The sequence below is a fragment of the Actinomadura rubrobrunea NBRC 15275 genome, from assembly GCF_001552235.1.
In the GTDB taxonomy this organism is placed as follows: Bacteria; Actinomycetota; Actinomycetes; order Streptosporangiales; family Streptosporangiaceae; genus Spirillospora; species Spirillospora viridilutea.
Window position 1 is genome coordinate 1 of sequence record NZ_BCQU01000021.1, and the last position, 57,073, is coordinate 57,073.

General features: G+C 73.9%; 52 protein-coding genes (1 of these 52 cut by a window edge). 27 read left to right on the forward strand and 25 right to left on the reverse strand.

The window, feature by feature from the left end; all coding sequences use genetic code 11:
- The 3 genes from sucB to lipB all read left to right on the forward strand — a co-directional run.
- The coding region (gene sucB, locus AR3_RS08885) for a 2-oxoglutarate dehydrogenase, E2 component, dihydrolipoamide succinyltransferase (protein WP_067911359.1) at window positions 1-999 on the forward strand (999 nt) is incomplete at its 5' end.
- A 235-nt stretch (window positions 1,000-1,234) separates the two neighbouring features.
- On the forward strand, window positions 1,235-1,972 hold the full coding sequence (locus AR3_RS08890; RefSeq protein ID WP_067911362.1) for a Type 1 glutamine amidotransferase-like domain-containing protein: 738 nt from the start codon (window positions 1,235-1,237) through the stop codon (window positions 1,970-1,972).
- Window positions 1,973-2,063: 91 nt separating this feature from the next.
- Window positions 2,064-2,735, forward strand: coding sequence for a lipoyl(octanoyl) transferase LipB (lipB, locus tag AR3_RS08895; protein ID WP_083951166.1), 672 nt, complete (start codon window positions 2,064-2,066; stop codon window positions 2,733-2,735).
- A gap of 36 nt (window positions 2,736-2,771) precedes the next feature.
- Here lipB and AR3_RS08900 read toward each other — a convergent pair whose 3' ends face one another.
- On the reverse strand, window positions 2,772-3,275 hold the full coding sequence (locus AR3_RS08900) for a YfbM family protein (protein ID WP_067911365.1): 504 nt from the start codon (window positions 3,273-3,275) through the stop codon (window positions 2,772-2,774).
- 238 nt (window positions 3,276-3,513) lie between these two features.
- On the opposite strand from AR3_RS08900, the gene lipA reads away from it, so the two are divergent.
- Together lipA and AR3_RS08910 are read left to right on the forward strand one after the other, a co-directional pair.
- Complete coding sequence (lipA, locus tag AR3_RS08905) at window positions 3,514-4,443, forward strand: lipoyl synthase (protein ID WP_067911368.1); 930 nt, start codon at window positions 3,514-3,516, stop codon at window positions 4,441-4,443.
- Between the two features lie 113 nt (window positions 4,444-4,556).
- The gene (locus tag AR3_RS08910) at window positions 4,557-5,252 is read left to right on the forward strand and encodes a DUF4191 domain-containing protein (protein WP_067911371.1); all 696 of its coding nucleotides are present in this window, start codon (window positions 4,557-4,559) and stop codon (window positions 5,250-5,252) included.
- A gap of 94 nt (window positions 5,253-5,346) precedes the next feature.
- On the opposite strand, the gene AR3_RS08915 is transcribed toward AR3_RS08910, so the two are convergent.
- Complete coding sequence (locus AR3_RS08915; protein ID WP_067911373.1) at window positions 5,347-5,835, reverse strand: RDD family protein; 489 nt, start codon at window positions 5,833-5,835, stop codon at window positions 5,347-5,349.
- Between the two features lie 244 nt (window positions 5,836-6,079).
- On the opposite strand from AR3_RS08915, the gene glnA (AR3_RS08920) reads away from it, so the two are divergent.
- The 5 genes from glnA (AR3_RS08920) to AR3_RS08940 all read left to right on the forward strand — a co-directional run bounded on the left by glnA (AR3_RS08920) (window position 6,080) and on the right by AR3_RS08940 (window position 11,681).
- Window positions 6,080-7,504, forward strand: coding sequence for a type I glutamate--ammonia ligase (gene glnA / locus AR3_RS08920; RefSeq protein ID WP_067911376.1), 1,425 nt, complete (start codon window positions 6,080-6,082; stop codon window positions 7,502-7,504).
- Between the two features lie 497 nt (window positions 7,505-8,001).
- Window positions 8,002-9,195: a hypothetical protein gene (locus AR3_RS08925; protein WP_067911379.1), complete on the forward strand. Its 1,194-nt coding sequence runs from the start codon at window positions 8,002-8,004 to the stop codon at window positions 9,193-9,195.
- 91 nt (window positions 9,196-9,286) lie between these two features.
- Complete coding sequence (locus AR3_RS08930) at window positions 9,287-9,715, forward strand: OsmC family protein (RefSeq protein ID WP_067911525.1); 429 nt, start codon at window positions 9,287-9,289, stop codon at window positions 9,713-9,715.
- A gap of 288 nt (window positions 9,716-10,003) precedes the next feature.
- On the forward strand, window positions 10,004-10,858 hold the full coding sequence (locus tag AR3_RS08935; protein WP_227023021.1) for a phosphatase PAP2 family protein: 855 nt from the start codon (window positions 10,004-10,006) through the stop codon (window positions 10,856-10,858).
- Between the two features lie 25 nt (window positions 10,859-10,883).
- Window positions 10,884-11,681, forward strand: coding sequence for a phosphatase PAP2 family protein (locus tag AR3_RS08940; RefSeq protein WP_067911381.1), 798 nt, complete (start codon window positions 10,884-10,886; stop codon window positions 11,679-11,681).
- A gap of 49 nt (window positions 11,682-11,730) precedes the next feature.
- Here the strand turns inward: AR3_RS08940 and AR3_RS08945 are convergent, their stop codons facing one another.
- The 3 genes from AR3_RS08945 to AR3_RS08955 all read right to left on the reverse strand — a co-directional run bounded on the left by AR3_RS08945 (window position 11,731) and on the right by AR3_RS08955 (window position 17,428).
- The gene (locus AR3_RS08945) at window positions 11,731-14,838 is read right to left on the reverse strand and encodes a bifunctional [glutamine synthetase] adenylyltransferase/[glutamine synthetase]-adenylyl-L-tyrosine phosphorylase (protein WP_067911385.1); all 3,108 of its coding nucleotides are present in this window, start codon (window positions 14,836-14,838) and stop codon (window positions 11,731-11,733) included.
- Window positions 14,839-14,947: 109 nt separating this feature from the next.
- On the reverse strand, window positions 14,948-16,309 hold the full coding sequence (glnA, locus tag AR3_RS08950; RefSeq protein WP_067911388.1) for a gamma-glutamylpolyamine synthetase GlnA2: 1,362 nt from the start codon (window positions 16,307-16,309) through the stop codon (window positions 14,948-14,950).
- Window positions 16,310-16,576: 267 nt separating this feature from the next.
- Window positions 16,577-17,428: an ABC transporter substrate-binding protein gene (locus AR3_RS08955; RefSeq protein ID WP_067911391.1), complete on the reverse strand. Its 852-nt coding sequence runs from the start codon at window positions 17,426-17,428 to the stop codon at window positions 16,577-16,579.
- Window positions 17,429-17,643: 215 nt separating this feature from the next.
- On the opposite strand from AR3_RS08955, the gene AR3_RS08960 reads away from it, so the two are divergent.
- From AR3_RS08960 to AR3_RS08970, 3 genes are all read left to right on the forward strand, one after another.
- Complete coding sequence (locus tag AR3_RS08960; protein ID WP_067911394.1) at window positions 17,644-18,687, forward strand: terpene synthase family protein; 1,044 nt, start codon at window positions 17,644-17,646, stop codon at window positions 18,685-18,687.
- 93 nt (window positions 18,688-18,780) lie between these two features.
- Window positions 18,781-20,025 (forward strand): MDR family MFS transporter, encoded by a 1,245-nt coding sequence (locus AR3_RS08965; protein ID WP_217998500.1) that lies wholly within the window; start codon window positions 18,781-18,783, stop codon window positions 20,023-20,025.
- A 69-nt stretch (window positions 20,026-20,094) separates the two neighbouring features.
- Complete coding sequence (locus tag AR3_RS08970) at window positions 20,095-21,885, forward strand: NAD+ synthase (protein ID WP_067911531.1); 1,791 nt, start codon at window positions 20,095-20,097, stop codon at window positions 21,883-21,885.
- A 52-nt stretch (window positions 21,886-21,937) separates the two neighbouring features.
- On the opposite strand, the gene AR3_RS08975 is transcribed toward AR3_RS08970, so the two are convergent.
- From AR3_RS08975 to AR3_RS08985, 3 genes are all read right to left on the reverse strand, one after another.
- Complete coding sequence (locus AR3_RS08975; protein WP_227023022.1) at window positions 21,938-24,055, reverse strand: SpoIIE family protein phosphatase; 2,118 nt, start codon at window positions 24,053-24,055, stop codon at window positions 21,938-21,940.
- 148 nt (window positions 24,056-24,203) lie between these two features.
- A complete protein-coding gene (locus AR3_RS08980; protein ID WP_227023023.1) occupies window positions 24,204-24,905 on the reverse strand; it encodes a TetR/AcrR family transcriptional regulator in 702 nt (233 codons plus the stop codon).
- 82 nt (window positions 24,906-24,987) lie between these two features.
- Entirely contained in the window at window positions 24,988-26,556 is a 1,569-nt protein-coding gene (locus tag AR3_RS08985; RefSeq protein ID WP_067911400.1) for an MFS transporter, read from the reverse strand.
- Window positions 26,557-26,820: 264 nt separating this feature from the next.
- Here AR3_RS08985 and panB point away from each other — a divergent pair, with 264 nt between their 5' ends.
- Window positions 26,821-27,666: a 3-methyl-2-oxobutanoate hydroxymethyltransferase gene (panB, locus tag AR3_RS08990; protein ID WP_067911403.1), complete on the forward strand. Its 846-nt coding sequence runs from the start codon at window positions 26,821-26,823 to the stop codon at window positions 27,664-27,666.
- Between the two features lie 108 nt (window positions 27,667-27,774).
- On the opposite strand, the gene npdG is transcribed toward panB, so the two are convergent.
- Window positions 27,775-28,464 carry an NADPH-dependent F420 reductase gene (gene npdG, locus AR3_RS08995; protein WP_067911406.1) on the reverse strand — a complete coding sequence of 230 codons (690 nt, stop codon included), beginning with the start codon at window positions 28,462-28,464 and terminating at the stop codon, window positions 27,775-27,777.
- An 83-nt stretch (window positions 28,465-28,547) separates the two neighbouring features.
- On the opposite strand from npdG, the gene AR3_RS09000 reads away from it, so the two are divergent.
- Window positions 28,548-29,150, forward strand: coding sequence for a hypothetical protein (locus tag AR3_RS09000; RefSeq protein WP_067911409.1), 603 nt, complete (start codon window positions 28,548-28,550; stop codon window positions 29,148-29,150).
- Between the two features lie 21 nt (window positions 29,151-29,171).
- On the opposite strand, the gene AR3_RS09005 is transcribed toward AR3_RS09000, so the two are convergent.
- Window positions 29,172-29,354, reverse strand: coding sequence for a hypothetical protein (locus AR3_RS09005; RefSeq protein ID WP_067911413.1), 183 nt, complete (start codon window positions 29,352-29,354; stop codon window positions 29,172-29,174).
- 71 nt (window positions 29,355-29,425) lie between these two features.
- On the opposite strand from AR3_RS09005, the gene map reads away from it, so the two are divergent.
- From map to AR3_RS09025, 4 genes are all read left to right on the forward strand, one after another.
- Window positions 29,426-30,277, forward strand: coding sequence for a type I methionyl aminopeptidase (gene map, locus AR3_RS09010; RefSeq protein ID WP_067911416.1), 852 nt, complete (start codon window positions 29,426-29,428; stop codon window positions 30,275-30,277).
- 80 nt (window positions 30,278-30,357) lie between these two features.
- Window positions 30,358-31,050 carry a ComEA family DNA-binding protein gene (locus tag AR3_RS09015; protein WP_067911419.1) on the forward strand — a complete coding sequence of 231 codons (693 nt, stop codon included), beginning with the start codon at window positions 30,358-30,360 and terminating at the stop codon, window positions 31,048-31,050.
- Window positions 31,051-31,080: 30 nt separating this feature from the next.
- Window positions 31,081-32,109, forward strand: a complete 1,029-nt coding sequence (locus AR3_RS09020) for a DNA polymerase ligase N-terminal domain-containing protein (protein ID WP_067911422.1) — start codon at window positions 31,081-31,083, stop codon at window positions 32,107-32,109.
- 146 nt (window positions 32,110-32,255) lie between these two features.
- The gene (locus AR3_RS09025) at window positions 32,256-32,972 is read left to right on the forward strand and encodes a metal-dependent hydrolase (protein WP_174545438.1); all 717 of its coding nucleotides are present in this window, start codon (window positions 32,256-32,258) and stop codon (window positions 32,970-32,972) included.
- Window positions 32,973-33,153: 181 nt separating this feature from the next.
- Here AR3_RS09025 and AR3_RS09030 read toward each other — a convergent pair whose 3' ends face one another.
- On the reverse strand, window positions 33,154-34,251 hold the full coding sequence (locus AR3_RS09030) for a baeRF3 domain-containing protein (protein WP_067911425.1): 1,098 nt from the start codon (window positions 34,249-34,251) through the stop codon (window positions 33,154-33,156).
- Window positions 34,252-34,421: 170 nt separating this feature from the next.
- On the opposite strand from AR3_RS09030, the gene AR3_RS09035 reads away from it, so the two are divergent.
- Window positions 34,422-35,495 carry a S1C family serine protease gene (locus AR3_RS09035; protein WP_067911428.1) on the forward strand — a complete coding sequence of 358 codons (1,074 nt, stop codon included), beginning with the start codon at window positions 34,422-34,424 and terminating at the stop codon, window positions 35,493-35,495.
- An 83-nt stretch (window positions 35,496-35,578) separates the two neighbouring features.
- On the opposite strand, the gene AR3_RS09040 is transcribed toward AR3_RS09035, so the two are convergent.
- The 7 genes from AR3_RS09040 to AR3_RS09070 form a co-directional block, all read right to left on the reverse strand.
- Window positions 35,579-36,124 carry a retropepsin-like aspartic protease gene (locus AR3_RS09040; RefSeq protein ID WP_067911431.1) on the reverse strand — a complete coding sequence of 182 codons (546 nt, stop codon included), beginning with the start codon at window positions 36,122-36,124 and terminating at the stop codon, window positions 35,579-35,581.
- A gap of 135 nt (window positions 36,125-36,259) precedes the next feature.
- On the reverse strand, window positions 36,260-37,198 hold the full coding sequence (locus AR3_RS09045) for a TIGR03621 family F420-dependent LLM class oxidoreductase (protein ID WP_067911434.1): 939 nt from the start codon (window positions 37,196-37,198) through the stop codon (window positions 36,260-36,262).
- Between the two features lie 84 nt (window positions 37,199-37,282).
- Window positions 37,283-39,433 (reverse strand): bifunctional copper resistance protein CopD/cytochrome c oxidase assembly protein, encoded by a 2,151-nt coding sequence (locus tag AR3_RS09050; protein ID WP_083951158.1) that lies wholly within the window; start codon window positions 39,431-39,433, stop codon window positions 37,283-37,285.
- Window positions 39,423-39,746 (reverse strand): hypothetical protein, encoded by a 324-nt coding sequence (locus tag AR3_RS09055; protein WP_067911437.1) that lies wholly within the window; start codon window positions 39,744-39,746, stop codon window positions 39,423-39,425. The genes AR3_RS09050 and AR3_RS09055 overlap by 11 nt, the downstream gene beginning before the upstream one ends.
- 75 nt (window positions 39,747-39,821) lie before the next feature.
- A complete protein-coding gene (locus AR3_RS09060) occupies window positions 39,822-41,477 on the reverse strand; it encodes an AMP-binding protein (protein WP_217998501.1) in 1,656 nt (551 codons plus the stop codon).
- Window positions 41,478-41,540: 63 nt separating this feature from the next.
- Entirely contained in the window at window positions 41,541-42,818 is a 1,278-nt protein-coding gene (locus AR3_RS32570; RefSeq protein ID WP_067911440.1) for a DUF5685 family protein, read from the reverse strand.
- A 116-nt stretch (window positions 42,819-42,934) separates the two neighbouring features.
- Complete coding sequence (locus AR3_RS09070) at window positions 42,935-44,233, reverse strand: helix-turn-helix domain-containing protein (protein WP_067911442.1); 1,299 nt, start codon at window positions 44,231-44,233, stop codon at window positions 42,935-42,937.
- A gap of 174 nt (window positions 44,234-44,407) precedes the next feature.
- On the opposite strand from AR3_RS09070, the gene uraH reads away from it, so the two are divergent.
- The 4 genes from uraH (at window position 44,408) to ald (ending at window position 48,964) form a co-directional block, all read left to right on the forward strand.
- On the forward strand, window positions 44,408-44,740 hold the full coding sequence (gene uraH, locus AR3_RS09075) for a hydroxyisourate hydrolase (protein WP_067911445.1): 333 nt from the start codon (window positions 44,408-44,410) through the stop codon (window positions 44,738-44,740).
- Window positions 44,741-44,887: 147 nt separating this feature from the next.
- The gene (locus tag AR3_RS09080) at window positions 44,888-46,360 is read left to right on the forward strand and encodes an NCS2 family permease (RefSeq protein WP_067911544.1); all 1,473 of its coding nucleotides are present in this window, start codon (window positions 44,888-44,890) and stop codon (window positions 46,358-46,360) included.
- 60 nt (window positions 46,361-46,420) lie between these two features.
- Window positions 46,421-47,596 carry a glycerate kinase gene (locus AR3_RS09085; RefSeq protein WP_067911448.1) on the forward strand — a complete coding sequence of 392 codons (1,176 nt, stop codon included), beginning with the start codon at window positions 46,421-46,423 and terminating at the stop codon, window positions 47,594-47,596.
- 252 nt (window positions 47,597-47,848) lie between these two features.
- On the forward strand, window positions 47,849-48,964 hold the full coding sequence (gene ald, locus AR3_RS09090) for an alanine dehydrogenase (RefSeq protein ID WP_067911451.1): 1,116 nt from the start codon (window positions 47,849-47,851) through the stop codon (window positions 48,962-48,964).
- Between the two features lie 45 nt (window positions 48,965-49,009).
- On the opposite strand, the gene AR3_RS09095 is transcribed toward ald, so the two are convergent.
- Genes AR3_RS09095 through AR3_RS09110 form a run of 4 tightly spaced genes read right to left on the reverse strand, consistent with a single transcriptional unit; the run spans window position 49,010 to window position 53,377 of the window.
- The gene (locus AR3_RS09095; RefSeq protein WP_067911453.1) at window positions 49,010-50,704 is read right to left on the reverse strand and encodes a thiamine pyrophosphate-requiring protein; all 1,695 of its coding nucleotides are present in this window, start codon (window positions 50,702-50,704) and stop codon (window positions 49,010-49,012) included.
- Between the two features lie 11 nt (window positions 50,705-50,715).
- Window positions 50,716-51,594, reverse strand: a complete 879-nt coding sequence (locus AR3_RS09100) for an ABC transporter permease (RefSeq protein ID WP_083951162.1) — start codon at window positions 51,592-51,594, stop codon at window positions 50,716-50,718.
- Window positions 51,591-52,397, reverse strand: a complete 807-nt coding sequence (locus AR3_RS09105) for an ABC transporter permease (protein ID WP_067911456.1) — start codon at window positions 52,395-52,397, stop codon at window positions 51,591-51,593. The genes AR3_RS09100 and AR3_RS09105 overlap by 4 nt, the downstream gene beginning before the upstream one ends.
- Window positions 52,394-53,377: an ABC transporter substrate-binding protein gene (locus tag AR3_RS09110; protein ID WP_067911459.1), complete on the reverse strand. Its 984-nt coding sequence runs from the start codon at window positions 53,375-53,377 to the stop codon at window positions 52,394-52,396. Before AR3_RS09110 ends, AR3_RS09105 begins: the two co-directional genes overlap by 4 nt.
- A gap of 295 nt (window positions 53,378-53,672) precedes the next feature.
- Here AR3_RS09110 and AR3_RS30385 point away from each other — a divergent pair, with 295 nt between their 5' ends.
- From AR3_RS30385 to AR3_RS09120, 3 genes are all read left to right on the forward strand, one after another.
- Window positions 53,673-53,855 (forward strand): hypothetical protein, encoded by a 183-nt coding sequence (locus AR3_RS30385; RefSeq protein ID WP_146150198.1) that lies wholly within the window; start codon window positions 53,673-53,675, stop codon window positions 53,853-53,855.
- Window positions 53,856-53,942: 87 nt separating this feature from the next.
- The gene (locus AR3_RS09115; RefSeq protein WP_067911462.1) at window positions 53,943-54,548 is read left to right on the forward strand and encodes a histidine phosphatase family protein; all 606 of its coding nucleotides are present in this window, start codon (window positions 53,943-53,945) and stop codon (window positions 54,546-54,548) included.
- Between the two features lie 92 nt (window positions 54,549-54,640).
- Window positions 54,641-54,940 carry a metal-sensitive transcriptional regulator gene (locus AR3_RS09120; protein ID WP_067911465.1) on the forward strand — a complete coding sequence of 100 codons (300 nt, stop codon included), beginning with the start codon at window positions 54,641-54,643 and terminating at the stop codon, window positions 54,938-54,940.
- Between the two features lie 69 nt (window positions 54,941-55,009).
- Here the strand turns inward: AR3_RS09120 and AR3_RS09125 are convergent, their stop codons facing one another.
- From AR3_RS09125 to ggt, 3 genes are all read right to left on the reverse strand, one after another.
- Window positions 55,010-55,885: an oxygenase MpaB family protein gene (locus AR3_RS09125; RefSeq protein ID WP_227023024.1), complete on the reverse strand. Its 876-nt coding sequence runs from the start codon at window positions 55,883-55,885 to the stop codon at window positions 55,010-55,012.
- A 170-nt stretch (window positions 55,886-56,055) separates the two neighbouring features.
- Window positions 56,056-56,436, reverse strand: coding sequence for a divalent-cation tolerance protein CutA (gene cutA / locus AR3_RS09130; RefSeq protein ID WP_067911468.1), 381 nt, complete (start codon window positions 56,434-56,436; stop codon window positions 56,056-56,058).
- Between the two features lie 67 nt (window positions 56,437-56,503).
- Window positions 56,504-57,073 carry the 3' portion of a gamma-glutamyltransferase gene (ggt, locus tag AR3_RS09135; RefSeq protein WP_313819620.1) on the reverse strand. 1,359 nt of this gene lie beyond the right edge of the window, so only the last 570 of its 1,929 coding nucleotides appear in the window; the start codon falls outside the window, past its right edge — the gene reads right to left on this strand; its stop codon occupies window positions 56,504-56,506.

The following is a 57,073-nucleotide window of genomic DNA, read 5'->3' on the forward strand; positions in this document are numbered from 1 at the left end:
GCGCCCGGCCCGGCGCCGTCCGAGCCGTCGGCGGACGCGCCGTACGTGACGCCGCTGGTGCGCAAGCTGGCCGCCGAGCACGGCGTCGACCTGTCCACCGTCAAGGGCACCGGCGTGGGCGGGCGGATCCGCAAGCAGGACGTCCTGGAGGCGGCGCGGGCCGCCCAGGAGGCCGCCCGGCGGCAGGCCGCCGCACAGGCCGCGCCGACCGCGGCGCCGTCGGCTCCCGCGCAGTCTCCCGCGCCCGCCGCGGCGCCCCCGGAGGCCGCCGCGCTGCGCGGCAAGACCGAGAAGATGAGCCGCATCCGGCAGACGATCGCCCGCCGCATGGTGGAGTCGCTGCAGGTCTCCGCGCAGCTCACCACCGTGGTCGAGGCGGACGTCACCAAGATCGCCCGGCTGCGGGAGCGGGCCAAGGACGACTTCCAGGCCCGCGAGGGCGTCAAGCTGTCGTTCCTGCCGTTCTTCGCGCTGGCGGCGATCGAGGCGCTGAAGGCCCACCCCAAGCTCAACGCCGTCATCAACAGCGAGACCAACGAGGTCACCTACCACGACGTGGAGAACCTCGGCATCGCCGTGGACGTGCCCGAGCGCGGCCTGATGGTCCCGGTCATCCACAACGCCGGGCAGCTCAACCTGGCGGGCCTGGCCCAGCGCATCGCCGACCTGGCCGAGCGGACCCGCACCAACAAGGTCAGCCCGGACGAGCTGGCGGGCGGCACGTTCACGCTGACCAACACCGGCAGCCGCGGCGCGCTGTTCGACACCCCGATCCTCAACCAGCCGCAGGTCGGCATGCTCGGCACCGGCGCGGTCGTCAAGCGCCCGGCCGTCATCGACGACCCGGAGCTGGGCGAGGTCATCGCGGTGCGGTCCATGGTCTACCTGGCCCTGACCTACGACCACCGCCTGGTGGACGGCGCCGACGCCGCCCGGTTCCTCGGCACCGTCAAGCAGCGTCTGGAAGAGGGCAACTTCGAGGCCGACCTCGGCCTCTGAGGCCCGCCCGCAGGCCGGGCGCCGCCCGCAGGAACCCCGCCGCTCCCCAGGAGGCGGCGGGGTTCCGCGCATTCCGGCGCGGCCGCGGGGCGGACCGCGCCGGACGCCGTCCGACGCGGTCCGAAAAATGCGAATACCAAGAATCGCCAAAGTCGGTCGCGATCTCCGGAGGCGGCCGTAGCGTGACGGGTGAACGCGAGCACGGCCGCAACCCCCACGCGACGGAGGCGAGACAGTGAGCACCGACGGCCAGCCCCACATCGTCGCGATCGGCGGCGGAAGCTTCGTCCCGGACGCCCGATACGGGTACGAACCCAGCCCGCTGCTGCGCTACGCCCTCGACCTGACCGGGCAGGACCGCCCCCGGATCTGCTTCCTGACCACGGCGCTCGGCGACGGCGCCGAGCACGTCGCCCGCGGCTACGCCGCCTTCTCGCAGCTGGACGCCGAGGTCAGCCATCTGGTCCTGTTCCCCATGCCGAACATGGCCGACATGCGCTCGCACCTGCTGTCGCAGGACCTGGTGTACGTGTTCGGCGGCAGCACCGCCAACCTGCTGGCGCTGTGGCGGCTGCACGGCCTGGACGAGGTCATGCGGGAGGCGTGGACGGAGGGCGTGGTGCTGTGCGGGCAGAGCGCGGGCGCGCTGTGCTGGCACGCGGGCGGCGCCACCGACTCGTTCGGCCCGACCCTGCGGGCGCTGACCGACGGGCTGGCGCTGCTGCCGTACGCGTGCGGCGTCCACTACGACAGCGACCCGCAGCGCCGCCCCCTGCTGCAGCAGCTGGTCGCGGAGGGGACGCTGCCCGAGGCGTACGCCGCCGACGAGAAGACGGCCCTGCACTACGTGGGCACGGAGTTCGTCCAGGCGGTGTCCTACGGCAAGGGCGCCGGCGCCTACCACATCACCCCGGACGGCCCCGGCTCGGCCAAGGAGCGCCGCATCGAGCCCAGGCTGCTCGCCTCCTCATGAGCACCCCGGGCATAAGCTGGGCGACGTGAGCGATCTGAAGGTAGACGTACGCGAGCCGGAGACCACCACGAGTGCCCCGGCCACGCGCGAACTGGTCGTCGTGCACGCCGGCTTCGGGGACGCGGCCGTTCCCTACATGGCGGGCTGGGACCTGCAGCGCCGCACCCACGAGCTGCGGGCCGACGACCGCATCCCCGACACCGTCCTGCTGCTGGAGCACGAACCGGTCTACACGGCGGGCAAGCGGACCGAGCCGATGGACCGGCCGCTCGGCGACCCCGGCGCCCCGGTCGTGGACGTCGACCGCGGCGGGAAGATCACCTGGCACGGTCCCGGGCAGCTCACCGGCTACCCGATCGTCCGGCTGCCCGACCCGGTGGACGTGGTCGGCTACGTGCGGCTGCTGGAGAAGATGATGATGGCGGTCTGCGCCGAGCTCGGCCTGGAGACCGTCACCAGGGAGGGCCGCAGCGGGCTGTGGGTGCCCGGCACCCCCGACCGCAAGATCGGCTCCATCGGCATCCGGGTGGCGCGCGGCGTCACCATGCACGGCTTCATGATCAACTGCGACTGCGACATGTCGTGGTTCGACCGCATCGTCCCCTGCGGCATCCGCGACGTCGGGTCCACCTCGCTGACTCAGGAGCTCGGCCGCCGGGTGACCGTCGCCGAGATCACGCCGCTGGTGGAACGGCACCTGGCCGACGTCCTCGGCGCCACCGGCGTCCTGCACCGCACGGCCGCCCAGCTGGTCGGCGCCTGACCGCCGCGGCGGTCCGGCGCGCGACCGGCCGGGCGGTCAGCCGGCCGCGGTCAGCACCTTGAAGACGGCCTGGCGGTCGGCCGCGGCCTCGGTGAAGAACGCGGTGACCCGCGCGTAGGCGGGCGCGAGCACCCGGTCGCGGTCCATGTCGGCGGCGTCCTGCACCTCGGCGGCGGCCATCGCGGCCGGGTCGAACCGCTCCGCGATCGTCTCGAACGGGGTCTCGGCCAGATGCTCGGCGGCGGCCGCGACCCGCTCGGGCTCGAGGTAGATCACGTCCATGCCCAGCTCGTCCGCGCCGTCCTCGGTGAGCAGGCGTCCGCCGCACACCACGTCGGCGGCGGGCCCGCGGCCCTCCCAGGCGTCGCCGGTGAGCAGGTAGTGCAGCGCCTGCCAGGCGGCGCCGAGGTCGACGATCTGCTCGGCGGGGTGGCGGCGGCGCCAGTCGGCGATCCCGAACACAAGCCGGGCGATCCGGAAGGGGTCGGGCTCGCCTTCCAGCGTCGGCGGCAGGCGCAGACACGTCATGGCCAGTCCCACGGTGGTTCCTCCGTACGGGGTCGAGACGGCAACAGGGAGTCACCTTAGAGAGATCGACGGATACGGAGGGCGAAAACGCGCGAATCGGCCTGTCTGGTTCGTCCCGTCCGCGCCGTGCCGACGGCGTGTCCGCGGTGTGCCGACGGCGTGTCCGCGGTGTGCCGGCGGCGTGCGGCGGGACGCAGGTCACGGGAGGGCGCTGTGCCGGTCGCGCAGGTCGGGACGTACCCTGGGGGGCGTGACGACGGTGACACCTGAGGGGCGCAAGCTCCTGCGCATTGAGGTCCGCAACAGCCAGACGCCGATCGAGCGCAAGCCCGACTGGATCAAGACGCGGTTGAAGACCGGCCCGCAGTACCGCGAGCTGGCCGCCCTCGTCAAGTCCGAGGGCCTGCACACGGTGTGCCAGGAGGCGGGCTGTCCCAACATCTACGAATGCTGGGAGGACCGGGAGGCCACCTTCCTGATCGGCGGCGACCAGTGCACCCGGCGCTGCGACTTCTGCCAGATCGACACCGGCAAGCCCGCCGAGTTCGACCGCGACGAGCCGCGCCGCGTCGCCGAGTCGGTGGCGCGGATGGGGCTGCGGTACGCCACCGTCACCGGCGTCGCCCGCGACGACCTGGAGGACGGCGGCGCCTGGCTGTACGCCGAGACCGTCCGCGCCATCCACGGCGCGGTGCCCGGCTGCGGCGTGGAGCTGCTGATCCCCGACTTCAACGGCCGTCCCGACCTGCTCGGCGAGGTGTTCGACGCGCGGCCGGAGGTGCTGGCGCACAACGTGGAGACCGTGCCGCGCATCTTCAAGCGCATCCGCCCCGCGTTCCGGTACGAGCGGTCGCTGGACGTGCTCACCCAGGCCCGTGCGGCGGGGCTGGTCACCAAGTCCAACCTCATCCTGGGGCTGGGCGAGACCCGCGAGGAGGTCTCCCAGGCGCTGCGCGACCTGTACGAGGCGGGCTGCGAGCTGGTCACCATCACCCAGTACCTGAGGCCCAGCCCCCGGCACCACCCGGTCGAGCGGTGGGTCAAGCCCGAGGAGTTCGTGGAGCTGCGCGAGGAGGCCGAGGAGATCGGCTTCGCGGGCGTGATGTCCGGTCCGCTGGTGCGGTCCAGCTACCGCGCCGGGCGTCTCTACCGGCAGGCGATCGAGGCCCGCGACGCCTGAGCCCGCCCGGGCGGGGCGGCGCGCGCCCGGCCCGATCACCGGCCCGCCCCGGCCGCCCGCCGCGGGCCGGGGAGGTGTCGGACGAGCGGTACGACGGCACTATCCTTGAGGCCATGTCGAATAAGCCGACGGACGGGGCCCAGGAGCGTCCGGGCCGTTTCCAGCAGATCCGACTGGTCGCCCGGGTGGTCCGGCAGGCGAACCCCAAGGCCCTGCCGATCGTGTTCGCGTCCGCGCTCGGCACCCTGGTCGTCGTCATCCTCATCGGGCTGGTCGTCGGCAGCCTGTGGTTCTTCATCCCGCTGGCGCTGCTGTCCGCGGCCGCCGTCGGCATGATCGTGTTCGGCCAGATGGCGCAGCGCGCGCAGTACAAGCTGATCGCCGGGCAGCCGGGCGCGGCCGCGGCGATCCTGAAGAACATGCGCGGGAACTGGACGGTGACCGAGGCCGTCGCCGGCAACCGCAACCTCGACATGGTGCACCGCGTGGTGGGGCGCCCCGGCGTGATCCTGGTGTCCGAGGGCCCGCCGAACCGGGTGGGCTCGCTGCTCGGCGCGGAGAAGAAGCGCATCGCGCGCGCCGCCCAGCAGGTGCCGATCTACGACGTGCAGGTCGGGAGCGCCGAGGGCCAGATCCCGATCGACAAGCTGCAGCGGCACCTGATGAAGCTGCCGCGCAACCTCACCAAGGCGCAGACGCGGGAGCTGAACGACCGGCTGCAGGCGCTGCCCCGCTCCATGCAGATGCCCAAGGGCCCGATTCCGAAGGGCGTCAGGATGCCCAAGGGCCCGAAGCCGAAGATGCGCTGACCGCGTCCCCGGAAGCGACAGCGCCCCCGTGCCGGGGGCGCTTTTTCATGCGTCGAACGGACTGCGCGCGATCGATCGGCTGCGTGCGGCCCGGCTACATGTTGACCACGACGGTGTGGGCGGCGCGGTCGTGCAGACCGCGGTAGTCGCGGTCCCAGATCAGCGCGGGCACGACCACCAGCAGCAGGAGGGTGCGGGCCAGCGCCCACACCGGGCCGACCGGGCGGCCGTCCAGCCGCGCCACCCGGATGCCGCACACCCGCTTGCCGATCGTGGTGCCGAGCAGCCCGACCAGCACCCACGCCTGCGCGCCGAACACCAGCAGCGTCGCGAGACTGCGTTCCGGCGGCGTCCACTCGAACATCCGCGCCAGGAAGCTGGCCACCAGGAGGGACAGCGCCCAGTCGATGAACAGGGCCAGCAGCCGGCGGCCGTATCCGGCGACCGCGCCGCCGCCCTGCTCGGGCAACCCCAGCCGCTCTCCCGGGTAGCCGAGGTCCGCCCCGGCCGAGCGGGCCCCGCCCAGCCACGTCTGCGTCCACCGCGGGCCCGAGGCGGGCCGCTGCTTACCGCTGCTGCTCATGGCCCTACGCTATCCGCTCCGCGCCGCGTCCCCTCATCGGCTCCCGGCCCCGGCGGGCCCGCCCCCGCCCGCCGGATGTGGCCGGGCGGGCGCACGCGACGCAAGAGACCAGGTGAAACGGCACGGACGCGTCGCAAACCGCCGCGCCGCGGGAGCCGTAACACCCGAGAAACACATGGGACACGGCAGGGAAACTCCCCGGCCATAGCTTCCAGGGGAGCCGAAAGCGCCCCAAGGAGGCCGGATGTTCAGCAGCGCCGACGAGGTCCTCAGCTATATCGAACGCGAAGGCGTGCAGTTCGTCGACTGTCGGTTCGTGGACCTGCCCGGCAAGATGCAGCACTTCACGTTCCCCGTGGAGAGCTTCAGCGAGAGCGTCTTCACCGACGGGCTCATGTTCGACGGTTCGTCCGTCCGCGGGTTCCAGGAGATCCACGAGTCGGACATGCTCCTGCTGCCGGACCCGAGCACGGCGGTGCTCGACCCGTTCCGCCAGCACAAGACCCTGATCCTCAACTTCTTCGTGCACGACCCGCTGACCGGCGAGCCCTACAGCCGCGACCCGCGGAACGTGGCGAAGAAGGCGCAGGAGTACCTGCGCGGCTCGGGGATCGCCGACACCGCCTACTTCGGTCCCGAGGCCGAGTTCTACATCTTCGACGACGTCCGCTTCGAGACCAAGCCCAACGCGGGCTACTTCTACCTCGACTCGATCGAGGGCGCCTGGAACACCGGGCGCGAGGAGGACGGCGGCAACCTGGGCGCCAAGCCCCCGTACAAGGGCGGCTACTTCCCCGTCCCGCCGATGGACCACTACACCGACCTGCGGTCGGAGATGGTCACCAAGCTGCTCGGCGCGGGCATCCACGTGGAGATGCAGCACCACGAGGTCGGCACCGCGGGCCAGGCGGAGATCGACTTCCGCTTCGACACGCTGCTGAAGACCGCCGACAACCTGATGCTCTACAAGTACATCGTCAAGAACGTGGCGCGCGCCGCGGGCAAGACGGTGACGTTCATGCCCAAGCCGATCTTCGGTGACAACGGGTCGGGCATGCACTGCCACCAGTCCCTGTGGAAGGACGGCTCGCCGCTGTTCTACGACGAGGTCGGCTACGCGGGGCTGTCGGACACCGCCCGCTACTACATCGGCGGCCTGCTCAAGCACGCCCCGGCGCTGCTCGCCTTCACCAACCCGACGGTGAACTCCTACCACCGCCTGGTGCCGGGCTTCGAGGCGCCGGTCAACCTGGTGTACTCCCAGCGCAACCGGTCCGCCTGCATCCGCGTCCCGATCACCGGTTCCAACCCCAAGGCCAAGCGGATCGAGTTCCGCGTCCCCGACCCGTCCTGCAACCCGTACCTGGCCTTCTCGGCGATGCTCATGGCGGGCCTGGACGGCATCAAGAACAAGATCGAGCCCGCGGACCCGATCGACAAGGACCTCTACGAGCTGCCGCCCGAGGAGGCCCGCGCCATCCCGCAGGTGCCCGGCTCGCTGGAGAAGGTCCTGGAGGCCCTCGAGGCCGACCACGACTTCCTCCTGGAGGGCGGGGTGTTCACCCCCGACCTCATCGAGACGTACGTGGACATGAAGCGCGAGTTCGAGATCGACCCGATCCGGCTGCGCCCCCACCCCCACGAGTTCGAGCTCTACTACGACGTGTGACCGGGCGACCGCGTCGTGATCGGGGGCGGCGCGAGCCGTACGGCGAGGCGCCGCGCGTGATGGGCCGCGCGTCGCGCGGCCTCGCCGCCCCCTGATCGACGCGCGACTCGAGCCGCGCCCGGGCGCCGGTTCCGGAGCCGTTCCGGCCGGCGTCGCGGGTTCCGCGAGTCTCCTTGCGGATGAGGCGTCCCGACTCGCGCGAGGCCGCCGGCCGAGGCCCCTCCGGGGCGCGGCCGGCGGCCTTTCGCATGCGGCGGCGCTCACCGCGCCTCCGGCACCGGCTGTCGCCGCGTCGCTCACCAGGTGACAGCCCCCTGGCCGGGGAGAGCGACGCGTCTTCGCACGGACACGCACTGTGATGGCGGCGGCTAGTCTGGAGGGCGCGACCGGCCGACCGCCCCGGGCCGCCGAACGCGCCGACGGCGGTCGGTGCCGGCGGGCGAACCGGAGCCGCGCCGGCGCGTCGGCCCGGCGCCCGGAGCACGAGGAGGCGAGCGATGGCCGGAGTCCCCTACAGCCTGCCCGCGGCCGACCCCGACGACGGCGGACGGGCCGCCTCGGTGCGGCACGGCGTCGACGACCTGGCCGCACGCCTGGCGGTGCACGAGGAGGTCTACGGCGTGCCGCTGGACGGCTTCGCCGGCTCCGACGACGACGCCAAGCTCCGGGCCGCCCTGTCGTACGCGGCGGCGCAGACCCGGCCCCCGGCGATCGTCCTGGCCAACCGGGCGCACCGGTTCGACGGCGGCCCCTACCCGTACTACGACGGGCTCCGGCTCGTCGGGTCCCTGGGCACCCTCGAGCGCGAGTTCGCCTCCGCCGGACCGCAGTGCGTCGCGACCGTCGGCGGCAGCGCGCTGTTCTCCGTCCCCCGCGCCGGCGTGAAGAACATGTTCATCCACGGCGTGCAGTTCCGCGCCGCCTCCGGCCGGGTGCACTTCCAGACGCCGATCACCGACTTCGCCAAGGGGCCGATCGTCCAGGACGCCGACTTCCGCGGCCTCGCCTGGGTCGGGTTCAAGACCGTCATGCACGCCCGCCACCTGCGCTGCTCGATCGAGCGGGTGTACGTCAACAACGGCACCGACACCCAGTTCAAGCTCGCCGGGTCCGACAACTACTACTTCGTCGAGGGCAAGTCGTTCATGTCGGCGCACGCCCTGAAGGCGTCGATGTTCTACCTGTGGTTCACGCACATGTCCCGCACCCAGGTCGGCCCGATCTACATCACCCCGGAGGTCGCCACCGCGGTGCGGATCGACGGGTCGTACGGCGACCTGGTGTTCACCGGCACCCTGTTCGACTGCACGGGCCGCAGCGCCTCGACCGCGTGCCAGGGCGCCGCCGTCCTCATCACCGGCGGCAAGGGCATCGTGTTCCGCGACTGCTGGTTCTTCAACAACGCCGTCAACCCCGCCGCCACCGGCCGCCGCCCCGTCGACCGGGGGCAGGTGTTCATCCGGGGGTCGGCGGCCGACATCCTCTTCGACGGCTGCCAGTTCAACGGCGGCGCCGCGCAGACCACGCACACCCCGCCCGGCACCCCCGCCATCTACGCCGCCACCGGCGTGTCCGGGGTCAAGGTCTGCAATCCCCTCGCCCCCAACAAGGGCGTCAAGCTGCTGCAGCAGCAGTCCGCCGGGATCATCGCCAAGTACGGCGCGGACGACTGGACCCTGAAAGTCGCCTAGGGGCCGACCCCGAGGGAACATACTGGTCGCCGACCGTGTTCCGTTGGCGAGCGGCGGAGAGACCGCCGACGCGGCGATCAAAGGGGATCAGATGGCCACGGTGAGGGTCGAGCGGAACGGCGACGCGTTCGAGGCGGTCAACGACCGCGGGGCGCGGGTCGCCGTCGACGGCTCCGGGGAGACGCCCGGCGCGTTCACGCCGGTGGAGCTGCTGCTGGCCGCGCTGGGCGGATGCGAGCTGGTCACCGTGGAACCGCTGACCGCCGGGCGCGGGCACCGGCTGGCGCGCCTGTCCGCCACCGTCCGCGCCGACAAGGTCGCCACCAGCAGGCTGGGCACGATCACCATCGCCTACGACGTGGAGCTCCCCGAGGGCGACGACGAGGCCGCCGACGTGTTCGAGGCGGTGGCCCGCCGGGTGCACGAGCGCTACTGCACGGTGGGCAACGCGCTCAAGGAGCCGATGACCGTGGAGCAGGCGCTGCCCGCCGCCTCCCGCGCGGACGGCGACCCCGCCTAGTCCTCCAGCCGGACCCGAGGGGACGCCGCCCACCGCCGTTCATCAGGGACTTCCCTGAGGCTCTCCCGGGGAAGACGCGCGCCCTCCCCCCAAAGTCCGGACACAGCGTCAGGGATGTACTACTCAAGTCTGAGGACAAGACCATTCGTCCCGGTGATCTCAAGTAATGGCCGCGCGGCAAGGATAGGCGGCATGGCCCATACCGCCCCCACGGCTCCCCCAAGCCGGCTCATCCCCCCCGGCCGCGTCGCGGCGTGGCCGCGGGCAGGGGCGAAAGGGCGGCCGCTCGTGCCGTCGGTGTGGCGCGAGCTGGCGCTGATCGTACTGTTCTACACGGCTTATACGCTGACGAGGCTGATCCTGGTTCAGGACGGCACGGCACCGGCCTTCGCGCACGCCGACCAGATCCTGGCGTTCGAGCGATCCCTGGGCGTCGACGTCGAACTGCCCCTCAACCAGCTCCTGCTGGAGGTCCCCTGGCTGGCGCGCGCCGCCAACGTCTTCTACGCCACGGCCCACTTCGCGGTGACGCTCGGTGTCGTCGTCTGGGTGTACCGGAGCCATCCGGAGCACTACCGGTGGCTGCGCACCGGCATCATGGCGGCGACGGGCGCGGCGCTGCTGGGCTTCTGGCTGTACCCGCTGGCCCCGCCGCGGTTCCTGGAGCACGAGGGGTTCGTGGACCCGGTGACGGCCCTGCACTCGATGGGGCTGTACGCCAGCGACGCGTCCGCCACGCTGACCAACCAGTACGCGGCCATGCCGTCGATGCACGCGGGCTGGGCGCTGTGGTGCGGGTTCGCGCTGGTGCGGCTGGCGACGCGGCGGTGGGTGCGGGCGCTCGGCGCCGTCTACCCGGCCACGACGGTGGCCGTCATCCTGGCCACCGCCAACCACTACGTGCTGGACGCGGTGGCCGGGATCGCGTTGGTCTCGGCGGCCCTGTGCGCGTCCCGGCTGCTGTACCGCCGCCTCCCGCTCGGCTCGGCGGGGCGGACGGGTGCCGTGGCGACCGCGGCGGCCGAACGGCGTGCGGAGGCGGAGCTCGATGCGCAGACGAGGCGGCGGCGCCCCACGAACCCGGACATCGCGGATACGGGCGACACGCTCCCTGATTCGGATGCGTCCGTACATGCGTGTTGATCGTCCCTCTGCGATCCTTGGGCGCATGCCCCGAAGCGACGACGCGCCCGACCCCTCCGCGGACGGCGGCGCCGCGGGACGGCGGGCTCGGCGTCCCCGGCTGTGGCCGGAGCTGCTGCTGATCGCGATCTGCTACGCCTGCTACTCGATGGTCCGCAACCTGGTGCCGGCCGACCACGCCACCGCCGCGCACCGGGCCCAGGAGATCCTCGCCCTCGAGTACCAGCTGAACCTGGACATCGAGTACGCGCTGAACCGGCTGTTCGTCGACAACGCGTGGCTGGCGATCCCGGCGAACTACTTCTACGCCACGATGCACTTCGCCGTCACGACCGGGGTGCTGGTGTGGCTGTACATCCGGCACCCGGACCGCTACACGACCTACCGCACGGTCCTGTTCGCCACGACGATGGTGGGGCTGGTCGGGTTCTGGCTGTATCCGCTGGCGCCGCCGCGCATGCTGCCGGGATTCACCGACACGGTGATCAGTTTCGGGACGTGGGGCATCTACGGCTCCTCGCCGATGGCGTCGATGTCCAACCAGTACGCGGCGATGCCGTCGATGCACACCGCGTGGGCGCTGTGGTGCGCGGTCGCGGTGATCGGCGTCGCCGGACGGCGGCGCCCCTGGACGATGCCGGCGGCCGCGCTCTACCCGACCGTCACCGTCTTCGTGATCATGGGCACGGCCAACCACTTCCTGCTCGACGCCGTGGGCGGGGCCGCCGCGCTGGCCTGCGGCTTCGCGCTCCGCCACGGCGCGTTCCGGGCGTTCTCCGTGGTCCTGCCCGCCCGCGCGGGCAGCCAGTCGTCGACGCCGTGAGCGCCGCCGGGTCGGCCGGGTCCCTGACGGCGGGCCCCGCGACCCCCGGTCAGTCGGAGCCGTAGAAGACGCGCTCGACGACGGCGCGGGCGCGGCGGGTGCGGCGGCGGTAGTCCTCGAGCAGGTCGCCGGTGCCGGGGTAGCCGAGCATGCGGCTGACGGCGCTGCGCTCGCGGTGGTGGTCGGTCGGCAGCAGGTCGGAGGCGCGGCCGCGCACCAGCATGACCGCGTTGCGCAGGCGGGTGGCCAGCCGCCAGGCGTCCGCGAGCACCTCGGCGTCGGCGGGGGCGAGCAGGCCCTCGGCGGCGGCCGCCTCCAGCGTCGCCAGGGTGCGGGTGGTGCGCAGCGCGGGCACGCGGTGGGCGTGCCGGAGCTGCAGCAGCTGCGCGACCCACTCCACGTCCGACAGGCCGCCGGGGCCGAGCTTGATGTGCAGGCGCCGATCGACGCCGCGCGGCAGCCGCTCGGACTCCATCCGCGCCTTCAGCCGCCGGATCTGGCGGACGGCGGCGTCGTCGACGCCGCCCTCGGGCCAGCGCACCGGGTCGATGAGGGCGTGGAAGCGTTCGCGCAGCCCGGCGTCCCCGATGGCCGCGTCCGCGCGCAGCAGGGCCTGGCTCTCCCAGGGCTCCGACCAGCGGGCGTAGTAGGCGGCGTAGGAGGCCAGCGTGCGCACCAGCGGCCCCTGGCGGCCCTCGGGACGCAGGTCGGGGTCGATCTCCAGCGGCGGGTCGGGGGCGGGCAGCGCCAGCAGCCGGCGCATCTCCTCGGCGACGGCGTGCGCGGCGGCGTGCGCGTCGCGGTCGTCGGCGCCGGGCAGCGGGTCGTGGACGAACATCACGTCGGCGTCGCTGCCGTAGCCGAGTTCGCGCCCGCCGAACCGGCCCATGGCCACGACGGCCAGGCGGGTCGGCAGCGGCCCCCGCCGCTCGATCTCGATCTTGTTGACGGCGGCCCGCAGCGCGGCCTCGACGGTGACGGCGGCGATGTCGGACAGCGCCTCCCCGACGGTGCGCACGTCGGCCAGGCCGAGCAGGTCGGCGACGGCCACGCGGAACAGCTCGCGGCGGCGCAGCCCGCGCACGACGGCGACGGCCTCCTCGGCGGGCAGCACCGCCCCTGAGGCCGCCCCGGAGGCCGCCCCGGAGGCCGCCCCGGGGGCCGCGCCGGGGCCGGGGGCGGCGTCGGGGCCGGCGTGGCGGCGCACGGCGGCCAGCGCCTCAGTGCGCAGCGCCTCGACGGGGCGCGGCGTCAACTCGGCGTCGCCCACCAGCATCCTGACCGCTTCGGGGGCGCGCAGCAGCAGGTCGGTGGCGTACCGGCTGGAGCCCAGCACCCAGGCCATGCGTTCGGCGACGGTCACCTCGTCGCGCAGCAGCCGCAGGTACCAGGGGGTGGTGCCGAGGGCGTCGCTGACGCGGCGGAAGCCGAGCAGGCCCGCGTCCGGGTCGGGCGCGTCGGCGAACCAGCCGAGCATGACCGGCAGCAGGGTGCGCTGGATGGCGGCGCGGCGCGACACCCCGGACGTCAGCGCCTCGATGTGCCGCAGGGCGCCGGCCGGGTCGGTGTAGCCGAGCGCCTCCAGGCGGGTGCGGGCGGCCTCGGGGGTGAGCCGCGCCTCCGGTCCGGGCAGGCGGGCCACGGCGCGCAGCAGCGGCCGGTAGAACAGCTTCTCGTGCAGGCGCCGCACCTCGCGGGCGTGCCGCCGCCACAGCGCGGTGAACTCGCCGACCGGGTCCGTGCGCAGGCCGAGCGCGCGGCCGAGGCGGCGCAGGTCGGCCGGGTCCTCGGGGACGACGTGGGTGCGGCGCAGCCGGTGCAGCTGGAGCAGGTGCTCGACGCGGCGCAGGAACCGGTAGGCGGCGGCGAGCGCGGCGGCGTCGTCGCGGCCCACGTACCCGCCGTCCGAGAGCGCGGCCAGCGCCTCGAGGGTGCCGCGGCCGCGCAGCGTCTCGTCGGCGCGGCCGTGGACGAGCTGCAGCAGCTGCACGGCGAACTCCACGTCCCGCAGCCCGCCGGGGCCGAGTTTGAGCTCGCGTTCGGCGGCGCGGTCGCGGCGGGTCAGGTGGGCCTCGACGCGGCGGCGCATCGACTGCACGTCCTCGACGAACTTCTCCCCCGCCGCGGCCTTCCACACCAGCGGGGTGATCATGTCGAGGTAGCGGGCGCCGAGGTCGGCGTCCCCCGCGACGGGGCGGGCCTTCAGCAGCGCCTGGAACTCCCAGGTCTCGGCCCAGCGCTCGTAGTAGGCGCGGTGGCTGGCCAGCGACCGCACCAGCGGCCCCGCCTTGCCCTCCGGGCGCAGCGCCGCGTCCACCTCCCACAGCGCGCCCTCCGGGGTGTGCGCCGAGCAGGCCCGCATCATGGCCGAGGCCAGGCGGGCGGCGGCGCGCAGGGCCCGGTCCTCGTCCGCGCGGCCGTCCGGGGCGTCCCGCGGCTCCGCCACGAACACCACGTCGACGTCGCTGACGTAGTTGAGCTCGCGTCCGCCGCACTTGCCCATGCTGATCACGGCCAGCCGGCACAGGCCGTGCTCGGGCACCTCGGCGCGCGCCACCGCCAGCCCGGCCTCCAGCGCGGCGGCGGCCAGGTCGGCCAGCGCGGCGGCGACCTCGGCGACGTCGGCCGCGCCGGTCAGGTCGCGGCCCGCCACGGCGAGCAGCCGCCGCCGGTACGCCACGCGCAGCGCCATCAGCGTCTCGGCGGAGGCGTCGCGCGCGACCGGCTCGGCGGCGTCCGGGTCGGCGCCCACGGCGCGCAGCAGGTCGGCCCGGGCGTCGGCGGCGTCCTCGGTCGGGGCCGGTCCGCCGTCGCGCAGCGCCCGCCACTGCTCGGGGTGGCGGCCGAGGTGGTCGCCGAACGCGGCGCTGACGCCGAGCACCGCCAGCAGCCGCTCGCGCGTCCGCGGCTCGTCTTCGAGCGCCGCGCGCAGCTCCCCGTCGCCGGACGCGGCGGTCAGCAGCCGCAGCAGGCCGGTCAGGGCCAGGTCCGGGTCGGCCGTGGCGCCCAGGTCGTCCAGCAGGTCGTCGCCGATCGGCGTGCCCGCCTCCGCGGCCTCCCGCAGCAGCCGCTCGGCCCGTCCCGCGTCGTTGAATCCGAGCCTCGCCAGCCGCCCGGACAGGGAGGGGCGGCGGTCGGGTGTCCTCGGCACGCTCACGGTCTCACGTTAGTCCGCGCGGGCGCCGCGGGCCTCTCCTCGCGCGCACCCGGACGCCGCGGTTCCGGCTCCGGTCCCGGACGGCCGCGGCCCGCGGCGGCGCGACCGCTCAGAGGACCGCGAGCAGGCGGCGGCGTTCGTACTCGGTGACCTGGCGGCGGTAGTCCTCCCACTCCTGGCGCTTGTTGCGCAGGAAGAAGTCGAAGGTGTGCTCGCCGAGCACCTCGGCCATCAGCTCGCTGCGCTCCATCGCCTGGATCGCCTCGTCCAGGCTCTGCGGGAGCGGGCGGATGCCCATGGCGCGCCGCTCGGCCGGGGTGAGCGCCCACACGTCGTCCTCGGCGCCCGGCGGCAGCTCGTAGCCCTGTTCGATGCCCTTCAGCCCGGCGCCGAGGATGGCCGCGAACGCCAGGTAGGGGTTGCACGCCGAGTCCAGGGACCGGAACTCGATGCGGGTGGAGTGGCCCTTCTGCGGCTTGTACATCGGCACCCGCACCAGCGCGGAGCGGTTGTTGTGGCCCCAGCAGATGTACGGCGGGGCCTCGCCGCCCGCGCCCGCGGTGGAGCCGACGCCGCCCCACAGCCGCTTGTAGGAGTTGACCCACTGGTTGCACACCGCGGTGATCTCGGCGGAGTGCCGCAGCAGGCCCGCGATGAACGCGCGGCCCACCTTGGACAGCTGGTATTCGGCGCCCGGCTCGTAGAAGGCGTTGCGGTCGCCCTCGAACAGCGACATGTGGGTGTGCATGCCCGAGCCCGGGTGGTCGGTGAACGGCTTGGGCATGAACGAGGCGTACACCCCCTGCTCCAGCGCGACCTCCTTCATCACCAGCCGGAACGTCATGATGTTGTCGGCGGTGGTGAGCGCGTCGGCGTAGCGCAGGTCGATCTCCTGCTGGCCGGGGGCGTTCTCGTGGTGGCTGAACTCCACCGAGATGCCCATGGCCTCCAGCATCATGATCGCGTTGCGCCGGAAGTCGTGCGCGGCGCTGTGCGGGGTGTGGTCGAAGTAGCCGCCGGCGTCCACCGGCTCGGGCTCGCTGCCGTCCTCGGGCCGGGTGCGCAGCAGGAAGAACTCGATCTCGGGGTGGGTGTAGAAGGTGAAGCCGAGGTCGGCGGCCTTGGCCAGCGCCCGCTTGAGCACGTAGCGGGGGTCGGCGAAGCTCGGCGTGCCGTCCGGCATGAGGATGTCGCAGAACATGCGGGCCGCGCCCGGCGACTCGCTGCGCCAGGGCAGCACCTGGAAGGTGGACGGGTCCGGCTTGGCGATCATGTCGGACTCGTGGATCCGGGCGAAGCCCTCGATGGCCGACCCGTCGAACCCGATGCCCTCGTCGAAGGCGCCCTCGAGCTCGGCGGGGGCGACCGCGACGGACTTCAGGAACCCGAGCACGTCGGTGAACCACAGCCGGATGAAGCGGATGTCGCGCTCCTCCAGCGTGCGGAGCACGAACTCCTGCTGACGGTCCAAGGCCCCACTCCCTCACAGCTTGCCCGACTGCCCGGTCCGTGCCCGCGTCCGGCGTTGCTTTGACGGGCGTTGGCGCTGGTGCCGACAGGTCCGGGACTCTGCAGTATGCCTCGCGGCTGTTTCAACGACGTTACGGATGATTCCGCCGCACCACCCCGGGGGCAAATCGCACATATATCCCAGGTCTGCCCAATTTGCCCCACTGTGCCACATGCCCGCGCGTCCGTCCCAGCGGCGACCGCGCCGCCGCCCCCGTGACCGCCCGCGTCACCGCACGCCGTCGACCGGACGCACCCGGGCGCGGGCCGCTCCGCCGCCGGCCTTCGGCATGGGCCCGATCCATTGCTCGTAGAGCCGCCGGTAGGTGCCGTCCGCCCGGGCCTGGTCGATCGCCTCGTTGATCAGCTCGACCAGCCTGAAGTTGTGGTTGCGGCGCACCCAGAAGCCGTACTGCTCGCCGGTGCGCAGGAGCGCGGCGATCCGCAGGCCGGAGCCGGCCGGGCTTTTCAGCCAGCCCTGGACCACCGGGTAGTCCTGCACGACCGCGTCGACCCGTCCGGCGCGCAGGCCCTCCAGCAGGGCCTCGGACGTGTCGAACAGGCGGGGGTCGACGTCGTGCCGCTCGGCGTACCGCTGCCCGCTGCCGGCGGTCCGCGCGCCGAGCCTGAGGTTCCGCGCCGCGACGTCGTCCAGCGACCTGATCCGGCTGCCCTTCCGCACCACCAGCGCCTGGACGTCGTCGAGGTACGGCTTGGAGGGCGTCATGGCCTCGGCCCGCTCGGGCGTGATGGTCAGGGCGCCCATGACGACGTCGCATCGGTTGGCGTGCAGCGCCTCGCCGTCGTCCATCGTCGAGAAGGGCACGTCCACGACCCGCTGGGGGACGCCGAGCCGCCGCGCCACCAGATCGATCAGGTCCACGTCGAAGCCGACCACCGCGCCGCCCCGCCTCATCTGGAAGGGCGGGTTCGGCACGTGCGTGCACGAGGTCAGACGCCCCTTCTCGACCAGGTTCACACCCTGCACGGTGGCGCCCTCGCCGCCGCACGCCCCGGCGGCCAGCGCCAGCGCGGTCAGCACCGCGCCGAGGACCGGCCGCCGACGGGATGCTCCGGACAACGCTTCCTCCCGACCTGTTCACTTGTTCGTCGCGCACGCGGACCACCGCACTATGCCACGCGAGGGCGGCGCCGCGGGGCGGCATCGGCGGACCTCGCAGACCGGACCTACCGGACCGATGGGACCGGCGTGACGCTGGCTCATCCGCTTTTCCGGAAATTTGACGTTGCGATCATGGTCGCCAATAGCCCCTGATCAATAGCGTGTGTTCCGTCGTGGACGCATCACTCCTGCTCTCGCTGACCGACCGGGTGGCCGCGCTCGCCACCCCGTCGGCCATGCACCCGGACGCCTGGCCGCTGGGCGAACGGGTGGACGGCTGGGCGCGCGGCCGCGGGCTGATCCTCGGCGACCCGGACGGGTCGCCGCTCGGCCGCGGCCGGTTCGAACGGCTGGCCGCCCGCGTGTTCCCCACCGCCGACCTGGACCGGGTGGACCTGTTCGCGCGCTGGCTGACGTGGGCCTTCGCCCTGGACGACACGCTCGACCAGGAGCCGCTCGCCGACAGCGCCACGGCCGTGCACGAGCTGTACGAGGACCTGCTGCGGGCGATGCGGCTCGGCCACGCCCGCCCCGGCGCCCGCCCCCTGGAGACCACGCTCGTCGAGCTGTGGGACGTCACCGGCACGCGGATGGACCGCGAGTGGCGGCGCCGCTTCATGCTCCACATGGAGGCGCACCGGACCGGCTGCGCCCAGGAGGCGGTCAACCGCCGCACCGGGCGGGTGCCGACCCCGCGCGAGTACGCGGGGCTGCGCCGCCGGGCGGCCGCGCCGTTCCTGTACGACCTGATCGAACCGGTGCTGGGCGTGGTGCTGGCGGACCGGCTGACGACCTCGCCGCAGTGGGTGATCCTGTCCGAGGGCATCGCCGACGTCGTGTCCTGGTCGAACGACGTCGCCTCGTTCACGATGGAGCACGCCCGCGACGACGCGCACAACCTGGTGGCGGTGATGTGCCACGCGCAGGAGTGCGATCACCGCGACGCCGCCGACCTGGTGCTCGACCGCATCGTCGAGCGGCTGGACGAGGTGCAGGAGGCGATCCGCGCCCTGCCCGCCACGATGGACCGGCTGGAGCTGTCGCCCGACCAGCGCCAGACCGCCTCCCAGATCGCCCAGGTGCTGCTGAGCGTCCCGCGCGCGCACATGGACTGGCTCACCGAGTCGGGCCGCTACAACGCCTCCGCCGACGCGGCCGCCACCGCGTCCGGACGCCGCCCGCCCCGGATGGACACGCTCTCCCACCTGCGTCCCTGACCCGGCGCGGTGCGCGCCGGCGGCCGGAACGCGCCGGTGCGGCGGAGCCGAAAATGAGTTTCGGCGCGCCCCGGCGCCTTGGATGATCGCAGTGTGACAGCCGCGGACCAGCCGACCTCCGCCCCGCCCGCCGGCCGGGTGGCCGCGTTCCTGCGTCCGCGCCTGGGCGGCCTGCCGCGTCCGTTCTGGGCGCTGTGGACCGGGACGCTGCTCAACCGGGTCGGCACCATGGTGGAGCCCTACCTCGGCCTGTACCTGACGACGGCGCGCGACCTGTCGCTGCGGCAGGCGGGCGCGGTGCTGGCGGTGCTGGGGATCGGCACGATGGCCGGGCAGGTCGTGGGCGGCGCGCTGGCCGACCGGATCGGCCGCCGCGCCACCCTCACCCTGGCCGCCCTGGCGGCCGGGGCCGGGATGCTCGCGCTGGGCGGCCTGCGCGGCATGCCGGCGATCACGGCCGCGGCGCTGGTCACCGGGGTCGCCGTCGACATGTGGCGGCCCGCGTCCGCGGCCATGGTCGCCGACCTGGTCCCGCCCGCCGAGCGTCCGCGCGCGTTCGGGCTGCTGTTCTGGGCGACCAACCTGGGCTTTTCGGCGGCGATGGTGGCCGGCGGCGCGCTCGCCCGCGCCGGCTACCACTGGCTGTTCTGGATCGACGCCCTGACCTGCGCGATCTTCGGGCTGCTGGTGTGGCGCGCGGTGCCCGAGACGCGGCCCGAGCGGGCCGGAGGCCGGGCGTCCGGCGGGTTCGCCGCGGTGCTGCGCGACCGGGTCATGATCGCGTTCAGGCTGATCTGCCTCGTCTACACGGTCGTGCTGCTGCAGTACCTGACCACGATGCCGCTGGCGATGAAGGAGCACGGGCTCGGGCCGGAGACCTACGGCCTGGTCATCGCGGTCAACGGCGTCGTCATCGTCACGATGCAGCCGCTGGTGGGCGCGTGGCTGAGCCGCCGCGACCACAGCCTGGTGCTGGTCGCGGGGTTCCTGCTGCTGGGCGCGGGCAACGCGCTGACCGCCCTGGCCTCTCAGGCGTGGGCGTATGCCGGGGCCGTCGCGGTGGGATCGCTCGGCGAGGTCGTCGCCGCGTCGGTGCTGCAGGCCGTGGTCGCCGGCTTGGCGCCCGTTCACCTGCGCGGGCGCTACAACGCGATGTGGGGCCTCGCGTGGTCGGGCGGGTTCCTCCTGGCCCCCGTCGTCGGAACGCAGCTGCTCGAGCACGGATCGCACGTCCTGTGGCCGACGTGCGCGGCGCTGACCGTCGGCGCGGCGGCCGCCCAGCTCGCCCTCGCCCCCGCCATCCGCCGCCGGGACGCGTCGGGATGCGCCGTCGCCTGACCGTTCTTTTCGTCACATTGACGAAACTGGGGCTCGTGCGACGTTCGTCCCGCGGCTTACCCTGTGCACGTGGCACAGCTTCGGATAGCGCTCGCGCAGGTGAACCCGACCGTCGGGGACCTCGACGGCAACGCCGACCTGATCGTCGAGTGGACGCGGCGCGCCGCCGAGGCGGGCGCGCACCTGGTCGCCTTCCCCGAGATGGCGCTGACCGGCTACCCGGTCGAGGACCTGGCCCTGCGCCAGTCCTTCGTGGACGCCTCGCGGCGCATGCTGGAGCGCACCGCCCGCCGGCTCGCCGACGAGGGCCTCGGCCGCCTGCCCGTCGTCGTCGGCTACCTGGACCGCACGGACGCGCCGGTGCGCGCCGGACGGCCCGCGCCGTCGGCGCAGAACGCCGTGGCGTGGCTGCACGACGGCGGCGTGCTGATCCGGTCGGCCAAGCACCACCTGCCCAACTACGGCGTGTTCGACGAGTACCGGTACTTCGCGCGCGGGGACCGGCTGCCCGTCGTCCGGCTGCACGGGGTGGACGTCGCCACCGTCATCTGCGAGGACCTGTGGCAGGACGGCGGCCCGGTCGGCGTCGCCCGCGCCGCCCGCGCGGGCCTGCTGCTGGTCGTCAACGCCTCGCCGTACGAGCGCAGCAAGGACGACGTGCGGCTGGAGCTGTGCGCCCGGCGCGCGCGGGAGGCCGGCTGCAGCCTGGCGTACGTCAACATGGTCGGCGGCCAGGACGAGCTGGTGTTCGACGGCGACTCGGTCATCGTCGGCCCCGACGGCGCCCTGCTGGCGCGGGCGCCCCAGTTCGTCGAGCACCTCCTGGTGGCCGACCTCGACCTGCCCGGCGCCGACCCGTCCGTGCGCGAGGGCGGCCGCCCCGTGGACGCGGGCGACGGCACGGCCATCACCGTCGAGCGGCGGATCCTGTCCGAGACGCCGGTGCCCGCCTACGAGCCGGCGCCGCCGGAGCGCGCCGAGCCGCTGGACGACCTCGGCGAGGTGTACGCGGCGCTGGTGCTGGGCACCCGCGACTACGTCCGCAAGAACGGCTTCCGCTCGGTGATCCTCGGGCTGTCCGGCGGCATCGACTCGGCGCTGGTCGCCACGATCGCCGCCGACGCGATCGGCCCGGACAACGTGCACGTGGTGCTGCTGCCCAGCCGCTACTCCTCCGAGCACTCGGTCACCGACGCCGAGGAGCTGGTCAAGCGGCAGGGCCTGCACTCGCGGGTCGTGCCGATCCGCGGCATGGTCGACGCGTTCGAGGCCGAGCTGGACCTGCACGGCCTCGCCGCCGAGAACCTGCAGGCCCGCATCCGCGCCAACGTGTGGATGGGCCTGTCGAACGAGTCCGGACACTTGGTGCTGACCTGCGGCAACAAGAGCGAGCTGGCCACCGGCTACTCCACCCTGTACGGCGACTCGGCGGGCGGCTTCGCCCCGATCAAGGACGTCTTCAAGACGATGGTGTGGGAGCTGGCGCGCTGGCGCGACGGCCGGGTCGGGCAGGCGTCGCCGTTCTGGCGGGCGCTGGACGTCGAGCCGATCCCCGAGGAGATCATCCTGAAGGAGCCGTCGGCGGAGCTGCGGCCCGGCCAGCGGGACACCGACTCGCTGCCGCCCTACGACGTGCTCGACCCGCTGCTGGTCGACTACGTGGAGAACGACCTCGGCCGCGACGCCCTGGTCGCCGCCGGCCACGACCCCGCGCTGGTGGAGCGGGTGATCCGGCTGGTCGACGTGGCCGAGTACAAGCGGCGCCAGTACCCGCCCGGCCCGAAGATCACCCCGAAGAACTTCGGCCGGGACCGCCGCCTGCCCGTCACCAACCGCTGGCGCGAACCCTCCGGCCGGTAGGCCTGCGGGCCGCGGCACGGGCCGGGCGGGGCCGCCGCGCGGCGGGCCGCCCCTACTCGCGGTGGTGGTTCTCGCCGGGCCAGGTGTCGACGGTCTCGTACGGGTCCGGGTCGACGCCGGGGACGATCTGCTCGCACCACACGACCTTGCCGGCGGCGGTGCGGCGCGATCCCCAGCGGTGCGCGAGCTGGCTGACGACCAGCAGGCCGCGGCCGTTCTCGTCGTCGTCGGCGGCGTGCCGCAGCCGGGGCAGCGCGGCGGAGCGGTCCATGACCTCCAGCACCAGGGTGCGCTCCAGCAGCAGCCGCAGCTCGATCGGGCCGCTGCGCGCGTACCGCAGCGCATTCGTGATCAGCTCGGAGGCCAGCAGCTCGGTGGTGTAGGACAGCTCGTCCAGGTCCCAGATCGCCAGCCTGCTGCGCACCAGGCCGCGGGCGCGGCGCACGGCGGCCGGGTCGGACGGCAGGGTCCAGGACGCGAACCGCTCGGGCGGCAGCCGCCGCAGCCGGGCGATGAGGACGGCGATGTCGTCGCGGTGGTGGTCGGCGTACACCCCCGCCAGCGTCGCCTTGGCCAGGTCCTCCATGGGGCGCTCGGCGGTGCCGGGCCCGAACACGCCGCGCAGCCGGGCCAGGCCGTCGTCGATGTCGGTGCCGCGGTTCTCCACCAGGCCGTCGGTGTAGATGACGAAGACGCTGCCGTCCTCGACGGTGAACTCGCGGCTCTCGATGGTCGCGCCGCCCGCCACGCCGAGCGGCGGGGCCGGCGGGACCTTCAGGTACTCGCTGCTGCCGTCGGGGCGGGCCAGCAGGGGCGGCAGGTGCCCGGCCGAGGCGACCTCGATGGTGCCGGTGGTGGCGTCGTACACCGCGTACACGCAGGTGGCGAAGTGCGGCTCCTGCTCGCCGAGCTCGATCATCAGCTCGTGCATGACGTGCAGCGCGTCGGCGGGCGGCAGCTCCAGGTTGGCCAGCGTGTGCAGGGCGGTGCGCAGCCGCCCCATGGTGACCGCGGCGCGCACGCCGTGCCCGGCCACGTCCCCGACGATCAGCGCGACCCGGGCGCCGGGCAGCGCGATCGACTCGTACCAGTCGCCGCCGACCTCGACCAGCTTGCTGCCGGGCAGGTAGCGGTGCCGCACCTCGACCGACGAGGGCGCCGACAGCCGGTTGGGCAGCAGGGAGCGCTGCAGCGCCAGCGCCGTGGCGCGCTCGCGGCTGTACCGGCGCGCGTTGTCGATGACGATGGCGGCGCGGGAGGCGAACTCCATGCCGATCTCGACGTCGTAGGCGTCGAAGCGGCGGAACCCGGGGACGCGGGTGCACGCGATGAACCCGAGCATGGTGTCCTTGGCCACCAGCGGGAGCAGCACCATCGACACGCCGGTCAGCAGGTCGCCCACCGGGCCGCGGCGCCAGCGGCGCGCGATGTCTTTGGCGGTCTGGGCGTCCACCAGCGGCAGGTGCACCGGCTGCATGGTCTGCAGGACCTGCCGGTACGGCGTGCCCTCCGGGTACACCAGGACCTCGCCGACCGGGAAGGTGGCCGTCCACTTGGGGTTGTCGTCGTCGGAGGTGACCGCGATGCGGCGCAGCACGGCCGCGCCGGTCTCCTCGTGCACCTCGTCGGCGGCGACCAGGCTCTCCAGCACCAGCACCGACGCGGTGGTGCAGAAGTGCGGGACGATCACGTCGACCAGCCCGCGGGCGGCCTGGTCCAGGTCGAGGGACGCGCCGAAGCGGGCCAGCGGGTCGTCCATGAGCGCGCGGCGCATCAGCGCCGGGTCCTGGTAGCGCTCGCTGGGCGGCAGCGCCACCCGCACGAACAGCAGCCCGGCGGGGGCGTCCGGGGAGTCGCCGCCGACCAGCGGCTGGGCGGTCACCACCGCCTCGGTGGTGGTGCCGTCGGCGCGGCGCAGCGTCAGCGCGCCGCTGCGCTCCTGCCCCGCGGCCAGCCCCTCCAGCAGGACTTCCAGATCCGCCTTGGCCTCGTCGACCACCAGCTCGGCCGCCGAACACCCGATGACCTCGGCCGGAGCGCGGCCGAGGACGGACGCGGCGTTCGGCCCGCACTGGACGACGCGCCGCCCGGCGTCCACTCCGAGGACCAGGGTGCGCGACGCCGTATCGGCGGCCGTCGCATCGCCTTGCGGCGCCATCACGGATCTCACCAGACGCGCTCCAGACAGCCGTCCTACCACTCCCCAGCGCCAGTATGGAGCATCGGACCGGACGGAGGGGAGAAGATCACGCTTACCGCGCCGAAAACGGACGCGCGCGTCGCGACGGCGCGTTCGCGCCCACCTGCGCCCGGACACGTCAGGACGTGTCGGCGGCGATGCCGCGCAGCAGCATGTCCACCACCGTCTCGGGGAAGTCGTCGGGCAGCGTCTGCGCGGGGAACTTGCCGGTCAGCGCCCCCGTCAGCATGGTGACGGCGGTCTCGACGTCCAGGTCGGGGCGCAGCTCGCCGGTGGCCACGCCGCGCCGCAGCACGTCCCTGATCACCTGGCGGCGCGGCTCGATGACGTCCTGCCGGTAGCGGGCGTACAGCCGGGGGTGCTTCTCGGCGGCGCCGACCACGTTCCACAGGCACCGGACGCCCTTGCGGCTGTTCTGCGCGCGCATCGCGCGGGCCACCGCCAGCAGGTCCTCGCGGACCGAGGCGCCGGACGGCTCGGGCAGCGGGCCCTTGATCGTGGCCAGCGCGTGCACGATCAGCGCCTCCTTGTTGGGCCAGCGCCGGTAGATCGTGGTCTTGCCGACGCCGGCGCGGGCGGCGACCGCCTCGATGGAGACGCCCGCGACGCCGCACTCCTCGGCGAGCAGGTCCAGGGTGGCGTCGATGATCGCCTTTTCGGCCCGCTCGCTGCGGGGGCGTCCGGGCGCGCGGGCGCAGCGTCCGGACGCGTCGTCCTTGCCGCGCGCGGCGGGGACCGCCGTCCGGTCGCGCGCGGTCCGGTCGCCCGGCCCGGGGCCGGGGTCGGGCTCAGCGGGGGCGGGGTGCTGCATGTCGGTCATCGCCGGCCACGTTCCTCGTTCCTGCCTCGTTCCTGGCCGCTCATTCCTGGCTGCTCATACCTGGCTGCTCATACCTGGCTGCTCATACCTGGGCGGTCTCGCGCCGTTCGGGCGTCTCGGCGGACGCCGCGTCGGCGGCCTTGCGGGCGCGTCCGGGCATCCAGCGCAGCACCAGCATCGACGCCATGAAGGCGACGACGGCCGCCGCGATCGCCGCGGCGTGCATGCCGTGCATGAACGCCGCGTTCGCCGGGCCGATCAGGTCGTGTCCGGCGGGGCCGAGCCGGTCCGCGACCGCGTGGGCGCCCTCGATGGACTGCGCCGCGGTCTCCCGGGCGCCCGCCGGCAGAGCGGCCAGCCGGTCCCCCAGGTCGCCGCGGTAGACCGAGGCGACCACCGAGCCGAGGACGGCCACGCCGAGCGCGACGGCGACCTGCCGGGCGGTGTTGTTGATGGCCGATCCGGCGCCCGCCTTCTCCCGGGGCAGCGCCGACATGACCGACTCGGTGGCGGGCGGCATGACGTTGGCCATGCCCGAGCCCTGCAGGAAGAACACCGTCCCGATGACCCACAGCGGGCTGTGCTCGTCCACGAACTGGTAGCCCGCCAGCGCGGCGGTCACCAGCAGCAGGCCGGTGGTGCACACCGCCTTGGCGCCGAAGCGGCGCACCATGGCGGCGCTGCGCGGCGCGAACGCCAGCTGCGCGACGGCGAACGGCAGCACCATCATCCCGGCCTGCATCGGGGTCAGGCCGCGCACCGACTGCAGGTAGAAGTTGGCGAAGAAGAACACGCCGGTGGCGGCGAAGAAGCACAGGGCGATGGAGGCCACCGCCGCCGACAGCCGCGGGTCGCGGAACAGCCGCACGTCGAAGGCGGGGTGGTCGGTGCGGGCCTCGTGCCAGGCGAACAGCGCCAGCACGGCCGCTCCGCCGGCGATCGGCAGCAGCACCCGGGCCTGGATCCAGTCGCCGGTGTCGCCGCCGCGGATGATGCCGTACGCCAGGGCGACCAGGCCGACGATGGACAGCAGCACGCCGACCGGGTCGAACCGGCCCGGCTCCGGGTTGCGGGACTCGGGCACCAGCAGCGCGATCAGCGCGATCCCGGCGACGATGACCGGGACGTTGACGAAGAACACCGAGCCCCACCAGAAGTGGGCCAGCAGCAGCCCGCCGGTGACGGGGCCGATGGCCACGGCCATGCCGACCGCGCCCGCCCAGATGCTGATGGCGCGGGCCCGCTCCTGGGGCTCGAAGACGTTGGTGATGATGGACAGCGTCTGCGGCATGATCGCGGCGCCGCCCAGGCCCATCAGGGCGCGGGCCCAGATCAGCTGGTCGGGGGTGCCGGCCTGGGACGACAGCAGCGAGGCGACGCCGAAGACCGCCAGGCCGGCCAGCAGGACGCGCTTGCGGCCGATCCGGTCGCCGAGCACGCCGAAGGTGAACAGCAGGCCGGCGAACACCAGCGTGTAGGAGTTGATCGCCCACTCCAGCTGGCTCTGCGTGGCGCCGAGGCCCTGCTCGGGGTCGGCGATGGTCTTCAGCGCCACGTTGAGGATGGTGTTGTCGAGCACCACCACCAGCAGGCAGACGGTGAGCACGGCGAGGATGTACCAGCGCCGGCGGTGTATCGATTGCGGATCCAACTCTCTCCTCTGCGCGGGGATCACGGTGACGCGGGAATGCGTCGGCGATGCGCAGGCGTTACGTACGCGTTTGTCCCTTTTGACGGTACGCTCGGCCCACAAGGATACGCAACCGTAGCGTTTCGTAATTTCTTCCCGCGCCGCGCCCTCCGGCGGACGTGGCGGCCGCCACGGCGTTCCGGGGGTACCCGAATCGTCCCTGCGGTGGAATCATCGGATTCGTCCGGGTACGCCACCGCGGCGCCTCGAGACTGGAGGTACATCGTGTCTTCGTCTTCCGCTGCCCAGCCCACCGCTCTCTACGGAGGCAAGGGGGACCGCCGGGTCACCGTCCGCGACATCGCCGCCGCCAAGCTGCGGCACGAGAAATGGCCCATGCTCACCGCCTACGACGCCCTCACCGCCCGCGTCTTCGACGAGGCCGGCATCCCGGTGCTGCTCGTCGGCGACTCGGCGGCCATGGTGGTGTACGGGTACGATTCCACGATCCCGGTGACCGTGGACGATCTCGTCCCGCTGGCCGCCGCCGTCGTCCGCGGCACCAAGCGCGCGATGGTGGTCGCCGACCTGCCGTTCGGCTCCTACCAGGCCGGCGTGTCGCAGGCCCTCGACTCCGCCGCCCGCTTCATGAAGGAAAGCGGCGTCCAGGCCGTCAAGGTGGAGGGCGGCCGCCGCATCCTGCCGCAGGTGGAGGCCCTGGTCGCCGCCGGGATCCCGGTGATGGGGCACCTCGGCCTGACCCCGCAGTCGGTCAACGTCCTCGGCGGCTACCGGGTGCAGGGCCGCGGCCAGGCCGGCGAGGAGCTGCTGGCCGACGCCAAGGCGCTGGAGGCGGCCGGCGCGTTCTCTGTGGTGCTCGAGTGCGTCCCCGAGGACCTGGCCGCGCGCGTCACCGACTCGCTGTCCATCCCGACCATCGGCATCGGCGCGGGCGACCACACCGACGCGCAGGTGCTGGTCTGGCAGGACATGGCCGGGCTGACGCCGCGCACCGCCAAGTTCGTCAAGAAGTACGCCGACCTGCAGACGGTGCTCGGCGACGCCGCCCGCGCCTACGCCGAGGAGGTCGTCGGCGGCCGGTTCCCCGCCCCCGAGCACGCCTACCGCTGAACCGTCCTCTCCTCACGGGCTCGTCACGGGCGCCGGTCGCCGGCGCCGCGGCGGGGCGATCCGCGCCGAGCGGGTCGCCCCGTCCGCGTGCGCGCGGGCCGCGCGGTCTCAGACGTCGGTGACGCGCAGACCCGCGTGGGCCTTGTAGCGGCGGTTGATGGAGATCAGGTTGGCGGTGAACGCCTCGACCTGGTGGGCGTTGCGCAGCCGCCCGCCGTACACGCCGCGCATGCCGGGGATGCGCCCCGCGAGGGCCTGGACGAGGTCGGTGGCCTCGCGGTCGTCCCCGAGCACCAGCACGTCCAGCTCCATCGCGTCGACGGCGGGGTCCAGCAGCAGCTTGGCGGACACGTGGTGGAACGCCGCCACCACCCGGCTGCCGGGCAGCACGGCGGCGGCCTGCTCGGCGGCGCTGCCCTCCTCGACCGGCAGCGGGTAGGCGCCGCGCTTGTCGAAGCCCAGCGGGTTGACGCAGTCGACGACGATCTTGCCGTCCAGCTCGGCGCGCACCGACTCCAGCGTGGCCTTGTGCCCCTCCCACGGCACCGCGACGATCACCACGTCGGCCTCGGCGGCGGCGACCGCGTTCTCCGCCCCCCGCACCGGCAGGTCCTCGCCCAGGTCCGCGGCGGCCTCCCGGGCCCGCTCCGCCTTCCGCGACCCGATGATCACCTGGTGCCCGGCCAGCGCGAACCGCCGCGCCAGCCCCTTGCCCTGGTCGCCGGTGCCGCCCAGGATGCCGATCGTCAGGCCGGTCACGTCGGGCAGGTCGTGCGGAGTCCTCTGCTGCTCAGTCATGGGGCCGAGTCTGCCAAACCGGTTCCGCGCCCGTTCCTCCGGCATCGGCGAACCCCCCGAGTCGCGCGCGGTCTTGCGGCACCATGGTCGATGTGGACGCCGAGCGGGTGATGATGCTGCGGGAGATTCTGTCGGCCACCGGGTGGCTGGAGCGCACCGGCGAGCTCGGCCGGGCGCTCCGGGTGAGCGCCCGCACGCCGGGCGGGCTGCTGCTGGTGGGGACCCCCGGCGACGACCCCTGGCATCTGGCCGCGCACCTCGACGACGAGAGCAGGCTGAGCCGGCTGCCCGCCCTGTCCCCCACGCTGGTGCGCTGGTCGCCGCCGAAGGACGCTCCCCCGCACCTGCGGGTGGGCCTGGAGCGGCTGGAGGCGGCCCGGCGCGGCGAGACGCTCTTCGTCGTCGCCGAGGAGGCCGCGCCGGACCCGCTGCTGGAACGGGTGAACGACGCCCGCCGCACCGGCGCGACGATCCTCGCGCTGGAGACCGGCGACCGGGAGCTGCGCGGCCTGGCGCACGAGGCCCTGACCGTCCCGCCCGACGACGCGCTGCTGACGTTCGACGGCGCCCAGCACCTGGTCAGCGCGGCCGCCGGGGAGGAGCCGCCGCGGCGGCGGTCCGGGCTCGGGCTGCGCCGCCGCCTGGCCCGCCTGCTCGACACGGTCAGCGGCCCCACCGTGGACTAGGCCCTCCCCGCCCGAGCGGATCTAGAAGTCCTCGTCCTCGTCCTGCTCGCGCCACGCCTCGTTGCGCTCGCGGGCCAGCTGGAGCGCGTTGCCCGCCGCCGCCTCCGAGCCGTAAGGCCCCATGCGGTCCTTGTTCGCGCAGCCCGGGCCGTGCTCCACCCGCAGGTGCTTGAGGCAGAACCACCAGTCGCCGTCGTCGCTCATCGCGTCCCTCCGCTCTGCGCGCGCCGCGCGCCTTGGATCGTGCCCGGATCCGGCTGACTACACTCCCAGACATGACGACCCAACTGCTCCGGCCCGGCCGTATCTCGCCCATGCGCAAGGTCCCCGCGCACATCCCGCGCCCGGAGTACGTGGGAAAAAAGCGCCCGAAGACCGGTGAACCCGACGTCAAGACTCCCGAGATCATCGAGAAGATGCGGATCGCCGGGCGCATCGCGGCGCAGGCGCTGGAGGAGGTCGGCCGGCACGTCCGCCCCGGGATCACCACCGACGAGCTGGACCGCATCGGGCACGAGTTCCTGCTCGACCACGGCGCCTACCCGTCGACGCTGGGCTACCGCGGGTTCCCCAAGTCGCTGTGCACCTCGATCAACGAGGTGATCTGCCACGGCATCCCCGACGACACGGTGCTGCGCGACGGCGACATCATCAACATCGACATCACCGCCTACATCCACGGCGTGCACGGCGACACCGACGCCACCTTCCTGTGCGGCGACGTCGACGAGGAGTCGCGGCTGCTGGTTGAGCGCACCCGCGAGGCCATGATGCGCGGCATCAAGGCGGTCGCGCCGGGCCGGGCCATCAACGTGATCGGCCGGGTCATCGAGTCGTACGCCAAGCGGTTCGGGTACGGGGTGGTGCGCGACTTCACCGGGCACGGCATCGGCACGACCTTCCACTCCGGGCTGGTGATCCCGCACTACGACGACCCCGCCGCCACCACGGTGATGCAGCCGGGCATGACGTTCACCATCGAGCCCATGCTCACGCTCGGCACCCACGACTACGACATCTGGAAGGACGGCTGGACGGTCGTCACCAAGGACCGCAAGCGCACCGCCCAGTTCGAGCACACGATCCTGGTGACCGAAGACGGCCACGAGATCCTGACCCTTCCCTGACCATTCCCGGGCCCGCCCCGAGGGTAAGAAAAGGGACCTAAGGCCACATAAGCCGCCAACCGGCTCGGGAGTGCAGCTCGATGAACGCCTCAGCGCCGTATCCGCCGCCACGGGTCCCGTCCGACAGCATGCCGCCCGGCCGGGCGGCGCTGAGCGTGACGTGGGCGGCGCTGCCGTTCCTGAGCCTGGGCTACCTGACGCCGTTCGCCTTCGCGGGGGCGGCGCTGTGGCGGCGCAACGCCCACCTGGTCGTCGCCGCCCTGGTGTACACGGCCGTCTTCGTGGCGCAGGTGGTCCTGCTCTCCCGCGCGGACGGCGAGGGCGGCCCCAGCGGGCTCGTGGGCGTGCTGACCTTCGTGCAGGCGGTGGTGGGCTGCGGGCACGCGTTCCTGGTGCGCCGCCGCGTCTTCGACCCCCACGGGCTGTCCGGCGTCGACAACGAGGCCGCCATCGAGCGGGTGCGGCGGCAGCGGGCGCTGCGGCAGAAGGCCCGCGAGCTGGCCGCGGGCGACCCGGGTCTGGCGCGCGAGCTGCGCATCGGCCGCCCCGACCTGCCGCGCGAGTACAACGACGGCGGCCTGATCGACGTCAACCACGCCCCGGCGGAGGTGCTGACGCAGCTTCCCGGCATCACCCCGGAGCTGGCCGCGCGCATCGTCAAGGTGCGGGACGAGACCGGCGGGTTCATGTCCGCCGAGGAGCTGTCGGCGCTGGTGGGGCTGCCGCCGGCGCTGACCGCGGACATGGCCGACTACGCCGTCTTCATCCGGTGAGGCCGCCCGCGACGGGGTAGGCCGTACCTCGTGGCGGCACGCAAGAAGGACGGGGCGCGGCCCGGGGGCGCCGACCCGCTGGCCGAGTACCGGAGCAAGCGCGATCATCGGCGGACCCCGGAGCCGGTTCCGGCCGACGGGCCGCTCCCCCGCGGCGACGACGACACCTTCGTCGTCCAGGAGCACCACGCGCGGAGCCTGCACTGGGACCTGCGCCTGGAGCGCGGCGGCGTGCTCGTGTCGTGGGCGGTGCCCAAGGGCATCCCGACCGCCCCGGACGCCGACCGCCTGGCCGTGCGCACCGAGGACCATCCGCTGGACTACGCCGCCTTCCACGGGGAGATCCCCAGGGGCGAGTACGGCGCCGGGACGATGACGATCTGGGACCGCGGCGTGTACGAGACCGAGAAGTGGTCCGACCGCGAGGTCAAGGTGGTGCTGCACGGTTCGCGGGTGTCCGGCCGGTACGCGCTGTTCCGCACGCGGGGCGAGAACTGGATGATCCACCGGATGGACCCGCCCGCCGACCCGGACGCCGAGCCGCTGCCGGAGGCGCCGCGGCCGATGCCCGCCGCCGAGCGGGCCCGGCTGCCGCGCGACCAGGACGCCTACGGCTTCGAGTTCGACTGGGGCGGACGGCGCCTGCTCGCCTCCATCGAGGGCGGCCGCACCCGCTTCACCGACGCGCGGGGCCGCGCGGTCGCCGGCCCGGCGGGCCTGGGCGGGCCGCTCGGCCGGGCGGTGGGCGCGCGCCCCGTCCTGCTGGACGGCGAACTGGCGCGGGTGGACGGCCGCGAGACGTACCTGATCTTCGACGTGCTCCATTTGGACGGCCGTCCGCTGCTGGACCTGCCCTACGAGCGGCGCCGCCGCGCGCTCGACGGCCTGCGCCTCACCGGCCCGCGCTGGCAGACCGCCCCGTGGTTCCCCGGCGACGGCGACGCGGTGCTCGCCGCCGCCCGCGAGCAGGGGCTGCCCGGCGTGCTGGCCAAGCGTCTGGACTCCCCGTACCGGCCGGGCGAGGACAACGACGCCTGGCGCCGCATCCCCGTCCGGTAGCCGCCGGAACCCGCCGCTCCGCGAACGCATCCAAACGGGCGGAAGCGGTCTGGCGCGTCGTCGGCGCGTCACCGCGGCGGGTGCGCGGCGGCGGGCTAAAGTCCCGCCCTGGCGACGAAACGGGTCGAAGGGCGGTAGAGCACGACATGATGGGGCAGACGCACGCCCTCTCCGGTGCGCTGGTGTGGCTGGGGGCGGTGCCCCTGCTCAGCCAGGACCGGCTGCTCGGCGAACACGCGATCTCCCTGTCGCCCGCGCAGCTGCTGGCGGGCGCGGTGGTGTGCGCGGGCGCGGCGCTGCTGCCCGACGTCGACCACCACAACGGCCGCATCGCCAACACCTTCGGCCCCGTCACCAAGAACCTGTGCAAGGGGATCGGCGCGCTGGCGGGCGGGCACCGGCAGGCCACCCACTCGATCCTGTTCGCCGTGCTGATGGGCCTGGCGATGGACTGGCTGGCCACGCATTTCGTCTACGGCTGGTGGGCGGCGCTGTTCGTCATCGTCGGGTTCGGGCTGCGCGGCATCGGCCTCGACTTCGAGGGCAAGGAGCCGCAGTCGGCGCTCGCCGACTGCGCGGTCGCGGCCCTGGCCGTCTACCTCATGCACGACCTGGACATGAGCTTCGTCGGCTTCGCGGTGGCGCTGGGCTGCCTGGCGCACGTGGCGGGCGACTGCCTGACGCCGCGGGGCTGCCCGGTGTTCTGGCCGATGACGTGGCGGGTGGAGATCCCGCTGATCCCGCGCACCGACGGCAAGGTGGAGCGGTGGGTGGTCATGCCCCTGCTGACGCTCGGCGTGGCGATCCTGACGATGCGGTCGGTCCTCGGCGAGATCGCCGCCCGCTGGCTCACCACGGGCTGACGCTCCTTACTCCATCAGGTCACTTCCGGCAGGTCACTCCAGCAGGTCACTCCAGCAGGTCGCCGAACTCCGCGCAGTGGCGGACCTTCCAGTGGTCGCCGGGCGCGAACGGGTGGCGCCCCTATCCGGGGCGGGCCCGGACGGTCGGCTGGGTGGCCTGGCGTGCGCCGGGTTGTCGGCCCTAGAAGCGGGTGACCAGGGCGATGCGGTCGTGGTCGACGAGGAAGCCGTCCGAGACGAACGTGACCTCTCCCCCGTACTCCAGGGTCGTCTCGATGATGTTGTCGACCACGTCGTCCACCACGTCGGCGCCGCGCAGCACGCCGGGCGGGCCGTCGAACGACACGAGCTCGTCGCCGCTGCGCACCGCCGGGGCGTAGTAGCCGCGCTCGACGATCAGGTGCTCGCCGCGCCCCTCCTCGACCAGGCGCATCACCTCGTCGAGGCCGGCGGCGTAGCGGTGCAGGCGGCGCGCGGCCTCCAGCTCGGCCAGCACGGCCACCTCGCGCAGATCCTCGTAGGCGTCCAGCACCGGGCGCGCCAGGCGGGCCAGGGCGCTCGGCGGCGTGCCGTCGTGGCTCCCGTCGATGCGGCCCGCCACCGTGATCCGCGACCCGGCCAGCTGGTCGAACAGCGCCTGCAGCCGGGTCACGCCCGCGACCACCACCGGGCGCCGGTCGCGGGCCAGCACGGCCTCCAGCCGGGCCACGACCTCGCGCAGGAGCTGCCTCTGGCGGTGGCGCTCGTCGCCGTGGGGCACGCCGCGCGGCGCCTGGCGCTTGGCGCCCCCCTCGTCGACCGGCGCGGGTTTCACGGGGAAGCCGTGGCGCACCATCTCCGTCAGCTCGCCGCCGCGCCCGTCCCACAGCCGCGTCTCCTGGTCCGACAGCGCCAGCAGCCAGTAGCGCGTCGTGCGGGAGCAGGCGGCGATCAGGTCGCGGGTGGCGAACGTGGTGTCGACGACCACCCGCTGGTCCACCGGCTGGTCCACGGCGTAGACGTGGTGCTCGCCGCCGGGCGCGGCGAACAGCGCCAGGCCCTCGGCGTGCGCCGGGCCGGCGTCGGCGGCGGCCCGCTCCAGGCCGCGCATCACGTCGTCGGCGACGTCCGGCCCGACCCGCGGGTCGGAGTGCAGCCGCCGGCGGGCCTCGGCGAGCAGGTTGCGCAGGCGGATGGAGTCCTGGCGGCTGTTGGGCGTGCGGCGCTCGGTCGGCAGCAGCACCGACACGGCCGGGTAGGCGCGCGGTTTGCGCAGTTCGGAGAGTGTGGCGGCGTCCATGATCCCCCGATCTCATGTCCGTCGACGCTAGGTCCCTCATTTGTAACGAAAGCTGGGCAAAAAGTGCGCAATGGTTCGGTGCGGGGATCGTCACCGGTTCGGGGGCGGCGGCGCTCCGGGCGCGCGGCGGTGCGGGGGTCGAGCAGGTCCGCGCGGGGACAATCGCGGGCATGAGGTTCCTCCACACAGGTGCCCGGGCGGGCGCCGCCGTGCTGGCAGGCGTCCTGCTGGCGGGCGGATGCTCAGGCGGCGACGGCTCCCCGGCCCCGGCGGGGCGCGCGGGCGACGCGACGGCCGTGGCGGTCGCGCCCGCGGCGGCGACGCTCGAGCAGCAGTTCGAGCGGGTCGTCGCCAAGGTCCTGCCGTCGGTGGTGCAGATCCGCACCGATCGCAGCGAGGGATCCGGCGTCGTCTACGACCGCCGCGGCCACATCGTCACCAACGCCCACGTCGTCGCCGGCGCGCGGCGGATCGAGGTGATCGCCGCCAGCGGCGGCAAGCCGCTGCCCGCCACGCCGGTGGGCGCCTTCGTCCCCGACGACCTGGCGGTGGTGCGGGTCGACGGCGCCGGGCTGCGCCCCGCCGCGTTCGGCGACTCGAGCAGGCTGCGCACCGGGCAGATCGTGCTGGCCATGGGCAACCCGCTGGGCCTGTCCGGGAGCGTCACCAACGGGATCGTCTCCGCGCTCGGCCGCACCGTGACGACCAAGCGCGAGGGCGCCTTCCCCGGCGCGACGATCGGCAACGCCATCCAGACCAGCGCGCCGATCAACCCCGGCAACAGCGGGGGCGCGCTGGTCACGCTGAACGGCGAGGTGATCGGCATTCCCACCGCCGCCGCGTCCGACCCGCGGATCGGCGGCACGGCCGTCGGCATCGGCTTCGCCACCCCGAGCAGCACGGTCCGGTCGATCGTCCCGCAGCTCATCGCGGACGGCCGGGTGAGCCGGTCCGGGCGGGCGGCGCTGGGCGTCACGATCCGCACCGTCCTCGACCCCGAAAGTCTCGAGCAGACGGCCGTGGGCGTGGTCGAGGTCACTCCCGGCGGCCCGGCCGACAAGGCGGGCATCCGGCCCGGCGACCTGATCCTCGCCGTGAACGGGACGGCCACGCCCGGCCAGACCGCGCTGGCCGAGGTGCTGGCGCGGCTGCGTCCGGGCGACACGGCCGAGGTACGGCTCCAGACCGCGGACGGCGCCGCCCGCACCGTGAAGGTCACCCTGGGCGAGCTGCCCGGCGGCTGACCTTCCGCGCGTCCGCGTCGACGGCGGCGGGGCCGCCCGTGCCGGCCGCGGGCGGCCCCGCGCGCGGGACCGCCCGATGCCCGTCACGCCCCGTGCAGCACCAGGCGCTGGCGGGAGTAGTCGACGGTCACTTTGCCGAAGCGGCGCAGTTCGTCCGAGCCGAGCAGGCCGGACACGCGGTCGTCGCCGACGTCGGTCACCACCAGCGTCCGGCTCCGCAGCGGCCGTCCGCCGACCCGCCACTCGCGCAGCCGCACCATCGGCGCCACCGTGGTGCCGCCCACGCCGCGCACATTGGCGCTCTGCCCCGTCTCGGGCAGGCCGAGGCGGTCCGCCAGGCGCCGGTCCACCGAGGAGGAGGACGCGCCCGTGTCGAGGATGAACTCGTAGGGGCCGTACCCGTTCACGCTCACCGGGACGAGCACGATCGTCGCGCCGTCCCGGTTGATGATCCGCAGCGGGACGGTGACGGCGTCCGCCGCCGCGGCGCGGTGGGCGGGGGTGACCACCGAGGCGTGCGTGGACCGGGCCGCCGGAACGATCTCGGCGTTGTCGACGCAGGCCGACCCCGCCAGCGCGGCCGCCACGGCCGCCGGCGCGAGCACCCGCGCGATCCGATTCCAGGACATCCGCGCCCCCCATGCCCGACATACGGGTGATCACGGACCTTCCCGGATAGCGGCCGAACTAACTCCTCGCCTGGTCCGCGCGGACCGGGCGCGAATGTCGGAGGCGGGAGTTCTGTACGCCGCGCGGACGCGGCCTCATTTGAGGCGCTCGATCACCGGGGCGAGGGCGTCGACGTACGGAGCGTGCACGACGACGTAGGTGAAGCCGTAGCGCTCCCGCCGCTCCCGCAGCTGCTCGGCCATCTGCTCCACGGTGCCGAACAGCACGAACGGGCAGTCGAGCACCTGCTCGACGGTGAAGTGGGGCAGCAGCCCGGCGGCGAGCCGTTCGGCGGCGGCGCGCCGGTCCGACGTGATCTCCACGTACTGCAGCAGGACGTTCAGCTCCAGCTCGGCGAAGCGGTCGCCGGCCCGCTCCCGCACGTACCGCACCCGGTCGTCGGCCTGCTCGGCGTCGCCCAGCAGGAACGTGCCGGGCGGCTTGCCCGGCGCCTGGTACACCCCGGCGAGGCCGACGATGTCGGCGTGCCGGACGGCCTGGTCGAGGACGCGGTCGCCGGTGCCGCCGATCAGCAGCGGCGGGCCCGAACCGCCGAAACCGGACTTCTGCACCGGCGCCAGGGGCGTCAGGCCGTGGGCGGCGTCGCGTTCGGCCCGTTCCGGATAGCCCGGCTCGGCGAACAGCCGGCCCAGCTCCTCCACCAGGGCCGCCATCCGGTCCACCCGCGCGCCGAACGGCTCCCAGGGGATGCCCGCCCGGTCGAACTCCCACTTCATGTGCCCGGCGCCGAGGCCGAGTTCGACGCGTCCGCCGGTGAGCCGGTCGGCCGTGGCGACCTCCCGCGCCAGCAGGTGGGCGTTCCAGAACGCCTCGTTGAGCACCAGCGCGCCCACGCGCAGCCGCTCGGTGGCCTCGGCGGCGGCGACCATGGTGGGGAACGGCGCCGGGCCGCCGAGATGGTCGGGCACCAGGGCGACGTCGTACCCGCGGGACTCGGCCTCACGGCACCGCCGGACGAACGAGTCCCGGTCCTTCAGGTCGAAGAAGTTGAACCCGAATCGGAAGTCGCGCATGCCGATCAGCCCACCACACCACTGCACAAAATGTACAGAACGTACGCTCTGAGCAGAAGCGGCGGGCGGGTCGCCGGACCGGCGTCAGGTCCGAGAGGCGTCCTCCTCGGCGCCGGCGGAGCCGGACTCCTCGGCTCGGCGTCCCCGCCCGCCCTGGCGGGCCCGCCGGTCGCGTTCGGCCAGCATGGCGAGCCGGGCGTTGTAGGCGGCCAGCTCGTCGTCCTCGTCCACCGACTCGCCGCGCGCGGCGCGTTCGGCGCTGCGCGCGGCGGCGCGGTCGGCCCTGCGGTCCAGGCGACGCGCCTGCCGCTGGTCGTCCAGGTACCACTGGAACGCCATGACCACCAGCACGAGGAACGTGGGGATCTCGCCGAAGCCCCACGCGATGCCGCCGCCGGTGTGCTGGTCCTTCAGCAGCGCATCGGCCCACGGCGGGGCGACGGCGGTGTACCAGCCGCGCGCCAGGGGCTCGCCGAGGTTCATCACCGCCAGACCGAAGAAGGCGTGGAACGGCATCGTGACGAACAGCAGCAGCACCCGCCACGGGTAGCCCAGCCGCCGCGGCGCCGGGTCGACGCCGATCAGCACCCAGAAGAACAGCGACCCGGCCAGCAGGAAGTGCACGGTCATCCAGACGTGCCCCAGGTGGTTGCGCATCGCGCCCTGGAACAGCGGCGTGAAGTACAGCACGAACGTGCTCGCCACGAAGTTCACGGTGGCGACGGCCGGGTGGGTGACGACGGCGGTGTAGCGGCTGTGCAGCAGCGCCGTCAGCCATTCGCGCGGCCCCCGGTCGCCGCGGATGCGCGCGGGCCGCAGGGCGCGCAGCGCCAGCGTGACGGGGGCGGCGGCGACCAGGAAGATCGGCGACAGCATGGACAGCACCATGTGCTCGACCATGTGCACGCTGAACAGCACCGGCGCGTACCGGGCGACCCCGGTCTGGGTGACGGCGACGATGGTGAGCAGGCCGAGCAGCCAGGACAGGGTGCGCAGGACCGGCCAGGAGTCGCCGCGGCGGCGCAGCCGCACCACGCCCGCCAGGTAGAGCGCGCCGAGCACGACCACCAGCGCGGCGAAGAAGAAGTCGAACGTCCACAGCGTCGCCAGCCGCCCCGGCGTGAGCGGCGGGGGGACCGGGAAGCCGAGCAGCACCTCGGCGGGCGTCAGCTCGCCGGCCGGGGCGGGCGGCGCGGTGCGGGCCAGCGCCACCGCCAGGCCCATGGTGGCGGCCATCACGGCGGCCTCGACGCCGGCCAGCCGGGTCAGCGCCCAGGGCCGGCCCGCGGCCAGCTCGGGCAGCGTCCTCTTGCGGTGCCACCAGCCGAACCAGCCCAGCGCGGCGAACGCGGCCATCTTGCCGACGGCCAGCCGCCCGTACTCGCTGCCGAACAGCTCGCCCGGGCCCTGCAGGCGGGCGATGACGTTCACCAGTCCGCTGACCCCCACGGCGACGTAGCACCACAGCGCCATGCGGCTGAACCGGTCGGCCATGACGTCCAGGCGCGCCCGCCGGGTCAGCCCGTGCGCGGTCAGCACGGCCAGGCCGCCCACCCAGGGGGCGACCGCGACGACGTGCAGGGCGACGCCGGTGACGGCGACCGAGTGGTTGGCGGCCGACGCGGAGTGGCCGGTCAGCGGGGGCGGCAGCAGCGCGACGCCCGCGACCGCGAGCAGGCCGAACGCCGCCGCCGGCGTGGTGGTGGTGCGGCCCAGCAGCGCGACGACCACCGCCAGCAGCACCACCAGCATGAGCGCGGTGCCCTGGGAGATCTGCCCGACGTAGGTGCTCAGCTCGCTGCCGGTCACCACCTCCACGACCGGCCGGCCCAGCACGTCCGCGACGGTGAAGACGAGGGTGGCCGCCGCCGCGGCGGCCCACGCGGCCGCCGCCCACGACGCGGCGCGCAGGTACTCCAGGGCGTCCCGCGACAGGCGCGGCGTCTCCTTGCGGCCGTCGGACTCCAGGGGCAGCAGCGCGACGGCGGCGACGAGCGCGCCGACGGTCAGGGCCGCGCCGAGGTCCATCGCCAGCCGCGCGATCGGCAGGCCCCAGCGGGTCGCCGCGCCGGCGTCGGCGATGCCGGGGATGACCTTCTCCGCCACGGCCCCGCCGAGGACGAGGCCCGCCGTGAGCACGGCGAAGCCCGCGGCCAGGGTCGTGATCCCGAAGCGCAGGACGGCCGCCGTGCCCGTGCCCTTCTCCGCGGCCGTCGCGGTGCTCTTACTCGCCACCGTCCACCGATCCGTCGTCTCGGGGCCCCGCGGTCCGCCCCGCGTTCTGCCCGCGCTCCCAGTCGCGCTTGGCGCGGAACACCATCGCCATGCCGATGCCGATCCCGATGACCAGCCCGATCAAGATCATGAGCCAGGGGACGCCGCCCTGCCCGCCGTCGCCCGCCGCGGCGGAGGCGGCGGCGCGACCGGGCGGCGGCGCCGGGGTGCGGGCGGACGCGGGCGCCGCGAGCAGCCCCGCGGACGCCGCGGCCGAGATCATGACGACGCCGAGCAGGCGGCAGGTCGCGCGACGCAGCACGCTGATGTTCATGAGCGGCCGGGATTCTCCAGGAGGTCCGATGTCTGCCTCAACCCTACTGACGGTCCGCCGAGGCCGCGCCGGGGGTCACAGTGCGGCGAGGACGTGGGCGCGTCCGTGGGCGGCGAACTGCTCGAGCAGCGCCGCGGCGTCCGCCTCCTCCAGGGGGCGGTAGGCGAGGTCGCGGCCCGGGCGCCACCAGACCGGGTCGCCGGTCCGCCAGTGCGCGCGGCGCAGCGGGCGCTTGTCGACCTTGCCGGTGGCGGTCAGCGGCATGGACGGCACCACGCGGACGAACCGCGGGGCCCACTTGGTGCCCAGGTCGGGCTGCGCCGCCAGGAACCCGGCGAACGCCTCCGGGTCGAACGGCCGTCCGTCCAGCTCCAGCGCCGCCATCGCCTGGTCGCCGGTGCGCGGGTCGGGGACCGGGTAGACCGCGCACATCACGACGGGCTCCCAGCGGGACAGGATGCGTTCGACGGGCGCTGCGGCGAAGTTCTCGCCGTCCACGCGCAGCCGGTCGGCGCCGCGCCCGGCGAAGTGGAAGAAGCCGTCGGCGTCGCGGTAGCCGAAGTCGCCGCTCCAGTACATGCCGTCGCGGACGCGTTCGGCGTCGGCCTCCGGGTCGTTGTAGTAGCCCTCGAACGCGGCGGCCGCGTTGCGCCCGACGATCTCGCCGATGGCCTCGTCGGCGTTGAGCAGCGCGCCGTCGGGCCCGAAGCGGGCGCGCGGGCATTCGGCGCCGGTGCGCGGGTCGAGGATCGCCACGTCGAGCCCGGGCGGCGGGACGCCGAGGGCGCCCGGGGGCGCGTCGGGCGTGCGGCGCAGGGAGACGGCGCCCTCGCTCGACCCGTACCCCTCGATGATCCGGCAGCCGAAGCGTTCGGCGAACCGGCTCATGTCCCGAGGGGACGCCTCGGTGCCGAACGCGGTCTCCAGCGGGTTGTCGGCGTCGTCGGGCCGCGGCGGGGTGGCGAGGATGTAGGCCAGGGCGCGGCCGACGTAGTTGAAGTACGTGACGCCGTAGCGGCGCACGTCGGCCAGGAACCCGGAGGCGGAGAACCGGCGGCGCAGCGCGATCGTGGCGCCGGCGTGCACGGCCATCGCCGCGTTCGCCATGATCGCGTTGCCGTGGAACAGCGGCATCGCGCAGTACGCGACCGACTCGCGGCGAAGGCCCATCATGGCCGACTGCCGCGCGATGTCCGCCAGTCTGCCCTGGCTGCAGATCACCGCCTTGGGCCGCCCGGTGGAGCCGGACGTGAACAGCAGGAGCAGCCGGTCGCGCGGCGCGACGTGGACGGGTTCGGGGTCTCCGTCGGGCAGCGCGTCCCGGTAGGCGGGGTCGTCCACGCGGAGCACGGGTCCGCGCCACAGCCCCTCCAGGAGCGGGGCGTGGGCGGAGTCGGTGACGATCAGGTCGCAGTCGGTGTGGCGGATGTCGGCGGCGAGCTCGGCGCCGCGCCGCGTCGGGTTGACGCCGACCAGAGTGGCCCCCGAGAGCGCCGCCGCGCCGAGCCAGAACACGTACTCGGGCACGTTGTCCAGCAGGACGCCCACGTGCACGGGACGGCTCCCCGGGCGGCCGCCCGGGGACGGATGCAGGTCGCGCAGCATCCGCGCCCGGGCGCCCGCGGCCCGCACGGTCTCGACCCAGGTGTACGACTCGTCCTCGAAACGCAGGCCGACGCGGTCGTCGGCGGCGCGGTCCATCAGCAGTTCCGCGAACGTCGCCCTCGCCACGCCGCGAGCGTGACACCAAGCGGTTGCTTGGTCAAGGTCGTGCGGCCGGTCGAAGGAGCGGCGTCAGCAGTCGCAGCAGCAGCAGTCGCAGGAGCCGTCGCAGCCGCAGTCGTCGCAATGCCGCGTGCACCAGCAGCGGTCGGAGCAGGGCTTGCCGTGGTACTTGCTCCACTTGGGCTGGTAGACGCCGCAGGTGAGGCACACGAGCGTTCCGGTGAAGCACGGGATCGGGAATCCGGGGCGCTGGGGACGGCCCTTCCCGCCGAACATGCCGCCGTCGTACATGCCGCCGTCGTACATGCCGCCGCCGAAGCCCCCGCCGCCGTCGACGGGCGGGTAGTCGCCGCCTCCGCGACCGCCCCCGTGAGCGCCTCCGTGACCGCCGTGACCGCCGTGCCCGCCGGGCGGCGGGGGCGGCGGGTAACCGCCTTGCGGCGGGTACGGGCCCTGCGGAGGGTAGGGGCCGTGGGGCCCGTGGCCGCCCGGCGGATAGGCGTTGAAGACGCGCTCGATCGAACGCCGCACCTCCCGGTCGAGCAGGGCCCGCACCAGGCGGCGGTCCTCCATCTCCGCATCGGCCAGCGCCAGCCGCAGTCCGTGCGCCGCCTCCTCGCACAGGCGGCGCGCCTCGGCCGCGTCGGTGCCGGTGGCGACCAGCGGGTTGTAGGCGCCCGTGGCCAGGTCGTCCGCCAGGTCCTCCACCGCGTCCAGCAGGTGCGCGATGCGGCCGAAGAAGCGGCCCGCCTCCGCGAGCGCCTCGGCGTTGCGCTCCCGCCCGGCCAGCACGGCGGTGTGGGCGAACACCGCCGCCACGGCCGCCTCGGTCGGCTCGGTCAGCTCCAGCAGGCTCAGCCCGCCGACCGCCTCCAGCTCCGACTGCCGCGCCACCGCATCGCGCAGCACCGCGGGATCGAACCCCACCGCGGCGCCGGTGCGCGTCCCGGCGGCGTCCCACCGGTCGGCCATCCTCGCGGCGGCCGCGGCGACCAGGCGGCGCGCGTACGGGCCGTCGCCGTCGGCCACGTGGTCGCGGGCCTTCCCGGCGGCCAGCAGCAGCGACGCGGCGGCGGCCAGCCGCGCGCCCTCCGCCCGCGCCGCCACCACCTCGGCGCCGCGCATCCCCCGCAGCGCGCACGGCCCGGCCTTGCGGCGCGGCGAGCGCTCCGGCCGCTGCGCCTCCACCAGCACCGACACCAGGACCCCGTCGTAGTTGGCGGCCAGCCGCGCGGCCTGCCCGTGCTCGGCGCGGAGCGTCAGGCAGAGCCCGCACAGATGCGCCGTCCAGTCCTTGAACAGCGGCCCGCACAGCACATGCCGGCACGGCCGCACGACACCGAACACGCTCGGCGCCCTCCCCCACTCGATGGACCGCGAACAATCTCACGGACGTGATCATCGAGCGGCCGGTTCCGCCGAACCCGCCCCGTCGGCGGGATCCGCGCGGCGCCCGCCGGAGGCTAGACGCCGGCGCAGGCCAGCGCCCGCCGGTAGGCGGCCAGGCGCGACTCCTCGGCGGCGCCCGTCTCGGCGAGCAGCTCGGCCAGGTCGAACCAGGTCTGGGCGGCGACCCGGGACGACTCCATCTCCTCCAGATGGGTGGCGGCGGTCGTCAGCACCTCGACGGCGCGGTCGCGGCGGTCCGTCCGCACCAGCGCCTCGCCCAGCACGGTCAGCGCCCCGGCGGCCGCCCGGCGCGGGGCGTCCCCGAGCAGGTCCAGCGCCTCCTCGGCCAGCGCCACCGCCTCGGCGGGGCGGCCCAGCGCGATCTCGGCGCGGGCCAGCTCGGTCAGGCACCACGCCACGTCGATCTCCCCGGCGGCGCTGGTGTTGATCTCGCTGCGGACCCGGCCGAGCAGCTCGCGGGCCTCCTCGGCCCGCTCGGGCCGGGCGCGCAGCAGCAGGCTGGCGTACACCACGCGCAGCCGGTTCAGGTTGCGCGGGTCCTCGTCCTCGCCCGCCAGCAGCAGCGCCCGCTCGGCCAGCGACACGCCCTCCTCGTAGTCGCCGCGCACCTCCGCGACGTAGGCCGCCTCCCAGCAGGCGGCCATGCGGGCGCGCGGGCTGCCGACGCGCTCGGCGCGCTCGACGAGCTGGGCGGCCAGCTGGCGGGCCCGCACCAGGTCGCCGCGCTGGATGAACGCCGCCAGCAGCGTGGCGCCCAGGTGCACGGCCGCGTCGGTGGTGTCGTGCCCGCTGGCGGCGAGCCGGCGCAGCGCGTCCTCGGCGACCTGCACGCTCGCGCTGATGTCGCCGCGTTCGCGCAGGCAGCGGCTCAGGGCCACGTGCACCCGGGCCCAGTGGTCCAGGTCGGCCTCGGGGTTGGCCTCCTCGGTCAGCTCGCGCAGGCCCGCGATGGCCGCCTCCAGGTCGCCCGACGCCTCCAGGGCCAGCGCGTGGCCCCAGCGGGCCTGGTGCAGCATCTCCGGCAGGGCGACGGCGTCGGCGTTGGCCAGCACCTCGGCGAAGCGGGCGCGGGCCTCGGCGGGCGCGCCGTTCTGCAGCGCGATCTCGGCGTAGTCGAGGGTGACGCGCAGCTCGTCGACGACGTCCTCGCTGACGCCGCTGACCAGGTAGGTCGGAGAGCAGTTCAGCTTGGCGGCCAGCAGCTCGATGACGCTGGGCGCGGGGACCCGTTTGTCGCTCTCGATCAGAGAGATGTAGCTGTCGGACAGCTCCGGGAACGCGAGCTGGGCCTGGCTGATGCCCTGCCGGATGCGCAGCGCCCGGATGCGCTGCCCCAGTGTCTCCCGCTCCATCGCAACACCACCGCCTAGTCTCCAACCGCAGAGGTCTCACCGGAAGACCCGCACCAGGGCAGGGTATAGGGCGAGACCCGTACGGCGCTGCCGCTCTTTTGCAGTGCATCTTGCGGCGCATCTTGTGGAATTGCCATCTGGGAACGCTCCACCCGTGTCCGGTATTACGGGGGCATGAGTGTGAGCACGCATGTCCTCGACACCACGCGAGGCCGTCCCGCGGCGGGGGTCCCCGTCCGACTCGACCACTATGAGGGCGACACCTGGCGGCCGCTCGCCGAGGCGGTCACCGACGGCGACGGACGCTGGGCCGCCCCGCCGGACGCGGGGTCGGTCGACGGCACCTACCGGCTGCGCTTCGGCACCGGCCCCTACTTCGCCGAACGCGGCGAGACCTGCTTCTACCCCGAGGTGTGCGTGATCTTCACGATCGCCGACGCGGGCCGGCACCACCACGTCCCGCTGCTGCTCAGCCCGTACGGCTACAGCACCTACCGGGGAAGCTGAGGCCTCGCCCGCCGAGCGGCGGCCCTACCAGGAGAAACAGGGACAGCCGCGAACAATTACCCTGTGGCCCGCGGTCTCGCGTCCGCGCCCGCGGGCCGGCACCGCACCCTTCCCATCGTCCGTCCCCCTGAATCGGAGCGCGCGCTGATGTCGCACGTCAACACAGGCGGGCCCGGCACGCCGTCCGCCGGCGCCACCGGGCCGTCCGACACCCCGCCGTCCCCCCGCGGCGCCCTCGACCGCTTCTTCGAGCTGTCGGCGCGCGGGACGACCGTGCCGCGCGAACTGCGCGGCGGCGTCACCACGTTCTTCGCGATGGCCTACATCATCGTGCTGAACCCGCTCATCCTGGGCGGGGCGAAGGACGTCACCGGCGCCACCCTGTCGATCCCGCAGCTGACCAGCATGACCGCGCTGTCCGCGGCGATCGCCACGGTGATCATGGGCCTGGTCGGCAACGCGCCGCTGGCGCTGGCCGCGGGCCTGGGCATCAACGCGGTGGTGGCCTTCCAGGCCGCGCCGGTGATGACCTGGGAGCAGGCCATGGGCCTGGTGGTGCTGGAAGGCGTGATCATCGTGCTGCTGGCGGTGACCGGCGTGCGCGAGGCGATCATGAATGCGATCCCGCTGGCGCTCAAGCACGCCATCGCGGTCGGCATCGGCGCGTTCATCGCGCTGGTCGGCCTGGTGGACGCCAAGTTCGTCAGCTCCCAGGCGGGCAGCCCCCCGCTGTCGCTCGGCACCGGCGGGCGGCTGACCGGCTGGCCGGCGGTGGTGTTCGCGTTCGCGCTGCTGGTGATGATCGTGCTGTACGTGCGCAAGGTGCCCGGCGCCATCCTCATCGGCATCGTCGCCGCGACCGTGCTGGCGGTCATCATCGAGGCGGCGGCCGACGTCCCCAAGGACGCCTGGGGCCTGGTCGTCCCGACGGTCCCCGACCGGCTGTTCGCCGCCCCGGACTTCTCCCTGTTCGGGCGGATCGACGTGTTCGGCGGGTTCGGCCGCGCCGGGTTCGTCACCGCGCTGGTGGTGCTGTTCACGCTGGTGCTGTCGGGGTTCTTCGACGCGATGGGCACCATCCTCGGCATCAGCGACGAGGCGGGCCTGGTCACCGAGCGCGGCGAGGTCCCGCGGCTGGGCCGCATCCTGTCGGTGGACGGCCTGTCGGCCGCGCTGGGCGGCGTGACCAGCTCGTCCGCCAACACCGTCTACGTGGAGTCGGCGGCGGGCGTCGGCGAGGGCGCCCGCACCGGCCTGGCCAACCTGGCGACCGGGGCGCTGTTCGCGGTGACGCTGTTCCTGACGCCGCTGGCGGCCACCGTGCCGTCCCAGGCCGCCGCGCCCGCCCTGGTGCTCGTCGGCGCGCTGATGATGACGCAGGTCGCCAAGCTGGACTGGGACGACCTGGACGTCGCGATCCCGGCGTTCCTCACCATCGTGTTCATGCCGTTCACCTTCTCCATCACCAACGGCGTCGGCGCCGGCATCGTCGCCTACACGGTGGTGAAGGCGGCTCGCGGCCGCTGGCGGGAGGCGGGCTGGCTGCTCCCGGTCATCTCGGTCGTCTTCCTTCTGTATTTCGGTTTGGACGTCGTGGAGCGGCTTCTGGGTGTCAAATAGTTCCCTATGGCATAAGCATTAGGTAGGGCTTCACCGAACCCCGGTGCGAAAGGCGTGGCTGTGGTCTCCCCGGACACCCCCTCCGACCTCTCCCCGCCGGGTCATGTCCTGATCGCCCCCGACCGGTTCCCCGGCTCCCTGACGGCGCCGGAGGTGGCCCGGCACCTGGCCGCGGGGCTGCGCCGCGTCCGCCCCGACGTGCCGCTGGTGGAGCTGCCGGTCGCCGACGGCGGCGACGGCACCGCCGAGGCCGCCGTCGCGTCCGGCTGGCGGCGGGTGGAGGTGAAGGTGTGCGGGCCGACGGGCCTGCCGGTGACCGCGTGCCTGGCGCTGAACGACGGCACCGCCGTGGTGGAGCTGGCCGAGGCGTCGGGCGAGCGGCGGCTGCCCGGCGGCAGACCGCAGCCGCTCACCGCCACCAGCCTGGGCACCGGCCAGCTCGTCGCGCACGCGGTGCGGCTGGGCGCGCGGCGCATCGTGCTGGCCGTCGGCGGCGGCGCCTGCGCCGACGGCGGCGCCGGGCTCGTGCAGGGCCTCGGCGGGCGGCTGCTGGACGCCCTCGGCAAGGACCTGCCGCCGGGCGGCGCCGCGCTGCGCTCCCTGCACGCGATCGACCTGCGCGGCATGCCCGACCTGTCGAACGTGGAGGTGATCCTGACCGGCGGCCCGGCCGGGCCGCTGCTGGGCCGCGACGGCGCGGCCAGCGTCGCGGGCCGCCGGGCGGGCGCCGGACGCGAGGAGATCCGGGCGCTGGACGCGGGCCTGCGCCGCTGGGCCGACCTGGCGGAGGCGGCGGCCCGCACCGCCGTGCGGGACCGGCCGGGCGCGGGCGCCGCGGGCGGCGTCGGGTTCGCCGCGCTGGCGTTCCTGGGCGCCCGCGTCGAGGACGGCACCGCGCTGATGCTCGACCTGCTCGGCTTCGCCGACCGGGCGCGCGGCGCGCGGCTGGTCGTCACCGGGGAGGGCTCGCTGGACGCGCGGACGCTGCGCGGCCGTAGCACGGTCGGCGTGGCCCGCGCCGCCGCCCGCGCCCGCGTCCCGGCGGTCGCGGTGGCCGACCGCCGGGGGCTGACCGGCGAGCAGCTGCGCCGGGCCCGCATCCAGGCCGTGTACGCCCTGGCCGACATCGAACCCGACGCGGACCGGCGCGTCCGCCAGGCCGGTCCGCTGCTGGAGCAGCTGACCGTCGCGATCGCCGACGAGTGGCTGCCGCGGCGCCGCCCGCGCCGCTCCTGACACCGTCCCCTCCCCGCTCCCCCACCGCGCCGGGCGTCCATCGCGACTCCCGCGCCGCCGCGCCGACCTGCGCCGCAGGGGCTTTTTGGGGCGGATGAGACGGATCGTTCTGGTCGGGTTCGTAGTGCTAACACGTCGTTTACATGGTGTTAGCAACTACGGGAACACTTGTACACAGTGAACATGGCGAGGCGGCGCGGTCAGCCCGCACCCTTGAGCCGTATCCCCAGGTCGACGATGACGGAGGGCACTGTGAAGGTCGGGGTACCCCGCGAGGTCAAGAACCACGAATACCGGGTAGCGATCACCCCCGCGGGGGTGCACGAGCTGACGCGCCGCGGGCACGAGGTGTTCATCGAGCGCGGCGCGGGCCTCGGGTCGGCGATCCCGGACGAGGAGTACACCGCCGCGGGCGCCAAGATCCTCGACGGCCCGGACGAGGTCTGGGGCGAGGGCGAGCTGATCCTCAAGGTCAAGGAGCCCGTGGCCGAGGAGTACCACCGCATGCGCCGCGGGCAGACGCTGTTCACCTACCTGCACCTGGCCGCGTCCCGCGCGTGCACCGACGCGCTGCTGACGTCCGGTGTCACCGCGATCGCCTACGAGACCGTCCAGCTGCCCGACCGGTCGCTGCCGCTGCTCGCGCCGATGTCGGAGGTGGCCGGACGGCTGGCCGCGCAGGTCGGCGCGTACAACCTGATGCGCTTCAACGGCGGCCGCGGCGTGCTGCCCGGCGGCGTGCCGGGCGTGGCCCCCGCCAAGGTGGTGGTGATCGGCGGCGGCGTGTCCGGGCTGAACGCCGCGCAGATCGCGGTCGGCATGGGCGCGGACGTGACGGTCCTCGACCTCAACCCCGACCGGCTGCGCCAGATCGACGCGATCTACCAGGGCCGCGTCCGCACCCTGATGTCCAGCGCGTACGCCATCGAGCGGGAGGCCCGCGCCGCCGACCTGGTGATCGGCGCGGTGCTCATCCCGGGCGCCAAGGCGCCCAAGCTCATCTCCAACGACCTGGTCGCGGCGATGAAGCCCGGGTCGGTGCTGGTGGACATCGCCATCGACCAGGGCGGTTGCTTCGAGGACTCGCGTCCCACCACGCACGCCGACCCCACCTACACGGTGCACGAGTCGGTGTTCTACTGCGTGGCGAACATGCCGGGCGCGGTGCCCAACACCTCCACCTACGCCCTCACCAACGTGACGCTGCCGTACGCGGTGGCCATCGCCGACAAGGGCTGGCGCGGCGCCCTGCGCGACGACCCGGCCCTGGCGCTCGGCCTGAACGCCCACGACGGCGCGCTGACGAACGGGCCGGTCGCGGAGGCCCACGGCCTGGACCACGTCTCCGTGGAGTCGGTCCTGGCCTGACGTCGGGCGTCCCGTCGGCGACGGGACGCCGCCCGGGCGCGTTCGTCAGTCGTCGGCGACGTGCACGTCCACCACGGCGCTGGTCCCGGACTCCACCGCCTCGAGCGCGCGGCGCAGGGCCGGGACCAGTCCCGCGCGGTCGCGCACGGTCTCGCCGTGCGCGTGGCAGGCGCGGGCGACCGCGGCGAAGTCGGGCGGGGTGCGGAACCGGGTGCCCACCGCCTCGCGGCGCGACGCGGACACGCCGTCCGGGAACAGCTCGAACACGGGAAGCCGGCTGGCCAGGTACCCCCCGTTGTTCAGCACCACCGCGAGGATCGGCGCGTCCGCCTCCGCGGCCAGGCACAGCGCCGCCGTCGGCACCCCGAACATGAAGCTGCCGTCGCCGACGACGGCGACGACCCGCCGGTCCGGCGCGGCGAGCTTCACTCCGACCGCGCCGCCGAGCCCCCAGCCCAGCCCGGGGGCGCCCGCCCCGTCGAGGGTGCCGGGCAGTTCGCGGTGCAGGACCTCCGCCAGGACGGGGGCGTTGGTGACGGCCTCCTCCACCACGATGTCGTCCACGCGCAGCACCGTGTTCAGCGCCGCGGCCACGGCGCGCGCGGTGAGGGCGTCTCCGGCGGACGCCGGCGGGTCGCCGTCGGACGGCTCGCCGCACGGATGCCCCGCCCACTTCGTTCCCGGGTCGATCTCGCCGAGGGCGTCGGCGACCTGCCGCAGGACGGTCGCCCCGTGCGCGGCGACGGACACGTCGGCGGGGAACGTCCACAGCGGCATGTCCTCCCACAAGGGGTCGGGGGCGATGTGGACGATCGTGGCGTCGGGGCGGGGCCGGACGTACTTCGGGATCCACGGCGTCGCGCAGTCGGCGACGAGGACGAGGTCGGCCTCGGCGACGTGGCGCCGCGCGGCGGCGGTGCCGCGCACGGCCCTCGGGTGGGTCGTGGGGATGTTCAGGCAGCCGCTCTCCGGCGTGTCGACGACGCGGACGCCGGCCAGGTCGGCGAGCCGCGTCACGGCGGCCAGACCGCCGGGCCGCCGGCCGGTCTTGGCGGTGACCAGCAGGGGCCGTTCGGCCCGCGCCAGCAGGTCGGCGATGCGCCGCACCGTCTCGGCGTCGGCCGCGGGCGGGTCGGGCACGGCGTAGCCGTCGGTGCGGCCGAGGTCCTCGGCGGGCGGGTCCATGAGCACGTCCCGGGAGACCATGAGATAGGCCGGTCCGGGCAGGCCGCCGCGCGCCACCTGGACCGCGCGCCCGACGGCGCGGGGCAGCACGTCGGCGCGGGTGATCTCCAGGGACCATTTGGCGTAGCCGCCGACGATGCCGGCCTGGTCGCGCACGTCCTGCTGCCAGTGGATCACGTGGGACCGCCCGCCCGGGGAGTCCGGGTCCTCGCCGTAGGGGGTCCGGCCGGCGAGGACGACGACGCCCGCGTGGTCGCGCAGCGCGTTGTGCATCATCGCGCCGAGGTTCTGCGTGCCCACGTCCACGTGCACGAAGACGCATTGCGGGCGTCCGGTCACGTGCCAGTACCCGTGCGCGGCCGCGAGCGCGACCGACTCGAACGTGCATGTGATCACGCGGGGGATGGGGATCCCCGCCTTCGCCAGCGCCGCCGCGGCCTCCTGCAGGGGAGCCGAGTCGGTGCCCGGATTGAGGAACAGGTGCTCCACGCCGTGCCGGTGAAGCAGCCACAACAGGTGTTCGGCCGCGGTGGCCGGGCGGAAGCGATCGCTCACCAGACCTCCCGTCAAATGGTCGCGCTCTGCCGCCGCGATCCCGCGGCGCCGCGGTGCCGGGCGAGCGCCCGGCGCTCGACGGCGAGCAGGGCCGTGTTGAGCAGGTAGCCGAGGACGCCGAGCAGGACGATCCCCGCCCACATGGTCGGCATGTCGGACCGGCTCTGCGCGTCGGTCATCTGGAAGCCGATCCCGTTGCTGGTCCCCGGGAGCAGTTCGGAGAACACCATGAGGATCAGCGCGAGCGACAGGCTGAGCCGCAGTCCCGCGAAGATCTTGGGCAGCGCCGACGGCACGACGAGCCGGACCAGGCGCTCGGCCGCCGACAGCCGGAACACCCGCGCCGTGTCCGCCTGCAGCGGATCGACCGACCGCGCGCCGTCGGCCGTGTTGAGCAGGATCGGCCAGATCGCGCTGAACACGATCGACGCGATCTGCATCTGGTTGCCGAGGCTGAACAGCACGACGAACACCGGCGCCAGCGTCGGCGGCGGGATCGCGCGGGCGAACTGCAGGGCCGGGTCGAGGTAGGCGAACGCGCGCTCCGACCGGCCGAGCAGCAGCCCCAGGCCCACTCCGACGACGATCGCCCCGCCGAGGCCGACCGCGATGCGGGCCAGGCTGGGCAGCAGGTGCCGCATCGCCGTGTCGGTGAGGAAGAGGCGGGTCGCCGGGCCGGAGAACCACAGGTCGTGCATGCGGTCGACGATCTGCAGCGGCGTCGGGAAGTAGGGGTCGCGCGCCGCCTGCGTCGCGATCTGCCAGGCGGCGACCGCGACGGCCAGGGCTCCCCACCGGTGCAGGGCGGAGGCCAGCACGCGCACGCCGGACCGGGCGGGGCGGCCGGCGCCGCGCGTTCCGGGGCGGCGGCGCGCCGTGCGGACGCTCATCCCCCGTCTCCCCTCTGCGCGACGTGCCAGCGGAACAGGCGGCGCTCGGCCTGGACGAGCGCGAGATTGATGACCAGGCCGAGGGCGCCGGCCCACACGGTGCCCGCCAGCACGTCCGTCGCGCCGTCGACCGCCTGCTGCGCCTGGACGATGAAGGTGCCGAGGCCGGAGCCGAAGCCGCTGAGGATCTCGGTGCCGACCGCGAGGATGAGCGCGACGGCGGCCGCCAGGCGCACGCCCGTCGCGATGAACGGCGCGGCCGAGGGCAGGGAGACGCGCCACAGCACCGCGAGCCGGCCGAAGCCGAACGACCGCAGGGTCTCCTTGGCCACCGGGTCCACGTCCTGCAGGCCGTAGATCGTGTTGAACAGCACGGGCCAGGTCGCGGCGTAGACGATGAGCGTCGCCTCGGTCCGCAGACCGGCCCCGACGATCACCGACACGAGCGGGATGAGCGCGACCGAGGGAACGGGCCGCAGGAACTCCAAGATCGCGCGGACCGCCGTCCCGACGAACGGCACCGCGCCCAGCAGGACGCCCAGGGCCACACCGGCGCAGACCGCGATGGCCAGGCCGAGCGCCCAGGCCTCGACGGTCGCCAGGACGTTGCGCAGGAATTCCCGGTCGCCGGCCAGTGCGACGGCGCGGACGAGGATCCGCGACGCGGGCGGGAGGTACTCCTGGTCGACGATGCCCGCGCGGCCGAGGGCCTCGCTCGCGGCGACGAGGGCGGCGAGTCCGACGGCCCCGCGCGCCCACCGGCCGGTGCGCGTCAGCCGCCGTTCGGCGGTGCCCGCGGTCACGTGCCGGACGGGGTGAAGATGATCTGCTTGGCGTCGAGCCGCGCCGTGAGCAGCCCGTTGGCCAGCATCAGGTCGGCCAGGCGCTGCAGCGGCGCGGGGTCCAGCGACGCGGGGTACCGCGGCAGGCTCAGCGCCGCGGCCATGCGGGCGTCGATCCCGGCGTAGGACGGCAGGACCTCCTCGACCGCCTTGCGGTCCGTCTGCGCCAGCCGCTGCGCCTTGTCGATCGCCCGCTGGACGGCGGCCGCGGTCTTGGGGTTCTTCTTGACCCACGCGTCCTCGGTGACGACGCCGCTGGCCGGGATGTCCGCCGCCGGCCCGCTCCCGGCGTCGACGACCATGCGGGCGCCCTGCGTGCGCTGGATGGCGGTGCTGAACGGCTCGACCGCGAGCACCGCGTCCACCTTGTGCTGCTGGAGCGTGGCGCCCATCTGCGGGAACGGGGTGACGACGTACCGCACCTCGGACGGCTCGACGCCGTGGGCCTTCAGGACCTCGTTGAAGACGAGCTGCTGGATGTTGTTGAGGATGTTCACGCCGATCGTCTTGCCCTCCAGGTCCTTGGGCTGCCTGATCGGGGAGTCCTTAGGGACGAGCGCCGTCATGAAGCCCGGCGCGAACGCCGCGCTGGGGGCGAGGAACCGGGTCTTGAGCGTGCCCTTCGCAAAGGACTGGATGAAGGTCACGTAGTTGCCGCCGGCGATGACGTCGACTTGTCCGTTCTTCAGCGCGGGCACCGCCTGGACGCTCTGCGCGACCGGTCGGATCTTGACCGTGAGCCCCTCCTGCTCGAAGTAGCCCCTCTTCACGGCGATGTGCAGCCCGGCCTCGTCCACCAGGGGCAGCGCGGCGACCGTGATCGTCGACTTTTCCAGGCCGTTGCCACCGGAGCCGGAGTCCGTGCCTCCGCAGCCCGCGGCCAGCGGCGCGGCGAGAAGACAACCGGCGAGAAGGACGGAACAAGCCCCGAACCGTCGCATGACACTCCTTTACCGATGGAGGGCAGACGAAATCGTGTACCAGCCGGTAGGAGATCGCAAGACCGGCAACAGCCGTATCTCGAAGACGAAGAGCACACGCTCGAACCAGCGAGCCGACCGCGGTCGCGATCGTTAATTTCGCCGCCTTCCGCCGCGTTCACCACCTTCGAAGGCTCTCCGCCCGACACGCCTCACAACTACCTCGCCATCAGGCGCTGATCAGGCGCGATTCCGTCACTTCGCCCCGGATCCGGCGCGAGCCGGACACGCTCCCGGAGGGATCGAGGCCGACCTCATGGCGGCGTCGGACATGGTTCAGCAGGCTTTTCCGGAACGCTTCGCCGCACAACGAACCAAGATCATTCATATGCGCGGCCCGCGGCTCTTTGACGAAGGCCGGGCGGAATCGACAGCAAGAAATGCCGGACCCCGCGCCGAGCGAACGCCTATTAATGAGCAGCGTCCGACCGCGTTCTGAGTGGACCGAAATTCGCTCCCTGCCGGCGCGGGCTCGCGTCCCGGCCCCCTGCGACGCCCCGCCTCGCCGAAGGGAATGATGGCCCTCATGGGCGAGTTGATCCTCCTGCGGCACGGCGAGACGGAGTGGAGCCGCGACCTGCGGCACACCGGACGCACCGACCTCCCCCTCACCGAGCGGGGCGAGCAGCAGGCGCGCGCGGTGGCGCCGCTGGTGCGGGCGCTGCGCGTCACGAGGGTGCTGGCCAGCCCCGCCCGGCGCGCGCTGCGCACCGCCGAGCTGGCCGGGCTCACCGTCGACGCCGTCGACCCCGACCTGTGGGAGTGGGACTACGGCGGCTACGAGGGGGTCACCAGCGCGCAGATCCGGCGCGAGCGCCCCGGCTGGTACTTGTGGGAGGACGGGGTCGTCCCCGGCGACGCCGAGCATCCCGGCGAGACGGTCGAGCAGGTCGGGGCCCGGGTGGACGCCGTGCTCGGGCGGGTGCGCCCTCTGCTCGGCGGGGACGGCGACGTGGTGCTGGTGGCGCACGGCCACGTCCTGCGGATACTCACCGCGCGCTGGCTGGGACTGGAGCCCGCCGCGGGACGGCTGTTCGCGCTGGACACCGGCACCCTGTCCGCGCTCGGGCACGAGCACGGCCGACCGGTGATCGCGTCCTGGAACGTGCCGCCGGACGTTCCGCGGGGCTGAGCTTTGGGCCGGGGGTATACCCTACCCCTCGGGGGTTGGCCGCGCGGTGGGGACCCGAGGCCCGAGCCCCCCGCCCGATTGCGAGGACGACCATGGCCACCAACCAGACCCCCACGCGTGGCTACAGCGCCACCAAGGACCAGCTGCAGACCCGTCTGCGCCGCATCGAGGGCCAGGTGCGCGGCATCGAGCGCATGGTCGAGGAAGACCGCTACTGCATCGACGTGCTGACCCAGATCAGCGCCGTCCAGGCCGCCCTGGACAAGGTGGCGCTGGGTCTGCTCGACGGCCACGTCCGCCACTGCGTGGCCGAGGGCGCCCAGGAGGGCAAGTCGGACGAGATGTCCACGGAGCTCATGGCCGCGGTGGGCCGTCTGATGCGCCGCGGCTGACCCGCGCCGGCTCGACGCGCGGCACGGCGTCCCGGCGCCTGCGGCGCGCCGTGAGGCGGAGCGACGGGGTCAGGACGCGATGGCCCAGGCGTCCTGAGCGGATTCGTACTCGCGCGTCAGGCGCCGTGCCCGCTGCGCGTCCGGCGAGTAGCGCCACTGCTCGGGGACGACCTGCGTCGTGCGGTACAGGCCCTTGAGCGTCAGCGTGGCGGCCAGGTCGGAGGTGGGCAGGCCGGGCAGGCCGTACATGCGGCGCGCCCAGCGCGGCAGCGTCGCCACGACCAGCGTCGCCAGGGCGGGCGCGGCCAGCTTCAGCGGCAGGAACTGCCGGGGAACGGACGGATTGAACATGCGCAGCAGCCCCTGCCGGGCCTCTTTGCAGGCGAAGATGCGCCGGCGCATCTGCGCGTAGTACTCCTCCATCTCCGCCACCGAGGCGGGCACGTCCGCCGGGTCCAGACCGACGACCGCGGCGGCGCGGCGCTGCTCGTCGACGAACCGGTCGGCGTCCCCGCGGCTGAGCGGCACCCCGGCGCGGCGCGCCACGTCCAAGTAGGAGTCGACCTCCCCCATGTGCACCCACAGCAGGTTCTCGGGGTCGTCGATGCGGAACGTCTCGCCGGTGCGCATGTCCAGGCCGGTGAGCTTGGCGTGCATCCGGCGGACGCGGCGGCCGGCCCGTTCGACCTCCTCGAGGGTGCCGTAGGTGCGGACGCGGACGAACTCGATGGTGCGGCCGAGCCGCGCCCAGGCGGCATGCGGGTCCATCAGCTCGGAGTTCTGGGCGGTGCCCCACATCGAGCGCGGGTGCAGCGCCTGCAGCAGCAGCGCCCGCATGCCGCCGACGAACATCACCGGCTCGCCCATGATCCGCCAGGTCACCGAGCCCGGCCCGAACAGACCGAAGTCCTGGTCGTCCGGCCGCGCCATGTCGCCCGAGCCCACAGTCGCACCTCCGGAGTAACCGATGACTTATTTACCCCGGTATGGGCTGCGGCACACCGTTCGCGGATGCCGCGGAGCGGGCAGACGCCGACGGTCATGTGGCGCGGACAAGGCGGGCTGACGGTGCCCGGGCAGGGGGCGCGGCAGGGGCCGGCGGAAGGCTTCGGGGGTCAGTCGTCGTCTTCGCCGCCGGCGTCTTCGTCCTCGTCGCCCTCGTCGGCGGACCCGGCGGGCTCGGTCTGCTCGGCCACCCAGGCGAGGTAGTCCATGCTGCCCGCCACCACCGAGGTGGCGATGATCTCCGGCGTGTCGTAGGAGTGGCGCTCGGTGATGAGGGAGGCCAGCTCGTCGAAGCGGTCGGCGGTGGTCTTGAACACCACCATCCACTCCTCGGCGGTCTCGATCTCGCCTTCCCACCAGTACGTGCTGGCGATGGGGCCGACGAGCTGCGCGCACGCCGCCAGGCGTTCGGCGACCGCGGACTTGGCCAGGTCCGCGGCCTCCTGCCGCGAGTCCGTCGTGGTCGTCACCTGAACGTACGCCTGGGCCATGGCACGACTCCTTCCCCGAGCCACTGATCGTAGTCGCGCGCGGCGCGCCGGCCGACGCCGTCCGCGCCTAGCGGGACGGGCGGACCACCATGGCGCTGCCGCCGCCGCGGCGCACCGGTTCGGCGACGGCCTGCACCAGGCCGGGACGCAGCACCTCGAGCCCGGCGGCCGCGCCGATCGTCCCGGCGGGCGGGCCGGGGAAGAGCTCGAGGCGGTGCCCGCGCGCGGCCAGCGCCGTGCCGTACCGGTCGATGAACGCCTGCTCGGCGAACACCTGCGGAGTGTTGCGCTGGGTGGCGCGCGGCGCGGCCAGGGCGGCGGGCAGGTCCATGCCCAAGTCGATCCGGTTGAGCAGGATCTGCAGCACGGTGGTGATGATGGTGGACCCGCCGGGGGTGCCGACGGCCAGCAGCGGACGGCCGTCCTTCAGCACGATCGTCGGGGACATGCTGCTGCGCGGACGCTTGCCGGGGCCGGGCAGGTTGGGGTCGGGCGCCGCGCCCTCGGCGGGCGGCTGCAGGGTGAAGTCGGTCAGCTCGTTGTTGAGCAGGAAGCCGCGTCCGGGCACGGTGAGGCCGCTGCCGCCGAACTGCTCGATGGTGATGGTGTAGGAGGCGATGTTCCCCCACTTGTCAGC

Coding starts and splice junctions, on each gene's coding strand:
- AR3_RS08910 (WP_067911371.1), top strand. CDS start 4,557: ATGTCGAATAAGCCGACGGACGGGGCCCAGGAGCGTCCGGGCCGTTTC.
- AR3_RS08915 (WP_067911373.1), bottom strand. CDS start 5,835: ATGAGCAGCAGCGGTAAGCAGCGGCCCGCCTCGGGCCCGCGGTGGACG.
- glnA (WP_067911376.1), top strand. CDS start 6,080: ATGTTCAGCAGCGCCGACGAGGTCCTCAGCTATATCGAACGCGAAGGC.
- AR3_RS08925 (WP_067911379.1), top strand. CDS start 8,002: ATGGCCGGAGTCCCCTACAGCCTGCCCGCGGCCGACCCCGACGACGGC.
- AR3_RS08930 (WP_067911525.1), top strand. CDS start 9,287: ATGGCCACGGTGAGGGTCGAGCGGAACGGCGACGCGTTCGAGGCGGTC.
- AR3_RS08940 (WP_067911381.1), top strand. CDS start 10,884: ATGCCCCGAAGCGACGACGCGCCCGACCCCTCCGCGGACGGCGGCGCC.
- AR3_RS08980 (WP_227023023.1), bottom strand. CDS start 24,905: ATGACCGACATGCAGCACCCCGCCCCCGCTGAGCCCGACCCCGGCCCC.
- npdG (WP_067911406.1), bottom strand. CDS start 28,464: ATGACTGAGCAGCAGAGGACTCCGCACGACCTGCCCGACGTGACCGGC.
- AR3_RS09000 (WP_067911409.1), top strand. CDS start 28,548: ATGGTCGATGTGGACGCCGAGCGGGTGATGATGCTGCGGGAGATTCTG.
- AR3_RS09005 (WP_067911413.1), bottom strand. CDS start 29,354: ATGAGCGACGACGGCGACTGGTGGTTCTGCCTCAAGCACCTGCGGGTG.
- map (WP_067911416.1), top strand. CDS start 29,426: ATGACGACCCAACTGCTCCGGCCCGGCCGTATCTCGCCCATGCGCAAG.
- AR3_RS09015 (WP_067911419.1), top strand. CDS start 30,358: ATGAACGCCTCAGCGCCGTATCCGCCGCCACGGGTCCCGTCCGACAGC.
- AR3_RS09025 (WP_174545438.1), top strand. CDS start 32,256: ATGATGGGGCAGACGCACGCCCTCTCCGGTGCGCTGGTGTGGCTGGGG.
- AR3_RS09030 (WP_067911425.1), bottom strand. CDS start 34,251: ATGGACGCCGCCACACTCTCCGAACTGCGCAAACCGCGCGCCTACCCG.
- AR3_RS09035 (WP_067911428.1), top strand. CDS start 34,422: ATGAGGTTCCTCCACACAGGTGCCCGGGCGGGCGCCGCCGTGCTGGCA.
- AR3_RS09040 (WP_067911431.1), bottom strand. CDS start 36,124: ATGTCCTGGAATCGGATCGCGCGGGTGCTCGCGCCGGCGGCCGTGGCG.
- AR3_RS09045 (WP_067911434.1), bottom strand. CDS start 37,198: ATGCGCGACTTCCGATTCGGGTTCAACTTCTTCGACCTGAAGGACCGG.
- AR3_RS09055 (WP_067911437.1), bottom strand. CDS start 39,746: ATGAACATCAGCGTGCTGCGTCGCGCGACCTGCCGCCTGCTCGGCGTC.
- AR3_RS09070 (WP_067911442.1), bottom strand. CDS start 44,233: ATGGAGCGGGAGACACTGGGGCAGCGCATCCGGGCGCTGCGCATCCGG.
- uraH (WP_067911445.1), top strand. CDS start 44,408: ATGAGTGTGAGCACGCATGTCCTCGACACCACGCGAGGCCGTCCCGCG.
- AR3_RS09080 (WP_067911544.1), top strand. CDS start 44,888: ATGTCGCACGTCAACACAGGCGGGCCCGGCACGCCGTCCGCCGGCGCC.
- AR3_RS09100 (WP_083951162.1), bottom strand. CDS start 51,594: ATGAGCGTCCGCACGGCGCGCCGCCGCCCCGGAACGCGCGGCGCCGGC.
- AR3_RS09110 (WP_067911459.1), bottom strand. CDS start 53,377: ATGCGACGGTTCGGGGCTTGTTCCGTCCTTCTCGCCGGTTGTCTTCTC.
- AR3_RS30385 (WP_146150198.1), top strand. CDS start 53,673: ATGGCGGCGTCGGACATGGTTCAGCAGGCTTTTCCGGAACGCTTCGCC.
- AR3_RS09115 (WP_067911462.1), top strand. CDS start 53,943: ATGGGCGAGTTGATCCTCCTGCGGCACGGCGAGACGGAGTGGAGCCGC.
- AR3_RS09120 (WP_067911465.1), top strand. CDS start 54,641: ATGGCCACCAACCAGACCCCCACGCGTGGCTACAGCGCCACCAAGGAC.
- cutA (WP_067911468.1), bottom strand. CDS start 56,436: ATGGCCCAGGCGTACGTTCAGGTGACGACCACGACGGACTCGCGGCAG.